This window comes from Streptomyces sp. NBC_00510 (genome assembly GCA_036013505.1).
Classification (GTDB): domain Bacteria; phylum Actinomycetota; class Actinomycetes; order Streptomycetales; family Streptomycetaceae; genus Actinacidiphila.
In genome coordinates this window covers 3,702,294-3,758,963 of the sequence record CP107851.1, presented here as the reverse complement: position 1 = coordinate 3,758,963, position 56,670 = coordinate 3,702,294, and the positions used below count along the sequence as shown (strand labels likewise).

Here is a 56,670-nt window from a genome sequence, read left to right as displayed (position 1 = left end):
GTCGGCAACGCCGGGAACATCACCGCGTACTGGAAGGGCTACCGCGAATACCGTGCGGACGGCGTGTCGACGCGCAATCCGCGCATGTGGGGCTTCCAGGCCTCCGGCGCCGCGCCGATCGTGCTGGGCCATCCGGTGCGCCGGCCGCAGACGATCGCCACCGCGATCCGGATCGGCAATCCGGCGTCGTGGCAGTTCGCCGAGGAGGCGCGGGACGAATCCGGCGGGCTGATCGATTCGGTGACGGACCGTCAGATCCTGGCGGCGTACCGGCTGCTCGCCGCGCAGGAGGGCGTCTTCGTCGAGCCGGCCTCCGCCGCGAGCGTCGCCGGGCTGCTGAAGGCCGCCGAGCAGGGCGCGGTCGACCCGGGCCAGCGGATCGTCTGCACCGTCACCGGCAACGGCCTGAAGGACCCCGACTGGGCGGTCGCCGGCGCGCCGCAGCCCATCACCGTCCCGGTGGACGCCGACACGGCCGCGGACCGGCTCGGGCTGCTCTGATCCCGCGGGACGACAGGGGCGCACGGAACCGCACGCGACACGCATCACGCGCTGTCCGTGCGCCCTATGTCGCAGGAGAACCTTCCTTCGATAGGCTTGCCTCACACCGGCGCCGCCGCACGCCGTTCTGGCCCATGCCATTGGCATCCTCCTCGCGGGATCCCCTTGGTACGGTCCCCCAAGTCCTCGCCGCCGTACGGCAACGATGCCGCGGCATCGCGAGGCAGAAACGCCCTTGAAACAAGGAGAGTCATCGAACGATGGCCGGACCAGCCTTCCGCGCCGCCGCCGTCCGAGTGCGCGTCCCCGCGACCAGCGCCAACCTCGGACCGGGCTTCGACGCCTTCGGCCTGGCGCTCGGACTCTACGACGACGTCGTGGTCCGGGTGGCCGACTCCGGTCTGCACGTCGACATCGCCGGCGAAGGCGCCGACTCGCTCTCCCGCGACGAGAACCACCTGGTCGTACGGTCCCTGCGCACCGCCTTCGACCTGCTCGGCGGTCAGCCGCGCGGCCTGGAGGTCGTGTGCGCCAACCGCATCCCGCACGGCCGCGGCCTCGGTTCCTCCTCCGCCGCCATCTGCGCGGGCATCATGGCCGCCCGCGCGGTGACGATAGGCGGGCAGGAGAAGCTCGACGACGCCGCGCTGCTGGAACTGGCCAACGAGATCGAGGGCCACCCGGACAACGTCGCCGCCTGTCTGCTCGGCGGCTTCACACTGGCCTGGACCGAGGGCGGGGCCGCCCACGCGGTCCGTATGGACCCCTCCGCGTCGGTCGTTCCGGTGGTCTTCGTGCCGGGCAGGCCGGTGCTGACCGAGACCGCCCGGGGGTTGCTGCCGCGCACCGTCCCGCATGTGGACGCCGCGGTCAACGCGGGACGCGCCGCACTCCTGGTCGAGGCCCTCACCCGGCGCCCCGACCTGCTGCTCCCCGCCACCGAGGACCGGCTGCACCAGGAGTACCGGGCGCCCGCGATGCCGGAGAGCACGGCACTGGTGAACCGACTGCGCGCCGAGGGCGTCCCCGCTGTCATCTCGGGTGCGGGACCCACGGTGCTGGCGCTGGCGGACGAGGACACCGCCGACAAGGTCTCCCGGCTGGCGGCCGAGGGGTGGGCGGCGAACCGCCTGGCCCTCGACGCGGCGGGGGCGAGTGTGCTGCCGCTCGCTGTGGGGCAGTGACACGATTGCCGGTCGTAGAGAGGGGGAATGTTTGTTGGATCCGGTAGTGTTAATCTCATTGCTGCACCCGTGGACTCAGGCGCCCGCATGCTGGACCTGTTGTCCCGGTGCCTTGTGTCCCGCATCGGGACCGCCCATTCTTCCGGGAGCCTCCCACACCGCATAGGCAGCCTGCCTGGGCAGTGCCGAGCACGCTCCGGAGACGGCGCGGGTGACGTTTCACCCGAGAGTGAACTCTCACCTCGCCGGTAATTGTGTTTCTTTGCTCCACATCATTTCCTCCGCCATCAGGCGGACCACCGCCCCGGGTCCGGCGTAAGTGATAAGGACCGGATCCGGACAGCACGACCGGTCGCCGAGCCAGACAGGCCGACGTCCGCTCCAGGGAAGGACCCTTCGTGAGCGACACCACCGATCTGATGGGCGTACGCGCAGACAGCCCTGTCGCCGCGTCCGATGCTGCCGCGCCTGCCACCGGTGCTGCCACTGCCCCCGCCGCGCGGCGCCGCCGCGCCGGTACCGGTCTTGACGGCATGGTCCTGGCCGAGCTGCAGCAGCTCGCCTCCGGTCTCGGCATCAAGGGCACCGCGCGGATGCGCAAGAGCCAGCTCATCGAGACCATCAAGGCCGCGCAGGCCGGCAGCGGCGCCAAGGCCACCGCCTCCGAGGGCGCGCCCGCCGCCGAGAAGCCGAAGCGCCGGACCACCTCGCGGACCCGTACGGGTGAATCCGCCGAGGCCGGGAACCAGGGCGCCGAGCAGCAGCCGAAGCAGATCGAGATCCCCGGCCAGCCGGCCGGCGAGAAGACCGCACCCGCGGCCAAGGCCAAGGCGGAGTCCGCCAAGGGCGAGCAGTCCGCCGAGGGTCGTGCCGAGGCCGCCGTGGACAGCGCCGAGGGCAGGTCCGGCGACGCAAAGGGCGGCGACGACCGCCGCGAGAGCCGCCGCGACCGTCAGCGGGACCGTCAGCGCGACCGCCGCAAGGGCGGCGAGGACGGCGGCCAGCAGCGTCAGCAGCAGGGCGGCGGCCCCCAGGGCCAGCAGCAGGGCGGCGGCCCGCAGGGCGGCGGCCACCAGGACGACGACGAGTTCGACGGCAGCGGCCGCCGGCGCCGGGGCCGTTACCGCGACCGCCGCGGGCGGGGCGGCAACCGCCGCGACGACTTCGCGGGTGAGCCGCAGGTCGCCGACGACGACGTCCTGATCCCGGTCGCGGGCATCCTCGACATCCTCGACAACTACGCGTTCATCCGGACCTCCGGCTACCTGCCCGGCCCGAACGACGTGTACGTCTCGCTCGCCCAGGTCCGCAAGAACGGCCTGCGCAAGGGTGACCACGTCACCGGTGCCGTCCGGCAGCCGAAGGACGGCGAGCGCCGCGAGAAGTTCAACGCCCTGGTGCGCCTGGACTCCGTCAACGGCATGGCGCCGGAGAGCGGCCGCGGCCGTCCGGAGTTCGGCAAGCTCACCCCGCTGTACCCGCAGGAGCGGCTGCGGCTGGAGAACGAGCCCGGCCAGCTGATCACCCGGATCATCGACCTGGTCGCCCCGATCGGAAAGGGCCAGCGCGGCCTGATCGTGGCCCCGCCGAAGACCGGTAAGACGATCATCATGCAGGCCATCGCCAACGCGATCACCCGTAACAACCCCGAGTGCCACCTGATGGTCGTCCTCGTCGACGAGCGTCCGGAAGAGGTCACCGACATGCAGCGGTCGGTGAAGGGCGAGGTCATCTCCTCGACCTTCGACCGTCCCGCCGAGGACCACACCACCGTCGCCGAGCTCGCCATCGAGCGCGCCAAGCGGCTGGTGGAGCTGGGCCACGACGTCGTCGTCCTGCTGGACTCCATCACCCGTCTGGGCCGCGCGTACAACCTCGCGGCGCCCGCTTCCGGCCGCATCCTGTCCGGTGGTGTCGACTCGACCGCGCTGTACCCGCCGAAGCGCTTCTTCGGTGCCGCGCGCAACATCGAGGACGGCGGCTCGCTGACCATCCTGGCCACCGCGCTGGTCGAGACCGGCTCGCGCATGGACGAGGTGATCTTCGAGGAGTTCAAGGGCACCGGCAACATGGAGCTCAAGCTCGACCGGAAGCTCGCCGACAAGCGGATCTTCCCCGCGGTGGACGTCGACCCGTCCGGCACCCGCAAGGAGGAGATCCTGCTGGCTCCGGACGAGCTCAACATCACCTGGAAGCTGCGCCGGGTGCTGCACGCGCTCGACTCGCAGCAGGCGATCGAGCTGCTGCTGGACAAGATGAAGCAGACCAAGTCCAACGCCGAGTTCCTGATGCAGATCGCCAAGACCACCCCGGGCGGCAACAACGACTGACGCCCCGGCGTCGGCACGGCCCAGGAGGCCGGTCCCGTCACTTCGGTGACGGGACCGGCCTTCGTCGTCCCCGGCCGCTCGTGCCCGGCCGCTGGTGCCCGCCCGCCGCACCGACCGGATGGCTCTCACCTGCGGCGGATCCGGCGCGTCCCGAGGCGGGGCGCTCCCGGACCCGCTGTCATTGCCCTGTGCGGGCACCCCTCCCGTGCCTGATCGGGCGCGGGAACGGGTACCCCAACCATGAGGAGCCGATCAGGACAGAGGAGCCGATGGCCGATCACGCGGACGACGGACGAGCCGCCCGGCGACGCCGGCGCAGCCCCCGCCGACGGGCCCTGCGGATCACCGCCTGGGTCGTGGCGACGTTCCTCCTGCTGGCCACCACCGCCGTCGGATGCCTCTACCTCAAGCTCAACGGCAACATCAGGGGCATCGACATCAACGCCCTCCTCGGACGCGACCGGCCGGCCGACGTCGACAACGGCTCGATGGACATCCTGGTCCTCGGCTCCGACTCCCGCTCGGGCAGCAACCAGAAGGCCGGTGGCGGCCAGGACGACGGCACGGCCCGCTCCGACACCGCGATGATCGTCCACGTCTACCAGGGGCACCACCGGGCGAGCGTGGTGAGCATCCCCCGCGACACCCTCGTCGACCGCCCGGCCTGCGCCGAGCCCGGCGGCGGCACGGCCCCGCCCCGCCAGGGCGAGATGTTCAACGAGGCGTACTCGATCGGCGGCCCGGCCTGCGCGGTGAAGACGGCCGAGACGATGACCGGCATCCGCATGGACCACTACATCGAGGTCGACTTCGCCGGCTTCCAGCACCTCATCGACGCCCTCGGCGGGGTCACCGTCACCACCAGCCAGGCCATCAGCGACAACCGGAGCCATCTGCACCTGCCGGCCGGCACGCACCACCTCGACGGCAAGCAGGCCCTCGGTCTGGTCCGCACCCGCCACGGGGTGGGGGACGGCAGCGACCTGGGCCGGATAAGGCTGCAGCAGGCCTTCCTCAGCGCCCTGGTGGACCGGGTGAACAGCATCGGGCTACTGAGCTCGCCGACCCGGCTCTACGAGATCGCCGACACCGCCACCGGCGCCATCACCACCGACTCGGAGCTGGCGTCCGTGAAGAAGCTGGTCGGCCTGGGGGAGAGCCTGAAGGACCTGGGCTCCAAGGACATCAACATGGTCACCATGCCGGTGCGCTACGACCCCGCCGACCCCAACCGCGTCCTGCCGATCCCCGACCAGGCCGAGCAGGTCTGGGCCGCGCTACGGGCCGACAAGCCGATCCCCAGGTCCGCCACCAAGGGCTCGGCGGGTGACGACGTCGACACGAACGGTGTGGTCAGGAGCTCCTCGCAGCCGTCCGCGACGGGATCGGAATAGATCGCCGCGGGCCCCGGTTTGGGCAGATGCGGCCAGTGCTGGCAGACTGGTACGTCGGCCCCGGTTCACGTGACGCAAGCCCGCAGCACGACCCGGGACCCTCCCGAACACTAGGAGAATCCCTTGAAGCGCGACATCCACCCGGAGTACGTGGAGACGCAGGTCAGTTGCACCTGCGGCAACTCGTTCACCACCCGCAGCACCGTCACCGAGGGCGTCATCCGCGCCGACGTGTGCTCCGCGTGCCACCCGTTCTACACGGGCAAGCAGAAGATCCTCGACACCGGTGGCCGCGTGGCCCGCTTCGAGGCCCGCTTCGGCAAGGCGGCCGGGTCCGCCAAGAAGTAGCGACCCGAAAGCGCCGGTCCACGGCTGCCCGGATATCCTCCGGCGGCCGGACCGGCGCTTTGTCGTCCCAGGCTGGTTCACCGGCGTTCACCCCTTCCAGAAGCAGGGATCCTGATGTTCGAGGCGGTCGAGGAACTGATCGGCGAGTACGCCGACCTCGAGAAGAAGCTTGCCGACCCGGCGGTCTTCGCCGACCAGGCCAACGCGCGCAAGCTCAACAAGCGCTACGCGGAGCTGACCCCCATCATCGGCACCTACCGCGGCTGGAAGCAGACCGGCGAGGACATCGGCACCGCGCGCGAACTGGCCGCGGACGACCCCGACTTCGCCGCCGAGGTGAAGGAGCTGGAGAAGCAGCGCGAGGAGCTCACCGAGCGCCTGCGGCTGCTGCTCGTCCCGCGTGACCCCAGCGACGACAAGGACGTGATCCTGGAGGTCAAGGCGGGCGAGGGCGGCGAGGAGTCCGCGCTGTTCGCCGGCGACCTCCTGCGCATGTACCTGCGCTACGCCGAGCGCCAGGGCTGGAAGACCGAGATCATCGACGCCAACGCCTCGGACCTCGGCGGCTACAAGGACGTCCAGGTCGCGGTGAAGACCAAGGGCGGCAACGGTGCCACCGAGCCCGGGCAGGGCGTCTGGGCCCGGCTGAAGTACGAGGGGGGCGTGCACCGCGTCCAGCGCGTGCCGGCCACCGAGTCGCAGGGCCGGATCCACACCTCCGCCGCCGGTGTGCTGGTGACCCCCGAGGCCGACGAGGTCGAGGTCGAGGTCAACGCCAACGACCTGCGGATCGACGTCTACCGCTCCTCGGGCCCCGGCGGCCAGTCGGTCAACACCACCGACTCCGCGGTGCGCATCACGCACCTGCCCTCCGGGCTGGTCGTCTCCTGCCAGAACGAGAAGAGCCAGCTGCAGAACAAGGAGTCGGCGATGCGCATCCTGCGCTCCCGGCTGCTGGCCGCCGCGCAGGAGGAGGCCGAGCGCGAGGCCTCCGACGCCCGCCGCAGCCAGGTGCGGACGGTGGACCGCAGCGAGCGCATCCGCACCTACAACTTCCCGGAGAACCGCATCTCCGACCACCGCGTCGGCTTCAAGGCGTACAACTTGGACCAGGTCCTCGACGGAGAACTGGACGCGGTGATCCAGGCGTGTGTCGACGCCGACTCGGCGGCCAAGCTGGCCGCCGCGGGCGACGGAAGCTGAACCGGAGGCGGAGAACGTGAACCTGCTGCTCGCCGAGGTCGCCCAGGCGACCCAGCGGCTGGCCGACGCCGGCGTTCCCTCGCCGCGGTTCGACGCCGAGGAGCTCGCGGCGTACGTGCACGGGGTGAAGCGCGGCGCGCTGCACACCGTCGCCGACGCCGACTTCGACGCGCGCTACTGGGAGGCCGTGGCCCGCCGTGAGGCCCGCGAGCCGCTGCAGCACATCACGGGCCGCGCGTTCTTCCGGTACCTGGAGCTCCAGGTGGGCCCCGGGGTCTTCGTGCCCCGCCCGGAGACCGAGTCGGTCGTCGGGTGGGCCATAGACGCCGTGCGCGCCATGGACGTCGCCGAGCCGCTCATCGTCGACCTGTGCACCGGTTCGGGCGCCATCGCGCTCGCCCTGGCGCAGGAGGTGCCGCGCAGCCGGGTGCACGCGGTGGAGCTGTCCGACGAGGCGCTGGTGTGGGCCCGCAAGAACGTCGAGGGCAGCAAGGTCGACCTGCGGCAGGGCAACGCCCTGGAGGCCTTCCAGGACCTCAACGGCCAGGTGGACCTGGTGATCTCCAACCCGCCCTACATCCCGCTCACCGAATGGGAGCACGTGGCGCCGGAGGCCCGCGACCACGACCCCGAGATGGCGCTGTTCTCCGGTGAGGACGGCCTGGACACCATCCGCGGCATCGAGCGCACCGCGCACCGGCTGCTGCGGCCGGGCGGGGTCGTCGTCATCGAGCACGCCGACACCCAGGGCGGCCAGGTGCCCTGGATCTTCACCGAGGAGGCCGGCTGGGCGGACGCCGCCGACCACCCCGACCTCAACAACCGTCCCCGGTTCACCACTGCCCGCAAGGCGACGCCGTGACCACGGCGCCACACGTCATGGAGGTCTGCTGATGGCACGGCGTTACGACTGCTCGGACGCGACGGACCGGGTTGCCGGACTGCGCGAGGCCGCGTCCGCCGTACGCCGCGGCGAGCTCGTGGTGCTGCCCACCGACACCGTCTACGGGATCGGCGCGGACGCGTTCAACACCGAGGCCGTCGGCGACCTGCTGGAGGCCAAGGGCCGGGGCCGCAACATGCCCTCGCCCGTCCTGGTCGGCTCCCCGAACACCCTGCACGGCCTGGTCACCGACTTCAGCGAGCAGGCCTGGGAGCTGGTCGACGCCTTCTGGCCGGGCGCCCTCACCCTCGTCGCCCGTCACCAGCCGTCGCTCCAGTGGGACCTGGGGGACACCCGCGGCACCGTGGCCGTCCGCATGCCTCTGCACCCGGTCGCCATCGAGCTGCTGACCGAGACCGGCCCGATGGCCGTCTCCAGCGCCAACCTGACCGGTCACCCCTCCCCGCAGGACTGCGACGCGGCGCAGGAGATGCTCGGTGACTCCGTCGCGATCTACCTCGACGGCGGCCCGACGCCCGCGGCCGTGCCGTCCTCGATCGTGGACGTCACCGGCAAGGTGCCCGTCCTGCTGCGGGCGGGTGCGATCAGCGCGGAGCAGCTCCGTGAGGTCGTCCCCGACCTGGAGGTCGGCAATTGACACCGCCCATACCCGGGCAGTGGGATCACGGCGAGCGCCCGTTCCGCATCCTCCACGTCTGCACCGGCAACGTCTGCCGCTCGCCCATGGCCGAGCGGCTGACCCGGCACGAGCTGACGCTGCGGCTCGGTGACGGCGCCGCGGGGATCGTCGTGGAGAGCGCCGGCACCTGGGGGCACGAGGGCTCGCCGATGGAGGCGCACGCCGCCACGGTGCTCGCCGAGTACGCCGCCGACCCCACGGGGTTCCTCGGCCGCGAACTCCTCGACGACCACGTGATCGACGCCGACCTCGTCCTGACCGCCACCCGCGACCACCGCGCCCAGGTGATCTCCATGGGGCACGCGGCGGGGCTGCGCACCTTCACGCTCAAGGAGTTCACCCGGCTGGTGAAGGCGATAGACCCGGCGACGCTGCCGGAGGGCAGCGTGACCGAGCGCGCGCGGTCCCTGGTGCGCGCCGCCGCGGCCCTGCGCGGGTGGCTGCTGGCGCCCACCCCCGACGCGGACGAGGTGTACGACCCGTACGGCGCCCCGCTGACGTTCTTCCGCAGCGTCGGCGAGGAGATCCACGACGCGCTGGACCCCGTCCTGACCGCGCTCACCGGGATGCCGGCGCCCACCGCCTGACCGCCCCGGGCGGAAGGTTTCAGCACGACGCATGCGGCCCTTCGGGGCGGCTGCCGCGGCACGGCGGCGCGGCCCCTGGCGGAAACCCGGCCCCCGGTGGAGCACAACGCGGCGCGAAATGTCCGGAAGGGTGCAACAGTGGCAGGTGAGAACCTTCCCAGCCGCCCCCGGGAGCGCCCCCATGCCCACCGCGGAAGCGTCTTCACCCCACATAGTCACCCCCACGCTCCCGGCCGGGGGCCGCGGCCTCGACGAGCTGCGCGCCCATGACCCCGAGCTGGCCGACATCCTCCTCGGGGAGGCCCAGCGGCAGGCTTCGTGCCTGCAGTTGATCGCGGGCGAGAACTTCACCTCCCCGGCCGTCCTGACGGCGCTCGGCTCGCCGCTCGCCAACAAGTACGCCGAGGGCTACCCCGGTCACCGCCACCACGCCGGGTGCGAGCTGGTGGACCTGGCCGAGCGGCTGGCCGTGGAAAGGGCCACACGGTTGTTCGGAGCCGCGCACGCGAACGTGCAGCCCTACTCCGGCTCCTCGGCCGTGCTGGCCGCCTACGCGGCCCTCCTGGTCCCCGGGGACACGGTCCTGGCGATGTCGCTGGCCCACGGCGGCCACCTCACCCACGGATCCGAGTCGAACTTCTCCGGCCGCTGGTTCCGCTTCGCCGGCTACGGGGTGACGCGGGGCGGGACCTTCGAGGAGGGCGGCCTGATCGACTACGAGCAGTTGCGGGTCCTGGCCCACCGGCACCGCCCGAAGGCGATCGTCTGCGGCGGCATCGCCTACCCCCGGCACATCGACTACGCCGTCTTCCGGGAGATCGCGGACGACGTCGGCGCGTACCTGATCGTGGACGCCGCGCACACGCTCGGCCTGGTCGCCGGCGGGGCCGCCCCCAATCCGGTGCCGTACGCGGACGTGGTGTGCGCCACCACGCACAAGACGCTCCGCGGCCCGCGCGGCGGGCTGGTCCTGTGCGGCGCGGACCTGGCCCAGCGCATCGACCGGGCGGTCTTCCCGTTCTCGCAGGGCGGCCCCCACATGCACGCCGTCGCGGCGAAGGCGGTGGCCCTCGGGGAGGCGGCGCGGCCGGAGTTCGCGCTCTACGCGCACCAGGTCGTCGCCAACGCCCGCACGCTCGCCGGCGCGCTCGCCGCGCGCGGTCTGCGCATCGCGACGGGCGGCACGGACACGCACCTGATCGCCGCCGACGTGTCGGCCCTGGGGGTCACCGGGATGCGTGCCCGCGGGCTGTGCGCGGCCGCCGGGATCGTGCTGGACAAGTACACGCTGCCGTACGACACGGAGCCGTGCGCGGCCGGTTCCGGTATCCGTCTGGGCACCGCGTCGGTGACCACGCAGGGGATGGGCGAGGAGCAGATGCCGCAGGTCGCGGACCTGATCGTGCGGGCGCTGCGGGAGGAGCGGGGACTGGCGGGCGAGGTCGCGGAACTGGTCGAGGGCTTCCCCCCGTACCCCGGCTGAGACGCGCTTCACAGGGGGCGCGGGCCGCCCCCGGGAGTGGTGTGTGCAACCCTGGGTACCCGCTGTGAGTCTTCGTCTGTGTTTACAGTCGCCACCCGGACGCGAATAGGGTGTGGCCGTGCGCGAGTACCTCTTGACCCTCTGCGTGGCAGCCGCCGTGACCTACCTCCTCACGGGGCCGGTACGGAAGTTCGCCATCGCGGCGGGCGCCATGCCCGAGATCCGTGATCGTGACGTCCACCGCGAACCCACGCCACGCCTCGGCGGCATCGCCATGTTCGGCGGTCTGTGCGCGGGCCTGCTGGTGGCGGCCCATCTGACCAACCTCAAGAGCGTCTTCGAGCTCTCCAACGAGCCACGGGCACTGCTCTCCGGCGCCGGGCTGATCTGGCTGCTGGGCGTGCTGGACGACAAGTGGGGCGTGGACGCGCTGATCAAGCTGGGCGCGCAGATGATCGCGGCCGGCGTGATGGTGCTGCAGGGTCTGACCGTGCTGTGGCTGCCGATCCCGGGCAAGGGCATCGTCGCGCTCACACCGGTGCAGTCGACCCTGCTGACCGTGGCCCTGGTCGTGATCACGATCAACGCGGTGAACTTCGTCGACGGACTCGACGGACTCGCGTCCGGAATGGTGTGCATCGCCGCGATCGCGTTCTTCATGTACGCGTACCGCATCTGGTACGGATACGGCATCGAGGCCGCCGCCCCGGCGACCCTGTTCAGCGCGATCCTCATCGGGATGTGCCTGGGTTTCCTGCCGCACAACTTCCACCCCGCCCGGATCTTCATGGGCGACTCGGGCTCGATGCTGATCGGCCTGGTGCTGGCCTCCGGCGCCATCTCGATCACCGGCCAGACCGACCCCGACGCCATCACCAACCTCACCGGCTCGACCCGGGACACCACGCACTTCATGGTGCCGGTCTACATGCCGCTGCTGCTGCCGCTGACGCTCATCGCGATCCCCGCGGCCGACCTGGTGCTGGCCATCGTGCGCCGCACCTGGAACGGGCAGTCGCCGTTCGCCGCCGACCGCGGCCACCTCCACCACCGGCTGCTGGACATCGGCCACTCGCACAGCCGGGCCGTGTGGATCATGTACTTCTGGTCCGCGCTGATCTCCTTTGGCGCGGTCGCCTTCTCGGTCAACTCCTCCAGCCTGTGGATCGTCCTGGGCATCGTGATGCTGAGCGCCATGGGACTGATCGCCCTGCTCATGCCGCGCTTCCGGCCCCGGGCCCCGCGCTGGGCCGAGGCGTTCGTCCCGCCGCGGTACCGCCGTACCCGGGTGGAGGCCGCGCAGGCGGCGCACGCCGCCGCGGCGGCCACGATCGCCTCGGGGGAGGCCCCCGGCGTCAACGGTGCGACCGCGCTCAGCGCACGGTCCCTGGTGGACGCCGGACGGGGCACGGGCACCCGTCCGTAGGCCGGCCGCGCGATAGCACACCCGTGTTGCGGCGTCAGGCAGGCGCCACGCCGGTTACTCCTTCCGTGTGACAGGTCACACACGAACCGGGTAAAGACCTCATCAAATAGTTTGTGATACCGTTCACGAGAACCCGGAGTCAAGCCGAAAGACCCTAGTGCGATGGTCTTCCGGCGTGAGGCATGTCCTCGCTGCCGGGCTACCCTCGTCCTCGACGACCCCTGTACCCCCAACCTCGCCGGAGGAGCTGCCGCCATGCAGTCCAACGACGTCCGAACGCTCCTGAACTGCGCCGTGCCCGCCGCTGCCGCGGGGGTGATCGCGGTGGCTGTGTCCGGCATGCTCGCGGGCGGCAAGGGCGCGATCGGCGCGGGCTTCGGCGCGGTGGTGGTGATCGTGTTCATGGGAATCGGTCTGACGGTGCTTCAGCGCACCGCCCGTTCCTACCCCTCGCTGTTCCAGGCGATGGGCCTGATGCTCTACACCGTGCAGCTGCTGCTCCTCGCCATCGTGCTGGCCGTGTTCAAGAACACGACGCTGTTCGACACCCAGGTGTTCGCCTTCACCCTGCTCGGTACGACCCTGGTGTGGATCGCCGCCCAGGCCCGTGCTCATATGAAGACCAAGATGCTGTACGTGGAGCCCGGATCCGCCGGAACTTCGTCGTGAACAGCAGGGCCGGTGCGGGCGACGTTCCGCTCGTTTGCTATCGTCCGGTCTCAACTGCGGCAGAGCTGGCGCGGGTGGCAGTCATGCCTTCGCAACAGCCCTTCGGCTCAGCGCCCACCCGCCGCCCCCACATCCGTAAGACCAGTCCAGTGCCGTTCCGTGGCCACGTGCCGCGCCGACACGTAGAGGTTGCCGTACCTATGCGTCACGCTGAAGGAGCTCTCGGTGAGTGATGTAACGACGCTCGCCTTCGAGACGAACTGCCACATCTTCGACGGGTGCGGCTTCCCGGCCCCCGGCCTGCACTCCTTCCTCTTCAAGCCGCTGATCGGCGACGCGGACAGCAGCGCCTACTTCAACAAGACGATGCTGCTGGCGCTGCTGGGCAGCATCGTGATCGTCGGCTTCTTCTGGGCTGCCTTCGCCAAGCCGAAGATCGTCCCCGGCAAGCTGCAGATGGTCGCCGAGGCCGGCTACGACTTCGTGCGCCGAGGGATCGTCTACGAGACGATCGGCAAGCGTGACGGCGAGAAGTACGTGCCCTTCATGGTCGCGCTGTTCTTCTTCGTCTGGATCATGAACCTGTGGTCGATCGTGCCGATCGCCCAGTTCCCCGTCACGGCGATCATCAGCTACCCGGCCGCGCTGGCCGCGATCGTCTACGTCACGTGGATGTCGCTGACCTTCAAGAAGCACGGCTTCGTCGGTGGCTGGAAGAACATCACCGGCTACGACAAGAACCTCGGCGCGGTGCTGCCGATGGTCGTCGGCCTGGAGTTCCTCTCCAACGTGATCGTCCGGCCGTTCACGCACGCGGTGCGTCTGTTCGCCAACATGTTCGCGGGTCACGTCCTGCTGCTGCTGTTCACCATCGCCAGCTGGTACCTGCTCAACGGGATCGGCATCGCCTACGCCGGTGTCTCGTTCGTGATGGTCATCGTGATGACCGCCTTCGAGCTCTTCATCCAGGCCGTCCAGGCGTACGTCTTCGTGCTGCTGGCCTGCTCCTACGTCCAGGGCGCGCTCGCCGAGCACCACTGAGCACCCGCGCGACGCACAGCCCCCCGATTGTCCGGTGGCCAACCCCCACCGGTCCGTGAAAGAGAAGGAAGAAACAGCATGTCCGCTGTGAACCTCGCCGCCACCCAGATCCTCGGCAACCTGGGCTCCATCGGCTACGGCCTCGCGGCCATCGGCCCCGGCGTCGGCATCGGCATCATCTTCGGCAACGGTACGCAGGCCCTCGCCCGCCAGCCCGAGGCCGCCGGCCTGATCCGCGCCAACCAGATCCTCGGCTTCGCCTTCTGTGAGGCGCTCGCGCTGATCGGTCTGGTCATGCCGTTCGTCTACCCGACCTCCTGAGTCCGGGCTGACGAGACCAACCCCTTTCGACGGAAGGCACTGATGTGAACGCCCTGGCACAGCTGGCGGCCGAGGAGGCGGAGAACCCCCTCATCCCGCCGATCCCAGAGCTCGTCATCGGTCTCATCGCCTTCGCCATCGTCTTCTTCTTCCTCGCCAAGAAGCTCCTCCCGAACATCAACAAGGTTCTGGACGAGCGGCGCGAGGCCATCGAGGGCGGCATGGAGAAGGCCGAGGCCGCACAGGCCGAGGCTCAGCGGACCCTCGAGGAGTACAAGCAGTCGCTCTCCGAGGCCCGCCACGAGGCCGCGCGTCTGCGCCAGGAGGCGCAGGAGCAGGGCGCCGCGCTCATCGCCGAGATGCGTGCGGAAGGCCAGCGGCAGCGTGAGGAGATCATCGCCGCCGGTCACGCCCAGATCGAGGCCGACCGCCGGTCCGCCGCGCACGCCCTGCGCCAGGACGTCGGCAAGCTCGCCACCGACCTGGCCGGCAAGATCGTCGGTGAGTCCCTCGAGGACACCGCCCGCCAGAGCCGCGTGATCGACCGCTTCCTCGACGAGCTCGAGGAGAAGGCCGAGGCCGCGCGATGAACGGAGCGAGCCGCGAGGCACTGGCCACCGCGCGCGAGCGCCTCGACGCGCTGGCGGACAACACGTCCGTCGACGCGGCGAAGCTCGCCGAGGAGCTGGCCGCCGTCACGGGGCTGCTCGACCGCGAGGGTTCGCTGCGCCGCGCCTTGACCGACCCCGCGCAGCAGGGAGAGGCCAAGGCGGGTCTGGCGCAGGCGGTCCTCGGCGGGCAGATCGGCGGCGAGACGGCCGACCTGGTCTCGGGCATGGTCCGCAGCCGCTGGTCGCAGTCGCGTGATCTGACCGACGCGCTGGAGGAGCTGTCCTACGGCGCCGACCTGATCGCCGCGGAGCGTGCGGGCGTCCTCGACGACGTCGAGGACGAGCTGTTCCGCTTCGGCCGCATCGTCTCCGGCAGCAGCGAGCTGCGGGCGGCGCTGACCGACCGCGCCGCGGGGACCCAGGCCAAGGCGGCCCTGCTGCACTCGCTGCTGGGCGGCCGCGCCAACCCGGTCACCGAGCGGATCGTGGTCCGTCTCGTGACCCACCCGCGAGGCCGTAGCCTGGAGGCAGGGATCGACGCCCTGTCCAAGCTGGCGGCGGCGCGCCGCAACCGCACGGTTGCGGTCGTGGTCTCGGCGGTTCCGCTGAGCGACCGGCAGAAGCAGCGCCTCGGCGCCGCGCTGGCCACGATCTACGGCCGGCAGGTGCACCTGAACCTCGACGTGGACCCCGCGGTCCGCGGCGGCATCTCGGTTCGGGTCGGCGACGAGGTCATCGACGGGACCATCGCGGACCGCCTCGAAGAGGCGAGTCGGCGGATGGCCGGCTGAACCAGCCACCAACTCAAAGAGCAGTACCAGCGGCCCGAGTTGGGCCGTAGCGAATACTTCGGGCCCAACAAGGAGAGCAGGGAACCCAGATGGCGGAGCTCACGATCCGGCCGGAGGAGATCCGGGACGCGCTGGAGAACTTCGTCCAGTCGTACAAGCCGGACGCGGCCTCGCGCGAGGAGGTCGGAACGGTCAGCCTGGCCGGCGACGGTATCGCCAAGGTCGAGGGTCTGCCCTCGGTCATGGCGAACGAGCTGCTGAAGTTCGAGGACGGCACCCTCGGTCTCGCCCTCAACCTCGAGGAGCGCGAGATCGGTGCGATCGTCCTCGGCGAGTTCAGCGGCATCGAGGAGGGCCAGCCGGTGCAGCGCACCGGTGAGGTGCTCTCCGTCGCGGTCGGCGAGGGATACCTGGGTCGCGTCGTCGACCCGCTCGGCAACCCGATCGACGGCCTCGGCGAGATCGAGACCGACGGCCGCCGCGCCCTGGAGCTCCAGGCTCCCGGCGTCATGGCCCGTAAGTCCGTGCACGAGCCGATGCAGACCGGCCTCAAGGCCGTCGACGCGATGACCCCGATCGGCCGCGGTCAGCGTCAGCTGATCATCGGCGACCGCCAGACCGGCAAGACCGCCCTGGCGATCGACACGATCATCAACCAGCGTGACAACTGGCGTTCCGGCGACCCCAAGAAGCAGGTCCGCTGCATCTACGTCGCCATCGGCCAGAAGGGCTCCACCATCGCCGGCGTGCGCGCCGCGCTGGAGGAGGCCGGCGCCTTGGAGTACACCACGATCGTGGCGGCCCCGGCGTCCGACCCGGCCGGCTTCAAGTACCTCGCCCCGTACACCGGCTCGGCCATCGGCCAGCACTGGATGTACGACGGCAAGCACGTCCTGATCGTCTTCGACGACCTGTCCAAGCAGGCCGACGCCTACCGCGCCGTCTCCCTGCTGCTGCGCCGCCCGCCGGGCCGTGAGGCCTACCCGGGTGACGTCTTCTACCTGCACTCGCGCCTGCTGGAGCGCTGCGCCAAGCTTTCCGACGAGCTGGGCGCCGGCTCGATGACCGGTCTGCCGGTCGTCGAGACCAAGGCCAACGACGTCTCGGCGTTCATCCCGACCAACGTCATCTCCATCACCGACGGCCAGTGCTTCCTGGAGTCCGACCTGTTCAACGCGGGCCAGCGCCCGGCACTGAACGTCGGTATCTCGGTCTCCCGAGTCGGTGGCTCGGCGCAGATCAAGGCCATGAAGTCGGTCGCCGGCCGACTGCGCGTGGACCTCGCCCAGTACCGCGAGCTGGAGGCGTTCGCCGCCTTCGGTTCCGACCTGGACGCGGCCTCCAAGGCGCAGCTGGAGCGCGGCAAGCGCATGGTCGAGCTGCTGAAGCAGGGCCAGTACGCCCCGTTCCCGATCGAGGACCAGGTCGTCTCCATCTGGGCCGGCACCACCGGCAAGCTGGACGACGTGCCCGTCGAGGACATCCGCCGCTTCGAGCGCGAGCTGCTGGACTACCTCCGCCGCGAGAAGAAGGACCTCCTGCTGAGCATCGCCGAGACCGGCAAGCTTGGCGACGACACGGTCGAGGCCCTGACCGACGCGGTCGCGGAGTTCAAGAAGCAGTTCGAGACCTCGGACGGCAAGCTGCTGGGTGAGGGCTGAGCATGGGCGCCCAGCTTCGGGTATACAAGCGCCGCATCAAGTCCGTCACCGCGACCAAGAAGATCACGAAGGCGATGGAGATGATCTCCGCGTCCCGGATCGTCAAGGCCCAGCGCCAGGTCCACGCCTCGTCCCCGTACGCCGACGAACTCACCCGCGCGGTGGCCGCGGTCGCGACCGGTTCGAACACGAACCACCCGCTGACCACGGAGACCGAGAACCCGACGCGCGCCGCGGTGCTGCTCATCACGAGCGACCGCGGTCTGGCCGGCGGCTACTCGTCCAACGCGATCAAGGCCGCCGACCGGCTCACCGAGCAGCTGCGCTCGGAGGGCAAGGAGGTCGTCCACTACATCGTCGGCCGCAAGGGCGTGGCGTACTACGGCTTCCGTGAGCGCGCGATCGAGGACTCGTGGACCGGGTTCACCGACAAGCCGACGTACGCGGACGCCAAGTCGGTCGCCGACCCGCTGATCGAGGTGGTCCTCAAGGACACCGCCGAGGGCGGCGTGGACGAGCTGCACATCATCTTCACGGAGTTCGTGTCGATGCTGACGCAGGCGCCGGTGGAGAAGCGGCTGCTGCCGCTCTCGCTCGTCGACGCCACCGGTGGCGAGGCCCGCAAGGAGGGGGAGATCCTCCCCCTGTACGACTTCGAGCCGTCGGCTGAGGGCGTCCTGGACGCGCTGCTGCCGCGGTACGTCGAGAGCCGGATCTACAACGCGCTGCTGCAGGGTGCCGCTTCCGAGCACGCCGCCCGCCGCCGCGCGATGAAGTCGGCGACCGACAACGCCGAGGAGCTCATCAAGACGCTCACGCGGCTTGCCAACCAGGCCCGCCAGGCCGAAATCACCCAGGAAATCAGCGAGATCGTCGGTGGCTCCAGCGCCCTGGCCGACGCGTCTGCGGGGAGTGACTAATCATGACCACCACTGTTGAGACGGCCGCTGCCACGGGCCGCGTCGCCCGGGTCATCGGCCCGGTCGTCGACGTGGAGTTCCCCGTCGACGCCATGCCGGAGATCTACAACGCCCTCACCGTCGAGGTCTCCGACCCGGCCGAGGCCGGCAAGAAGAAGACGCTGACCCTCGAGGTCGCCCAGCACCTGGGCGACGGCGTGGTCCGCGCGATCTCGATGCAGCCCACCGACGGTCTGGTCCGCCAGGCCTCGGTGACCGACACGGGCACGGGCATCACCGTCCCGGTCGGCGACTTCACCAAGGGCAAGGTGTTCAACACCCTCGGTGAGGTGCTGAACGTCCCCGAGGAGAACGCCAACGTCGGCGAGCGCTGGACGATCCACCGCAAGGCGCCGAAGTTCGAGGATCTCGAGTCCAAGACCGAGATGTTCGAGACCGGCCTGAAGGTCGTCGACCTGCTGACCCCGTACGTCAAGGGCGGCAAGATCGGTCTGTTCGGCGGCGCGGGTGTCGGCAAGACCGTCCTCATCCAGGAAATGATCATGCGTGTGGCGAAGCTGCACGAGGGCGTTTCCGTGTTCGCCGGCGTCGGCGAGCGCACCCGTGAGGGCAACGACCTGATCCAGGAGATGGAGGAGTCCGGCGTCCTGGACAAGACCGCCCTGGTCTTCGGCCAGATGGACGAGCCCCCGGGCACCCGTCTGCGCGTGGCGCTGGCCGGTCTGACCATGGCGGAGTACTTCCGCGATGTGCAGAAGCAGGACGTGCTGTTCTTCATCGACAACATCTTCCGCTTCACCCAGGCCGGTTCCGAGGTCTCCACGCTGCTCGGCCGCATGCCCTCCGCGGTGGGTTACCAGCCGAACCTCGCGGACGAGATGGGCCTCCTCCAGGAGCGCATCACCTCGACCCGTGGTCACTCGATCACCTCGATGCAGGCGATCTACGTCCCCGCGGACGACCTGACCGACCCGGCGCCGGCGACCACCTTCGCCCACCTGGACGCGACGACCGTTCTGTCCCGTCCGATCTCGGAGAAGGGCATCTACCCGGCGGTGGACCCGCTGGACTCGACGTCCCGCATCCTGGACCCCCGCTACATCGCGGCGGACCACTACGAGTGCGCCATGCGCGTCAAGGGGATCCTGCAGAAGTACAAGGACCTCCAGGACATCATCGCGATCCTCGGTATCGACGAGCTGGGCGAGGAGGACAAGCTCACCGTCCACCGCGCCCGCCGCATCGAGCGCTTCCTGTCGCAGAACACCCACGCGGCGAAGCAGTTCACCGGCATCGACGGCTCCGACGTCCCGCTGGACGAGTCGATCTCCGCGTTCAACGCCATCGCCGACGGAAAGTACGACCACTTCCCTGAGCAGGCGTTCTTCATGTGCGGTGGCATCGAGGACCTCGAGCGCAACGCCCGCGAGCTCGGCGTCAGCTGACGCCCGTCGCCTGACGGCTCACCGTGGCAGGGGGCGGACCCTGTGTCCGCCCCCTTGCCGCACCCCCGTTATCCTTTGTTTTATGCACCCGCCGGACGGCGGTGGGTGCCGACCCGAGGAGCCATCTTGGCTGAGCTGCACGTCGAGCTGGTCGCAGCGGACCGCAGTGTCTGGTCCGGCGAGGCCACACTTGTCGTCGCACGCACCGAGTCCGGCGACATCGGCGTCATGCCGAACCACGAGCCGCTGCTGGGCGTGCTCCAGTCCGGTCCGGTGACGATCCGCACCAGCGAGGGCGGCACCGTCGTCGCCGCGGTGCACGGCGGTTTCATCTCCTTCGCGGACAACAAGCTGTCGGTGCTCGCGGAGATCGCCGAGCTCGCCGACGAGATCGACGTCCAGCGTGCGGAGCGGGCTCTGGAGCGTGCGAAGGCCGACGCCGACGCCGCCAGTGAGCGCCGCGCCGAGGTCCGGCTGATCGCCGCGACCAGCGGGTCGCGCTGAGCACCCGGCCCACCGGGCCATGAGCCGCGGGAGGCCCGTGAGGGTGTCCCGCGGCTGCAGTATCCCTATTCGTGACACGGAGCGAGGAGGTCGGTGGGCGTGATCCTCGCTTTTCAGGTGTGCGGGGCCCTGGTGGCGGTGGCGCTGCTGGGGCTGTTCGTCTTCGGGCTGCGGCGCCGGCTGATCCAGCGGCCCGGCGGCACGTTCGACTGCAGCCTGCGGATGCCGCCCACCGGCGCCGGTGAACCCTCCGGCAAGGGCTGGGCGTACGGCGTCGCCCGCTACAGCGGTGACCGGATCGAGTGGTTCCGGGTCTTCTCGTACGCGCCCCGGCCGCGCCGGGTGCTGGAGCGCTCCGCCATCGAGGTGCTGCATCGCCGCGTCCCGGAGGGGCAGGAGGAGCTGGCGCTCCTCTCCGACTCCGTCATCCTGGTCTGCGAGCACCGCGGCACCCGTCTGGAACTCGCCATGAGCGACGACGCCCTCACCGGCTTCCTCGCCTGGCTCGAGGCCGCCCCTCCCGGCCAGCGGGTCAACGTAGCCTGACAGTCCGTTCCCCCCGCTGGTTGGGGGTCCCCCGGTCCCGCCGGCCCTAGGGCCGTACGGACAGCCCCCATTCCTGTGCGAGCACCGCGGCCTGCACGCGGCTGCGCAGCTCCAGCTTGGCCAGCATCCGGCTGACGTGCGTCTTCGCCGTGGCCTCCGCCATCTCCAGCCGCGCCGCGATCTCCGCGTTGGACAGGCCCTCGCCCACGCAGACCAGCACCTCCCGCTCCCGTGGCGTCAGCGCGCCGAGCACGGCGTGGTCGGCCGCCGGACGCGGCCGCGGGCGGGCGAACTCGCCGATCAGCCGGCGGGTCACCGCGGGCGCGATCATCCCCTCGCCGCGGGCCACCAGCCGTACGCCCTCGATCAGCCGGTCCGCCTCGGTGTCCTTCAGCAGGAATCCCGCGGCTCCCGCCCGCAGCGCGCCGAAGACGTACTCGTCCAGGTCGAAGGTGGTGAGGACGAGCACGTCCGCCAGCCGCTCCGCGACGATCTCCCGGGTCGCGGCGACCCCGTCCAGCCGGGGCATCTGGAGGTCCATGAGGATCACGTCCGGGCGCAGCTCACGGGCGACGCGGACCGCGGCCTCCCCGTCGGCCGCCTCGCCGACCACCTCGATGTCCGGGACCGAGCCCAGGATCAGGACCAGCCCCGCCCGTACCGCGGCCTGGTCCTCGGCGACGACCACCCGGATCATGCGTTCCCCTTCATGGGCAGTACCGCCCTTACCCGCCATGTCGTGCCCTCCCGGCCCGCCTCGAAGGTGCCGCCCAGCAGCTCGGCGCGTTCCCGCATCCCGATCAGGCCGCTGCCGGAGCCGGGGGCCCGGGGGTCCGGCCGGTGCCCCGGGCCGCCGATCCGGCAGGGGCTCGCCACGGTCACCGTCAGCGCCTCGCCCTCCTGCTCCAGCATGACGGGCACCTCGCCGGGCGCCGCGTGCTTCAGGACGTTGGTCAAGGACTCCTGCACGATCCGGTAGGCCGCCAGCTCCACCGGCGCGGGCAGCGAGGCGGCGCCCTCGGGGCGCCCGTCGCGCAGTACGAAGGCCGAGTGCGGGGCCGCCGCGCGCATCTGCTCCAGGAGCGCGTCCAGGCCGGCCAGCCGCGGGACGGGGGCCGGCTCCCCGTCCTCGCCCGCCGAGTCGCGCAGCAGCCCGATGAGCCGGCGCATCTCGGACAGGCCCTCGACGCTGTTCTCGCGGATCACCGCCAGCGCCTCGCGGGCCGGGCCCTCGTGGCGGTCCAGGGACAGCGCGGCGGTGGAGTGGATGGCGATCGCGGAGACGTGGCCCGCCACCACGTCGTGCAGTTCGCGGGCCATCCGGGCCCGCTCGCGGCCCACCGCCTCCCGGCGGTCCAGCTCGGCGAGCAGCGCGGTCTGCTCCGCGCGCAGCCGTTCGTGGGCGGCCTCGTCGCGGTGTCGCCGCACCACCACGCCCGTCCAGGCGGGGGCGACCGAGACCAGGGCACCGACCACACCGATCAGCAGGGACTCGGCGACCGGGTGCACCGCCACGGCGGTGACGGTGAGCGCGGCCGTGCCGAGCACGCTGACGACCGGCACGACCCGGGTCAGCCGCTTCGGCCCGTACAGGACGGCGGCGTACACGAGGTCGGTGAACATCAGCACGGTCACCAGCAGCGAGCCGATCACGAAGTCCGCGCAGAAGGTGAGCGCGCCGAGGACGATCGCGACGCGGGGCGCGGTCCGCCGCAGCAGTTCGCATCCGGCCATGACCACCAGCGGGAGCAGCGGCAGCCAGCGGTGGTCGCCCGCCGGATGGTTCCCGGAGTGGGTGTACAGCCCGAACGCCCACATCGCGAGGCCGCCCGCGAACCCCGACACGGCGATCAGCACGTCGTCGCGGTGCGCGCGCCGGGCGGCGGTGGTCGTCATGGGCCCATCCCAGCACGCGGCGCGGACGGTGCGCGTCGGCCGGTGGTCGGACCCGGCGCGTACACCGAAGGATGCAGCCGGGTCTCATCAGCGCCGACGACGCGCCCCACGGCGGCCGCGGGGGAGCCTTGCGGCATGTTGGTGACCCTGATCGTCGGGTGCGAGATCGCCTTCTGGGTGCTGCTCGGCGCCGGGCTGGCGGTGCGCTACCTGCTGCGCCGGCCCCGGGCGGGCGCAGCGCTGCTGGTGTGCGTGCCCCTGGTGGACCTGGTGCTGCTGGCCGCGGCGGCGGCCGACCTGCGCGACGGTGGCACGGCCGCCGCCCGGCACGGTCTGGCCGCCGCGTACGTCGGCTTCTGCGCCGGCTACGGCCACTGCGTCGTCCGCTGGGCCGACGCCCGCTTCGCACACCGCTTCGCGGGGGGTCCCAAGCCGCCGCAGGCGCCGAAGTACGGCAGGGCCCGGGCCCTGCACGAGTGGCGGCTGCTCGGCCGTACCGCGGTGTCCGCCGCGGTCGCGGCCGCCCTGCTGCAACTGGCCGTCCGGCTCGTCGCGGACGCCGGACGCACGGCCGCCCTGGGGGAGTGGCAGGTGCGGATGGTGGCGACGACAGGGATCCACGCGGTCGTCGCGGCGAGCTACACGCTGTGGCCCAAGAGGGAGCCGGCCGCCTCGCCGCGCGCCTGAGCGGGCGGGGTCAGCGGTTCTCGCCGGGCACCCACAGCACGTCGCCGACCTCCTTGTTGGCCGTACGGGCCAGGATGAACAGCAGGTCGGACAGCCGGTTGAGGTAGGTGGCGGTGAGCGGGTTCATCGTCCCGCCGTGTTCCTCCAGCGCGGCCCACGTGGACCGCTCGGCGCGGCGGACGACCGTGCACGCCTGGTGGAGCAGCGCGGCGCCCGGGGTGCCGCCCGGCAGGATGAAGCTGCGCAGCTTCTCCAGTTCCTCCAGGAAGCGGTCGCAGTCCGCCTCCAGCCGGTCCACGTAGGTCTGCTCGACGCGCAGCGGCGGGTACTTGGGGTCGGGGACGACGGGCGTCGCGAGGTCGGCGCCGACGTCGAAGAGGTCGTTCTGGACCCGTACGAGGACGGTCACGACCTCCTGCGGGAGCGCGCCGACGGCGATCGCCACGCCGATCGCCGCGTTCGCCTCATTGGCGTCCGCGTAGGCCGAGATGCGGCTGTCGGTCTTGGCCGTACGGCTCATGTCGCCGAGGGCGGTGGTGCCGTCGTCCCCGGTCCGCGTGTAGATGCGCGTCAGATTGACCATGTGTCGAGCGTAGTCAGGCCGCGCCCGGCGCGCGCCCCGCGACGGGCCCGCGGCGGGGGAGGCGGATGCGGACTCCGGGGGCGGTCCCGGTCAAACTGGACGCGGTGCGCCAGCAACTGGGCGCCGGGGCCCTCAACTGTGCGACGAAGGACACAGGGTGACCCGCCTCTCTTCCTGCTGCGCTCCGCTGTGAAGCGACGTTAAGGTCCCGGCAACAGCATCGAGAAGATAGGTGTGTGCCGTGGCGAAGAAGCTCGCCGTCATCGGAGCCGGCCTGATGGGCTCCGGCATCGCGCAGGTGTCCGCACAGGCGGGTTACGAGGTCGTCCTGCGTGACATCACGGACGAGGCGCTGGCCAGGGGCAAGGGCGGGATCGAGGCGTCCTACGAGAAGTTCGTCGCCAAGGGCAAGCTCACCGCGCAGGACGCGGCCGCCGCGCTCGCGCGCATCACCACCACCACCGACCTGGACGCGGCCGCCGACGCCGACATCGTCGTCGAGGCCGTCTTCGAGAAGATCGAGGTCAAGCAGGAGATCTTCCGCGCGCTGGACAAGATCGCCAAGGCGGACGCGGTGCTGGCCTCCAACACCTCCGCCATCCCGATCACCAAGATCGCGGCGGTGACGGAGCGCCCGGAGAACGTGGTCGGCACCCACTTCTTCTCGCCGGTCCCGCTCATGCAGCTGTGCGAGCTGGTCCGCGGCTACAAGACCGGCGACGCGACCCTGGCGCGCGCCAAGGCCTTCGCCGAGGAGATCGGCAAGGCGACCATCGTCGTCAACCGGGACGTGGCCGGCTTCGTCACCACCCGGCTGATCGCGGCGCTGGTCGTCGAGGCCACCAAGCTCTACGAGTCGGGCGTCGCCACGGCCGAGGACATCGACATCGCCTGCAAGCTCGGTTTCGGCCACGCGATGGGCCCGCTGGCGACCGCCGACCTCACCGGCGTCGACATCCTGCTGCACGCCGCCGACAACATCTACACCGAGTCCCAGGACGAGAAGTTCGCCCCGCCGGAGCTCATGCGGCGCATGGTCGACGCGGGCGCGCTCGGCCGCAAGAGCGGCGAGGGCTTCTACCGGTACTGACGGAGCGTCAACCGGAAGGGCCCAGTCCGGTGCGGATGGCCGGAGGACTGGGCCCCTCGGACCTCTCCTGTCACTCGCAAGGGTGAATTCGGTATCGGTTCGCTCACAGACGGCAACCTCTTCGTACGACGGACCGTCAGTTACGTAGAACCACGGCAGTTCCACCCATTCACTCCACGGGGAGGCGTAATGCACATCAGGGGCGATCACGCCGAGCTGGTCGTCGGGGGCCGCCTCGACGTCCGCACCGCGGCGGACGCCCGCAAGGTCCTGCACAGCGCCGTGGACGGCGGCCACGGCGACCTCGTGCTCGACCTGACCGAACTCGACTCGTGGGACGCGACGGGTCTGGGGGTCATCATGGGGGCGCACCGCCGCTGCGGCCGGGCCGACCGGCGCCTGGTCCTGCGGGGCGTGCCCGCGCAGATGCAGCGCCTGCTGGTCGCCACGCGGCTGCACCGCATCCTGGTCATCGAGGGGGGAATCGCGGCAGAAGCACTGCCGCGGACCTAGCGCACCCACCGGGCGCGCCGATACGGAAGCGGCAAGCCCGGACAGATTCGGACGCAAGGGCGGCATGGCCGCCCTGGGCTTCGCACAGACTGCGGGAAGGTTTAGGGTTCGGTTCCGGCGTGCCTCAACCCCGTACGCCGAGGACGGGAGCCGGACCGGTCCCACGGCGCAACCGCGGGCCCGGTGGGGCCTCGCCGCGACGCATATGGGGGGCGGAGACTAATGGACCCACACGGACCCGACATGACCGGTGACGAGTACGGCGCACAACAGGACTCCACGGGCTTTGCCGACGCGACATCGGCCGGCGGCGCGGAGGACGGCACCGCGCCGACCCCGCGCGTCGGCCGGCCGCCGCGCGACCCGCTCGCCCTCGAGGTCGGGGCGGGCACGGGGGACAGCGACGCGCCACGCGTCGTCGAACTCCTCGTGGGCGACTGCAGGCTGACCCTCAACCCCGTCGACGGGAGCGAGGTCAGCTCCCTCGCCCCCGGCGACCTGCCCGCACCCGTACGGCGCACGGCGGACGAGCGCGCCGCGCTGACCGCCGCCGCCCGGCCGACGGAGCCGCCGGGGCCACGCGCCCCCGAGCTCCCGCTGCTGGAGCGCGAGGAGGAGCGCAAGCGCCTGGTGCGGCTGCTCTCCCGGGGCCGTTCGGTGCGCGTCACCGGGCCCTCCGGCGCCGGCCGCAGCGTGCTGCTCGACGCGGTGGCCCGGGCCTGCGAGGACCTCGCCCCCGACGGCGTGATCCGGCTCTCCGGCTACCGGCGGACCCCCAGCGACCTGCTGCAGGAGCTCTTCGCCACCGTCTACGACACCGAGGACTACCGCCCCGACCGCAGCCGCCTGCTGGAGCTGCTGCGCGACATCGGCGGGGTCGTCGTCCTGGACGACCTGGAGTTCGGTGGCGCCTCCCTGGAGGAACTGCTCGCGGCGGCGCCCGAGTGCGCCTTCCTGTTGTCCGCGACGCCCGACGTGCCGGCCCCCGCCGGCGACTCCCTGGTCGAGGAGGTCTTCCTCCCCGGACTGCCCCGGGTCGCCTGCCTGGAACTGCTGGAGCTCTCCGCGGGCCGCCCCCTGGTGGAGGAGGAGACCGCCTGGGCGGCAGACCTGTGGTTCGAGTCCGAGGGCCTGCCGCTGCGCTTCGTCCAGGCCGGTGCGTTGCTGCGGCAGCGCGACGCGCTCGGGGCGGAGATCCTCGCGGCCGACGAGTCCGTGTGGGGCGACGTGGAGGCGGCGGACGAACTCCCCGTCGACGCGCCCTTCGACACCGAGCCGGGCGCGTCGGCCTCGCACGTGCCGCTGCCCTCGCTCGCCGAGAGCGCCGCGCCCGCCGCCCTGCTCGCCTCCCGCCTCGGCGCCTCCGCGCAGGAGGCGCTGCGTTTCGCGGTGGCCCTGGGCGGCGAGTGCCCGCACCAGGCGCACCTGCCGGCGCTCGTCGGCGACACCCACGGAGACGCCGCGCTCGGCGAGATCGTGGCCGTCGGGCTCGCCGTCCCCGTCGCGGCGCACCACCGCCTGGCGGCCGGTGTGAGCCGCCAACTGGCCCTGGTGGACGGACTGGCCGCGGAGGCCGCCGCCGAGGGCTCACCGCAGGCGCTGGCCGCCGCCCAGCACTACGCCTGGTGGGCCGGGCACCCCTCCGTCACCCCGAGGCGCGTCGCCGCCGAGGCGGAGGCCATCCTGGCCGCCCTGAGCGCCGCCCGCGACGGCGGGCACACCAGCGCGGCCGTGCTCCTGGCCCGTACGGTGGCGCCCGTCCTGGCGGCCGCCATGCACTGGAGCGCGTGGGAGCGCGCGCTGCGTGTCGGCCAGGAGGCCGCCCGGCTCGCCGGGGAGGTGGCCGAGGAGGCGTACTTCCTCCACGAACTCGGCGTCCTGGCGCTGTGCCTCGGCAACCTGGACCGGGCCCGCAGCGAACTGGAGGCCTCGATAGCCCTGCGCGGCGCCCTCGCGGACCGCCAGGGCACCACGGTGGGGCGCCGCACCCTCGCGCTCGTCGTGGACCGCGCGGGCGGCCCTGTGCCCGGCACGGGCCTCGCGGGCGTCGAGACCCCGGCGACGGGCACCGACATATCCGAGGCGCCCACGACGATCATCAGCAAGCGCCTGGCCGCGGCGGCCGCCGCCCCGCGCCGGATCGCCCTCACCGGCTCCCGCCGCAACCTCGTCGCCGTCGGCGCGGGTGCCCTGCTGGCCGCCGTCCTCGGCACCGTGGTCACCCTCGGCACGACGGCCTCCGGCGGTGACCAGAACACACCCATGAACGTCAAGCCGGTCGAGTCCGCACAGGAGGACGACGCGGACGACGGCTTCCCGGCCGAGGACGCCCCGAGCCCCGGCTCCAGCCGGCGGCCCAGCCCCTCCGCGAGCGGCACCACGCCGGGTTCCACCGGCACGCCGGGCGCGCCGGGCGGTGCGGTCGACCCGGGTACGGGCGGCGGGGAGACCGAGCAGCCGGGCGGCGGGGAGACGTCGACCAAGGGCAGCGGCGGGTCGAACACGGGTCGGCCGAGGCCGACGCACAGCACGTCCCGTCCGCCGACCTCGACGACGAAGCCGCCGACCTCGACTCCGTCGACGCCGCCGCCGGCCACCGAGTCGCCGACGACCACGCCGACCGAGACGCCTCCCAGCGACACCACCAGCGCCAGCGGGCCGTCCGAGACCGCGGTCACCACCACGGATCCCGGTACCCCGGTGGACGCGTCCGCCCCCGGAACGATCGCCTGACCGGCGCGCGCGTCACGGCGCGGCCACGGTGGTCTGCCGACCGCCGGGCCGCGCCGTGGCGCTTCCCGCGGCCGTGCAGGGACCTGGCGTCAGAAGAGGCGGAGCTTGTCGTCCTCGATGCCGCGCAGTGCGTCGTAGTCGAGGACGACGCAGTCGATGCCGCGGTCCGTGGCGAGGACGCGCGCCTGCGGCTTGATCTCCTGGGCCGCGAAGACGCCCTTCACGGGCGCCAGCAGGGGGTCCCGGTTGAGGAGTTCGAGGTAGCGGGTGAGCTGCTCGACGCCGTCGATCTCGCCGCGGCGCTTGATCTCGACGGCGACGGTCGTGCCGGACGCGTCCCGGCCCAGGATGTCCACCGGGCCGATGGCCGTGGGGTACTCGCGGCGGACGAGGCTCCAGCCCTCGCCGAGCACCTCCATGCGGTCGGCCAGCAGCTCCTGGAGGTGGGCCTCGACGCCGTCCTTGATCAGGCCCGGGTCGACCCCGAGTTCGTGCGTGGAGTCGTGCAGCACGTCCTCGATGGTGATGATCAGCTGCTCGCCGGCCTTGTTGGTGACCGTCCAGACCCCGTCCTCACCCTCCTTGAGCGTGCAGGGCGGCGACATCCAGTTCAGCGGCTTGTAGGCACGGTCGTCGGCGTGGACGGAGACGCTGCCGTCGGCCTTGACCAGGAGCAGCCTGGTGGCCGACGGCAGATGGGCGGAGAGCCGGCCCGCGTAGTCCACGGAGCAACGGGCGATGACGAGACGCATGGTCGGCAACGTTACTCGCTACCGGGCGCGGTCGGAAAATGGCCTGTTGTGAGCGCTCCCGCCTAGTGTCATGGGACCTCTCCGCCTACGGTTGTGGGTGGAGGCCGTCGCGCGGGAGAACTCTGGGCGGCTTCTCTCCGTAGTCCGTCTGACTCCTCGGACAGGGGGGTCACGAGAGGAGTACTCATGTCGCTCGACGTCTCACCGGCCCTCCTCGAACAGGCCGAGCGAGGCGAGGTCGACGAACGGGAATTCGTCGACTGCGTCCGGACTTCCCTGCCTTACGCATGGGACATGATCAGCTCTCTGGCGGCACAACTCAAGGTGGACGGCGGCGAGTTCGCCGACAACCAGGTACCTCCGCCGGACGAGCACGCGCGCGGGCAGCTGCTCCGCGCCCTGGCGAGTGACGCGATACGGGGGGCCCTGCAGCGGCACTTCGGGGTCCGGCTGGCGTTCCAGAACTGCCACCGGGTCGCGGTGTTCCCGCTGGACCCGGCGGTCGACGGGCGTTACGCCACCTTCACCTCCGTACGCGCACAGCTGCTGAACCAGTCCCCGGAACTGCGGGACTGCTGAACCGGGCAGGGTGCTCCCGCCGTTGGTCGCACCACTGCTCTTTGATGTTTCAATCAGGCCAATTGCGGGAGCACTTCGCTGCCGAGCCGCGCCACGTTCTCCTCGGTGGCCGCGAGATCGCCGGACCCTTCGACGAGCAGGGCGAAGCGGCTGATGCCGGTCCGCTCGGCGGTGGCGGCCAGCCGGTCGGCGCACAGCGCGGGCGGGCCCACCGGGTGGAGGTCGCAGAGGAGTTCGGTGTAGGCGAGCGGATCGCGCATCGTCCGGGGCCGGCCGTCGACCGTGCGGTGCGCGGCGAGGCCCCGCTGGAGCCAGCCGGGCATCGCCTTGGTGAGGGTCTCCACGGCGTCCGCGCGGCGGTCCGCGATCTGTACGACGCCCGCGGAGACATGTTCGGCCGTGGCCACCATTTCGGGTGAAAGCCCCGCATCGCGCGCCTCGGCCTGCCACATTGCGACCATGGCAGCTTTGTCCTCGTCGCCACAGTGCATGCCGAGCAGCATCGGCAGACCCCTGCGTGCCGCGAGCCGGACGCTGCCCGGCGAGGTGCAGGCGACGACGACCGGCGGCCCGCTGGGCTCCTCGAACTCGTCCGCCCGCGGCACGACGTCGACCTCGCGGAAGGCGAATCGTTCACCCGAGGCCTCCACGCGCGGCTCCCGGAGCCAGCGCAGCAGCAGGTCCAGCGACTCGGGGAAACCCTTCTCGAAGGCGGCGAGTCCGGCGCCGAAGACCTCCAGGTCCACCCAGGGGCCGCCGCGGCCCACGCCCAGCGTGAAGCGGCCGCCCGAGGTGATGTGCAGCAGCGCCGCCTGCTCGCCGAGCGCCACGGGGTGCGCGGTCGGCAGGACGCTCACGGCCGTACCGATCCCGATCCGGTGCGTCCTGCCCAGCAGCAGCGCGGCGAGCGTCACGGCCGACGGACACACGCCGTACGGCACGAAGTGGTGCTCCGCCAGCCATACGGAGTCCAGCCCGGCCTTCTCCGCCGCCTCTGCGGACCGCACCGCGCGGTGCAGCGCCTCCCCCGGTCCCTGCCCCGGGAACTGGGCGGCGAGGACGAAAGTACCGACACGCATCGTGCTTCACACCTTCCTCGGTGGCCGACACGGCTCCCCTACTGGCATTAACGCCTGACACGTGCCAAAGGCACGGTCCGCGCACCGCGATTTCATGATTTTCGCGGCGATGGCCGGAATGCGGGGTTCCCCGACCGCGTACCCGGCGCCGTCCGCGCTACGCGTAGGCTGGTTGGCGGCCCGAGTCCCCCGAACCGCATGAGGTGTGTGCCCGTGTCCCCGCGCCGAAACCGCCCCCGAGGCGCCGCCGGCAGAGCCGAGGAGCGTCCCGAGGCCGGACCGGCCAGGGGCCCGGAGCGTGTGGAGAGCTGGCAGGGCGAGCAGTGGACCGTCCGCCAGCTGAGCGGGAGTCCGGGCGGCAAGCACTACCGCTGCCCCGGGTGCGACCAGGAGATCCCGCCGGGCGTCGGGCACCTGGTGGCCTGGCCGGAGCACGGCGGCGTGGAGGACCGGCGCCACTGGCACACCGCCTGCTGGAACGCCAGGGACCGCCGGAGCGCACGGCTCCAGCGGTCCCGAAACGCCCCCCGGTACTGACCGCGGGGCGGACGCCCGGTGACCCGGGTCAGACGTCGCGCTTGGTGAGCGCCGCGTAGGCCGCACCCAGGGCGACGGCCGTGATGATCGCGAGCCCGATCAACTGGCGCACGCCGTCGGCGTCGCCGTTCTCCAGCATCGGCATCTGGTAGAGCGACGCGATGGCGTTGGGGGAGGAGTACTCGATCAGCTTCTCCTGCACCTTGCGGAGGCTGTCCGACTGCATGAAGATCGCGATGATCAGCGGCAGCAGGACCACGCCCATCATCGTGGTGATCGCGCCCGCGGAGTGCCGCAGCAGCGCGCCCACGGCCAGCGAGAGCAGCCCGAGCAGCGCCACGTACAGGCCGACGCCTACGGTGGCGCCCAGCCACTGGGTGCCGCTGGCGGTGGTGAGGCCGTCCTCGATGACGAGCCGGGCGCCCACAAAGGTGTCGTCGCCCACGGACCTGCCGCCGAAGGTGGCGTAGTTCATCAGCGCGGTGAGCGCGCAGGCCACCGTGGTGACGGTGAAGGTCAGCGCGAAGAAGACGATCGCCTTCGCGGTGAGCACCCGGCCGCGCTGCGGGCACGCGGTGAGGGTCGTGCGGATCATGCCCGTGCCGTACTCGGAGCTGATCACCAGCACGCCGAGGGTCATGACGCAGAGCTGGCCGAGGAGCACCCCGAACAGGCCGAAGCCGAGCACCGGGTCGGAGACGTTCTCGGTCGAGCCCAGAGCGACGACGAGCAGGTTGATGCCGAGGATCAGCAGCAGCATGACGCCGAGCGTCCACAGCGTGGAGCGCACCGTACGGATCTTGGTCCACTCGGACTTCAGCGCGTGGCCGAGGTGGGTCCTCTGCACCGGGACGGTGGAGGAGAACTGCGGAGCCGGGCTGTAGACGGGGGCGGTCATCGGGCGTCCTCGACGGGCTGGGTCGGCTGCGGGGCGGGCGGGGCGGGCGGGGCGGCGGGAGCGGCGGGCGGCACCGGCACGCCGGGCGGCACGGGCGGCTGCGCGTACGGGTTCACGGGCGCGGCCGGCGCCGCGCCGGGAGCCGGCGGCACCGGCGCCGCGTACGGCGGCTGCACCGGGGGCTGCGGCTGCGGGTGCCCGTAGCCGTATCCGTACGGCTGCTGCTGCGGGACGGACTGCGGGTACGGCGCCTGCGGCGGCATGCCCCAGCCGCTGGGCGCCGGCGCACCGCCGGGCTGCTGCAGGCCCTGCCGCGGGTCGGCGGTGGAGCGGTAGTCGACGGCGCTGTTGGTGAGGCGCATGTAGGCCTCCTCGAGCGAGGCCTGGTGGGGCGAGAGCTCCCACAGCCGCACCTCGGACTCGTGGGCGACCTCGCTGATCCGCGGCAGCTCAAGACCGGTCACGCGCAGCGCGCCGTCGTGTTCCTGCTGCACCTGCGCGCCCGCGTCGGTCAGCGCCTCCGTCAGCTTCTCGCGGTCCGCGGCCACGTCCGGGGTGCGGACCATGGCGAAGCCGGTGGAGTTGCGGGCGATGAAGTCCTTGACGCTCATGTCGGCCAGCAGCTGCCCGCGGCCGATCACGATCAGGTGGTCCGCGGTGAGCGCCATCTCGCTCATCAGGTGCGAGGAGACGAAGACCGTACGGCCCTCCGAGGCGAGCTTGCGCATCAGATGGCGCACCCAGTGGATGCCCTCCGGGTCCAGACCGTTGACCGGCTCGTCGAAGAGCAGCACCTCGGGGTCGCCCAGCAGCGCCGCCGCGATGCCGAGGCGCTGCCCCATGCCGAGCGAGAAGCCCTTGGAGCGCCTGCGCGCGACCTCCTGCAGGCCCACCACGCCCAGCACCTCGTCCACCCGGCGGGCCGGGATCCCGGACAACTGCGCCAGGCACAGCAGGTGCTGGCGCGCGCTGCGCCCGCCGTGCACGGCCTTGGCGTCCAGCAGCGCGCCCACCCGGCGCGGGGCGTTGGGCAGCTGCCGGAACGGCTGTCCGCCGACGGTCACGCGTCCGGCCGTGGGGGTGTCCAGGCCCAGGATCATCCGCATCGTGGTCGACTTCCCGGAGCCGTTGGGCCCCAGGAAGCCGGTCACCATGCCGGGCCGCACCTGGAACGACAGGTTGTACACGGCCGTCTTGCTGCCGTAGGTCTTGGTGAGGCCGACTGCCTCGATCATGCTCCGCCCCTCGACGAACAGTCCGCGGGGCGGCGCTCGCCCCCATGAGGATTAGGAGGCTAGCGGGGTGGGATCGGTTCCCGCCCCGTGAGGGCGGAATTGCCCGGGAACGGTCAGGCGTCCCGCTTCTTCAGCAGCGCGTAGCCGCCGATCAGCGCGACGACCACCCACAGCGCCATGATGCCGAGTCCGCCCCACGCGCTGTACGGGGCGGGGTCGTCCGGGGCGATCGTGGCCCGCATGATCTTGCTGCCGGCCTGGTCCGGGAAGTACCGGGCCACCTCCTTGGCGCCCGGCACCGCCGAGAGGATCCCGGAGATCAGGAAGAAGAAGGGGATGAGGATGCCCAGCGAGACCAGCGGGCTGCGCAGCATCGTCGCGACGCCGACCGCGAAGAGCACCATCAGCGTCATGTAGAGGCCGGCCCCGAAGACCGCGCGCAGCACCCCCGGATCGCTGATCGAGGTGTCGAGGTCACCGCCGAGGATGGCCTGCCCGATGAAGAAGGAGACGAAGCTGACGATCACCCCGAGGACGAAGGTGATGCCGGCGGCGACGGCGACCTTGGAGAGGTAGAAGCTCGCACGCTGCGGCACCGCCGAGAGCGAGGCCCTGATCATGCCCGTGCTGTACTCGCTGGAGATGATCAGCACGCCGAAGGTGATCAGCGCGAGCTGACCGAGGAAGAGACCGGACAGGCTCTGGCTGGTGGCGTCGAACTGGGCGCGGGCGGCCTCGTCGATGTTGTCCCACTGGGTACGGAAGAGCAGGCAGAACAGACCGCTGATGACGATGGTCAGGACGGCGGCGGACGCCAGCGTCCACACGGTCGACCGGACGGTCCTGACCTTGGTCCACTCCGACTGCAGAACAGCGGTGGTCGCTGCCATGTCAGGCTTCCTTTCCGGTGTTCGTGTTCCAGGCGGCGCCCCACTGGGGCGCGGGAGCCGCGGCCTCACCGGCCTCCGCCGCCGCCCCACCGGCGTGGTACTCCACCGACTCGGCGGTGAGTTGCATGAAGGCCTGTTCCAGGGAGGCCTGCTGGGGGCTGAGCTCGTGCAGCACCAGTTGGTGCCTGGCGGCGAGTTCACCGATCTTGGCGGACTCGGTGCCCTCGATCTCGAAGGCCCCGGCCTCGCCGACCACCGCGGTGATCGACGCGGCCGCCAGCGCGTCCTTGAGCTTCTCCGGCTCGGGGGTGCGGACGCGCACGTAGGAGCGGGAGTTCTCGGCGATGAAGTCCGCCATCGTCGTGTCCGCCATCAGCTTGCCGCGGCCGATCACGATCAGGTGCTCGGCGGTCAGCGCCATCTCGCTCATGAGATGGCTGGAGACGAAGATCGTGCGGCCCTGCGCGGCCAGCCCCTTCATCAGGTTGCGGATCCAGTGGATGCCCTCCGGGTCCAGTCCGTTGACCGGCTCGTCGAACATCAGGATCTCGGGGTCGCCGAGCAGCGCCGCCGCGATGCCGAGCCGCTGTCCCATGCCGAGGGAGAACCCCTTGGAACGCTTCTTGGCGACGGGCGCGAGACCGACGATCTCCAGCACCTCGTCGACCCGCCGGCCCGGGATGCGGTTGGACTGGGCCAGGCACAGCAGGTGGTTGTACGCCGTGCGGCCGCCGTGGATGGCCTTGGCCTCGAGCAACGCCCCGATGTGTTTGAGCGGTTCGTGGAGCTCGCGGTAGTGCTTGCCGTCGATGCGGATGCTGCCGCTGGTCGGATTGTCCAGGTCCAGCATCATGCGCATCGTCGTCGACTTGCCCGCCCCGTTGGGGCCGAGGAAGCCGGTGACCACCCCCGGCCGCACCGTGAAGGTGAGGTCGTCCACCGCGGTCTTGTCGCCGTACCGCTTGGTCAGCCCCTGCAGCTCGATCATGCCGCATACACTATTTGGCCGCGGCGCGCGATGCACGCGGAATTCCCGCCCCCGTTTGCGCTCCCGCACACGACCGAGCCCCCTGCCGAGGGGACAGGGGGCTCGATGTGCTCCGGAAGACCGGTGGGACGTCAGCGCTGGGCCGGGACGCCGCGCGAGACGGGCTCGTCGTCGGCAGGGGCGCCGGCCGCGGCGACCGCCGCACCGGTCAGCGTGGCCAGCATCTCGCGGACGTTGGTCAGCTGGGCGTTGATGCTGTCGCGGCGGTTGGTGAGCGCCGCCAGCTCGCGCTCGGATTCGCTGCGGATGCGGTCCGCCTTGGCGTTCGCGTCGGCCACGATGTCCTCGGCCTGGCGCTGGGCGGTCTCCACCGTCTGGCGGGCGCGGCGCTCGGCGTCGGTGCGCAGCTTCTCGGCCTCCAGGCGGAGCTGCTCGGCGCGGTGCTCGATCTCGGCGAGGCGCTTCTCGGCCTTGGCCTGACGGGACGCCAGGTCACGCTCGGACTGCTCGCGGCGCTTGGCCAGGTTGGTCTCGAAGTCGGCCGCGGCCTGGGCCGCCTTGGCGCGGGTCTCCTCGAAGAGGGCGTCCGCCTCCTCGCGCTTGGCCTGCGCGTCCTTCTGCGCGTCGGCGCGCAGCTGGCCGGCCTCACCCTTGGCCTTCTCGACGATGCGCTCGCCCTCGTCCTCGGCCTTGGTCTTGCGCTCGGCGGCGTAGGACTCGGCGTCGTTGCGCACCTGGGTGGCGGCGGACTCGGCCAGCTCGCGGTGCTGCTCGGCGGCGCGGCGGGCCTCCTCGCGCAGGTCCTTCGCCTCCTCCTCGGCGAGGCGGAGGATCTTCTCGACCCGCGCGCCGAGACCGGCGTACGACGGCTCGGCGTCGTTGACCTGCGCCTGCGCGTTCTGGGTCTCGAGGTGGAGTTCCTCGATGCGCTTCTCCAGCGCATTGATCCGGGCCAGTGCACTGTCACGGTCGGCGACGAGCTTGGTGATGCGGTCGTCCACCTGCCCGCGGTCGTATCCGCGCCGCACGAGCTCGAAGCCGAAGGGGGAGGAAGTGTCGCTCATGGGGTTCCTGTCAATTCAGACCGGGTGGGGTGATAGGGGGAATCCTAGGGGCCCAAGCGGCGTGTCTTACAGTCACTGTCCAGTAACTGTGCACAATGACCGCTCAATCGAGTGGCGCATCGTCGGACCGCTTGCTCCCTGTCCGGGTCGTGCCGGCCGCTGCACCTGCAGTGACCGTGTTCTTACCGTTCTGCGTGACGTTCTGACTGTTGCTCTTTCCCCCGTCGATCGGCTGCTGGAATGACTCCAGTGCCTCAAGGACATCCTGCACGCGGGTGATCTCCGCGTTGATGTCCTGGCGGCGCCGGCTCAGCACCTCGAGCTCCTTCTTGCCTTCGGTCACGATGCGCTCGGCCTCGACGCGGGCCTCGCTCCGCACCCGCTCCGCCTCGCGCTCCGTGTCGTTCTTCTTCTGCTCGGCCCCCTTGAGCAGCTCCTCGGCCTTCTTCACCGCGGCGATGCGGACCTTGCTGGCCTCGGCGCTCGCGGTGGACCGGGTCTCCTCGGCCCTGGCCTCCGCGTCCGTGACCAGCTCGCGGGCCTTGGCCTCGGCCTTCTCCAGCTGCTCGGTGGCGGCCTCGACCAGCTTGTCGACCCGCTCGCCCGCCGACTTCATGGTGGCGGCCGACTCGCTACGGGCCCGCTCGTGCAGTTCCTCTACCTCGGCCTCGACGCGCTGCCGCAGCTCCTCCGCGCGCTCGCGGATGGCGGTGGCGTCCCTGCGGGCCTCCTCCAGCAGCGTGTCGGCGTCCGTACGGGCCCGCTCCACCATGCCGTTGCTCTCGGAGGTGGCCTCGCCGACGATCCGGTCGGCCTCCTTGCGGGCGGCGCCGACCATCGTGTCGGCCTGCTCCTCCGCGGTGGTGCCGATCTTGAGCGCCTCGCCCTGCGCCTGGGAGATGAGTTCGTCCGCCTGCCCGGCGGCCTCGGCGCGGCGCTTGTTGGCGTCCTCGCGCGCCTCGTCCCGGATCCGGTCGGACTCCGAGCGGGCCGCCTCGGCGTCGCGCTCGGCGGAGTCGAGGGCGTCCTTGGCGAGGATGCCGAGCCGCTCGGCCTCGGCGCGGGCCCTGGTGATCAGCTGGTCGGCCTGCTGGGCCGCCTCCGTGCGGCGCTTGTTGGCCTCGTCGCGCGCCTCATCGAGGATGCGGCGGGCCTCCGCCTCGGCGGTGCCCAGCGACTCCTCGGCCGCACGGCGGCGCTCCTCGGCGTCGCGCTCGGCGGAGTCGAGGGCGTCCTTGGCCAGGATGCCCAGCCGCTCGGCGTCGCGCTGCGCCTTGCCCACGGTCTCCTCGGCCCGGGCGGCGGCGTCGGCGCGGAGCCGGTCGGCCTCCTCGATCGCCTCGGTGAGCAGCCGGTCGGCCTGTTCGGCGGCCTCCACCCGCTGCCGGTTGGACTCGTCGCGGGTCTCCACCCGCAGCCGGTCGGCCTCCTCGATCGCCTCGCCGACCGTGCGGTCGGCGAGCTGCCGGGCCTCCTCGGCCTCCTCCTGCGACTCGCGCCGCAGCCGCTGGGCGTCCTCGGTGGCGCGCTCGCGCTCGGCGTTGGCGTCCGCGTGCAGCCGGTCCGCGGCCTCCTGGGCCTCGGACTGCAGGCGTTCCGCGGCGTGCTCGGCCGCCGAGCGCAGCCCGGCGATCTCCTCCTCGGCCTGCTCGTGCAGCCCGTTGACCGAATCCCGCACCTGCTGGGCGGTCTGCTCGGCCGCGCCGACCAGCTCGGCGGCGTGCCGCTCGGCCTCGGCGACCAGCCGTTCCGCCTCGGCGCCGGCCTCCTCCACCCGCTTGCGGGCGGCCGCCAGCAGCTCCTCGCCCTCGCGACCGGCCTGGGCGCGCTCCTGCTCCGCCTCGCCGCGGGCCGCGGCCAGCAGCTCCTCGGCCTCCCGGCGGCGGCGTGCGGCCTCCTCCTGGGCGGCGGACAGCGCCTCGGCCGCCTCGGCCCGCAACCGTCCCGCGGTCTCCTGCGCCTCCGAGCGGAGGCGGTCGGCGGTCTCCTGCGCCTCGGTGCGCAGCTGCTCGGCCTCGGCGGCGGCGTCGCCCCGCAGCCGGACGGCGAGCTGCTCGGCCTCGGCCCGGGTCTGCGACGCGTCGGCCGCGGCCTCGTCCCGCAGCCTCAGCGTCTCCTGCTCGGCCTGCTCCTGCAGCGCCCTGACGCGCTCGGCGACCTCCGTGCGCAGCGTGGCCGCCTCCTCGGCGGTCTCGCGGCGCAGCCGCTCCGCCTCGGTGCGGGCCTCGCGCAGCGCCTCCTCGGCCGCGGTGATACGGCGCTCGGCCTCCTCGCGCAGCCGGACCAGATCGGCCTCGGCGTCGTCGCGCAGCCGCTGGGCGGCCCGTTCGGCCTCCTCGCGCAGCACCTGGCCGGCGCCCTCGGCGTCCTCCCGTACCTGCTCGGCCTGCTGCTCGGCCTCGGTGCGCACCTGCTCGGCCTCGCCACGGGCGCGCTCCAGCAGCTCGTCGGCCTGCCTGCGCAGCCCCGCGGCGCGCTCGATCGCCTCGGTACGGGCCTTCTCGGAGTCGACGGTCGCCTTCTGCCGGTGCTCCGCGGCCTCGGCCTTCGCCTTGGTCAGCAGCTCCTCGGCGGACCGGGCCGCCTCCTCGATCTGCTGCACGGCCTCGCGCCGCGCCTCGCCGCGGATGCGCTCGCCCTCGGCGACCGCCTCGGCGCGCAGCTGCTCGGCCTCGCCGCGCAGCCTGCGGGCCTCCTCCTGCAGCTCGACCGTCTTGGCGCGGTACTCCTTGGTGTCGTCCTTGGCGGTGCCGAGCAGCTCCTCGGCGGACTCCTCGGCCTGGCCGCGCAGCCGGTCCGCCTCGGTCTCCGCCTCGCGGCGGATGCGCTCGGCCTCCTCGCTCGCCGCGCGGGTGGTGGCACGGGCGTCCTCGGTGGCCTTGTTGAGGACGTCCTCGGCGGTGCGGGCCGCCTTGGCGAGGGCCGCCGCCGCGTCCTCGGCCGCCTCGGACTTGGCGGTCTCCTGGGCCTGGCTGTGCAGCCGTTCGGCCTCGGTCTTGGCGTCGGCGAGGATCTGCTCGGCCTCGGCCTTGGCGGCCTCCGCCTCCTTGGTGGCCTCGGCGACCAGCCGGGCCACCTCGGCCCTGGCCGTACGGGTGCGCTGCTCGTTGTCGGCGTCGACGGTGGCCAGCCGCTTGGCGGCGTTGGCCGCCGCCTCCTCGCGCAGCCGGTCGGACTCGCTCTGGGCCTCGCGCAGCTTCTCCTGGGCCTCGCGCAGCTTCTCCTCGGCGGAGCGGGAGAGCTCGCCGGCCTGGGTGCGGGCGTTGTCGGTGTCGCTCTGGGTCGAGGCGCGCAGCTGCTCGGCCTGGCTGGTGGCCTCCTGGGCCTGGCTGGCCGCGGCGTTCAGCAGCCGCTCGGCGTCCGCGCGGGCGCGGCGCAGCAATTGCTCGGCCTCGGCGCGGGCGGTCGTGGACTCCGACTCCAGCCGGTCGCGGGCGCCCTCGGCGATCCGCTGGGCCTCGGCGCGGGCGGCGGCCAGCGCGGCCTCCGATTCCGTGCGGGTCTCCTCCATGAGCCGGCGCGCCTGCGACTCGGCGCGGGCGCGCAGCTGCTCGGCCCAGGCCACGTTCTCGTTGACGTGGCTCTCGACGTTGGTGCGGCGATCCGCCAGCTCCTCGTCCAGCCGCCGGCGGCGGGCGACGGCCTCGGCGTGCCACTCGGCCTCCACCCGGGCCTGGTGCTCGGCCTGCTCCTGGAGCAGCCGCTGGGTGGCCGCGCGCGCCTCGCGCAGCTCCCGCTCGGCGTCGGCGCGCAGCTGGTCGGCCTGGATCTGGGCGTTGCGCAGCAACTGGTCGGCCTGGTGGCCGAGGTTGTCGTAGGCAGGACGCGTCGCGAGGTTGCGGCGCGCCTCGTGCAGCTTGGCGCGCAGCACCTCGACCTGGTAGCCGAGGTCGTCGGCATGCTGGACGACCTTGTCCCGCTCCTTACGAAGCCGCTCCATCTCGGCCTCGAACTGCGAGAGGTGGTCGTCCTCAACCTCGTAGCGGTCGTAGCCCCGCACTCCGCGGTCCCATCCGTCTCCTGGTGTACCCACCCGCCAACCGAGTGAGATTCCCCGGGGCCCCGTTTACCGCGGAGCCTTACGGCGAATTGTGTCCGATCCCACGCCGAAGCGCGGGCAGGTACCCCAGCCCACCCCGGGGTCGCCAGGCCACTCTACCGGGGCGAGTCGTCTCCGGTCAGTGGTCCTTGGCCGAGGTGACGAGCTCGGTGAGCACACCATGGCAGTCCTTGGGGTGCAGGAAGGTGATCCGCGACCCCATGGAACCCGTGCGCGGGCTGTCGTAGAGCACCCGCACGCCCTTGTCGCGTACGGCCGCCGCGTCCCCGTCGACGTCCTCGGTCCCGAAGGCGATGTGGTGCACCCCCTCTCCGTTCTTGGCCAGCCACTTGGCGACGGTGGAGTCCTCGCGGGTGGGCTCCAGCAGCTGGAGGTAGGAGGCCCCGCCGTCGGAGGTCTCGTTGATCTTGAGCATGGCCTCGCGCACGCCCTGTTCCTCGTTCACCTCGGTGTGGAACACCTCGAAGCCGTAGGTGGCACGGTAGAACTCGACGGTCTTGTCGAGGTCGAAGCAGGCGATGCCGATGTGGTCGATTCGCGTCAGCATGACTCCAGTGGACCGCCGGCCGGCATGGTCACGCAACGTGCGCGCGATCACACCGTCTGCCGGGTGACCGCCGGCTCCACCCCTCAGTACATTGACAGCACCCTCGAAAACCATCGTTAACCTTCCCTCCGTGCAAAGGGGCCGCGTCATGACCAGCCAGGCACGAACGTCCGTGATCGTCGCGGGTGCGCGCACTCCCATGGGCCGGCTGCTCGGCTCGCTGCGCACCTTCTCCGGTGCCGAACTCGGCGCCGTCGCCATCAAGGCCGCCCTGGACCGGGCCGGCATCGGCGGCGACCAGGTGCAGTACGTGATCATGGGCCAGGTGCTCCAGGCGGGTGCCGGGCAGATCCCGGCCCGTCAGGCCGCGGTCAAGGCCGGCATCCCGATGAGCGTGCCGGCGCTGACGATCAACAAGGTCTGCCTGTCCGGCCTGGACGCCGTCGCCCTCGCCGACCAGTTGATCCGGGCGGGTGAGTTCGACGTCGTCGTGGCCGGCGGCCAGGAGTCGATGACCAACGCCCCGCACCTGCTGCCGAAGTCCCGCGAGGGCTTCAAGTACGGCGCCGTCCAGATGCTGGACGCCATGGCGTACGACGGTCTCACCGACGCCTTCGAGGACATCGCCATGGGCGAGTCCACCGAGAAGCACAACACGCGCCTGGGCATCGGCCGCGCCGAGCAGGACGAGATCGCCGCGCTGTCCCACCAGCGGGCGGCCGCCGCGCAGAAGAACGGCCTGTTCGAGGCCGAGATCACCCCGGTGGAGATCCCGCAGCGCAAGGGCGAGCCGGTGGTCTTCGCCAAGGACGAGGGCATCCGCGCGGAGACCACGGCCGAGTCGCTGGCCAAGCTGCGCCCCGCCTTCAGCAAGGAGGGCACGATCACCGCGGGCACCTCCTCGCAGATCTCCGACGGCGCCGCCGCGGTGGTCGTGATGAGCAAGGCCAAGGCCGAGGAACTGGGCCTGGAGTGGATCGCCGAGATCGGCGCCCACGGCAACGTGGCCGGCCCGGACAACTCGCTGCAGTCGCAGCCGTCCAACGCCATCGCGCACGCCCTGAAGAAGGAGGGGCTGTCCGTCGGCGACCTGGACCTGATCGAGATCAACGAGGCCTTCGCGGCGGTGTCCGTGCAGTCCATGAAGGACCTGGGCGTGACACCTGAAAAGGTGAACGTCAACGGCGGCGCCATCGCCCTCGGTCACCCGATCGGCATGTCCGGCGCCCGTATCGTCCTGCACCTGGCCCTGGAGCTGAAGCGCCGCGGCGGTGGCGTGGGCGCGGCGGCCCTGTGCGGCGGCGGCGGCCAGGGCGACGCCCTGATCATCCGCGTACCGGGCAAGTAGCGGTACGAACGGCGAGTGAGCCGAAGGGGAGCGGCCGATGTCGACAAGATGGGGGCCCCTCCCAGCGGTAGCTGGGGGAGCGCGGAGCCTGCGAGGAACGAGCGGGCGAGCACGGTCGACTGTCGACAACGGCTGAGCGAACCGGAGGCGAACCGAGCCCTGAAAATTACGAGGAGCGTAGCGATGGACGTCCCCACGCTGGTGGAGCAGGCACGGCAGGGTCGCCCGAGGGCGGTCGCCCGGCTGATCTCGCTGGTGGAGGGGGCGTCCCCGCAGCTGCGGGAGGTGATGGCCGCGCTCGCGCCGCTGACCGGTGGCGCGTACGTGGTCGGCCTGACCGGCTCGCCGGGCGTCGGCAAGTCCACGTCGACGTCCGCGCTGGTCTCGGCGTACCGGCGGGCCGGGAAGCGGGTCGGGGTGCTGGCCGTGGACCCCTCCTCGCCGTTCAGCGGGGGAGCCCTGCTCGGCGACCGGGTCCGGATGAGCGACCACGCCTCCGACCCCGGCGTCTACATCCGCTCCATGGCCACCCGCGGCCACCTGGGCGGTCTGGCCTGGGCGGCGCCGCAGGCGATCCGCGTGCTCGACGCGGCCGGCTGCGACGTGATCCTGGTGGAGACGGTCGGCGTCGGCCAGTCCGAGGTGGAGATCGCCGCCCAGGCCGACACCTGCGTGGTGCTGCTCGCGCCGGGCATGGGCGACGGCATCCAGGCGGCGAAGGCCGGCATCCTCGAGATCGGCGACGTGTACGTCGTCAACAAGGCCGACCGGGACGGTGCCGAGGCGACCGCCCGCGAGCTCAACCACATGCTGGGCCTGGGCGAGGCCCGCGGGCCGGGCGACTGGCGCCCCCCGATCGTCAAGACGGTCGCCGCCCGCGGCGAGGGCATCGACGAGGTGGTCGAGTCCCTGGAGAAGCACCGCGCCTGGATGGAGGAGCACGGCGTGCTCGCGGAGCGCCGGCTGCGCCGCGCCGCCCTGGAGGTCGAGCACATCGCCGTCACCAGGCTGCGCGAGCGCATCGGCGACCTCCACGGCGACCGCCGCCTCGGCGCGCTCGCGGAGCGCATCGTCGCGGGCGAGCTGGACCCGTACGCCGCCGCCGACGAACTGGTCGCCGGCCTCACCGAGCAGGCCTGAGGCCCGCGCCCCGGGGCGCGGGCGAACAGGCCGCCGGGGTGGGTCAGGCCTTGCCGCGCACCGCGCGCAGGTGGTCCGCGACGGGGTGGAGGGCCTTGCGCAGTGCTGCCAGGTCCTCGCCCGGGAGCAGGTCGATGAAGTGTTCCCGGACGGCGACGACGTGGTGCGGGGCGACCTTGCGCATGGTCTCCCAGCCGTCCTCGGTGAGGACGGCGAACAGCCCGCGCCGGTCGGACTCGCAGTTCTCGCGGCGGACCAGGCCCGCGGTCTCCATCCGGCTGATCTGGTGGGACAGCCGGCTCTTGGACTGCAGGGTGGCACGGGCCAGGTCGCTCATCCGCATGCGGTGCTCGGGCGACTCCGAGAGGTTCACCAGGATCTCGTAGTCGTTGTACGTCAGACCGAACGGCTGCAGGTCCCGTTCGAGCTGGTGGGTCAGCAACTTGCTGACCTCCAGGTGGATGCGCCAGGTGCGCTGCTCGTCGGCGGTCAGCCAAAGGGTGCCGGTCTCTGTCTCCATGATGGAATTATACCCAGAAAGTTGAAATCCGGATTATTTGGGGTCCCGATACGTGTCGGTAGGTTCACAGACCGAAGCGGCGCTGCAGGTCCCCGAGCTGTCCCGGGAGCCTCGGCACGCCCTGCGGCATGCCCGGGGCGCCCGCTCCGCCGCCCGGGACGCCGGCCTCGTGCGGGACCGCGCCCGTGGCCTGCTCGGCCATGAGCACCTCGCTCGACTGGAGCAGCACCTGCCCCGCGCCGACGAACTCGAACTGGTGCTCCTCGCCCGAGGTGCCGCCGACGCCGGTCAGCGCCCGCAGGCCGCCCAGTACGCCGCGCATGTACCCGTGGTCGTAATGGTGGCAGGGGGAGGGGCAGTCCGCCCATCCCACCAGCGCCTGCGGGTCGACGCGGACCGGGGGCTCGACGAAGTGCACGGCGCCGTTGGAGGCCGCCACGAACTTCCCCGTGCCGATCAGGGTGAGGAAGCCCGGGATGATCGACTGCTTGAGCGACAGGCCCGGCTGGAAGGCCAGCAGGTTGCCCGACCGGATGGTCAGGTTGCCGTCCTCCAGGTCGAAGGAGTTCACGTCGAACGCCCGGTCGGCGAGGATCATCTTTCCCTGGCCCTCGGCGACCACCCAGTCCGAGGCGTGCAGCGGGGAGTGGAAGTTGCTGCGGATCAGGCCGTCGAGGGCGCCGTGGCCGATGCCGTGGAAGCTGATCTGCCCGTAGTAGGCGATCATCTTCCCCTTCTGCAGGAACCACTGGCCCTTCAGGTCGACGCTGAAGGCGTAGGGGTTGACGTTGTCGTCGACCGGCAGGGTGTACGGGTCGTGGACGACGGGTCCGGTGCTCACAGCTTCTCCTCACTCGCCTGCACGTAGACCGTGCCCTGCCCCGACAGCTCCAGCTGGAACGCCTCGCCGGAACCGCGGCCCACCATGTCGCGCCAGCCGAGCGCGGTGGACAGCTTGTTGCGTACGTCGCCGCGGTGGGCGACGTACGCCTGGGGGTCGACGTGCACCGGGCGCTGCGGGGTGATCGGCAGCTCGATGACGCCGCCGTGGGCCATCACCGCGACCGCGCCGTGCCCCTGCAGGGTCGTGGTGAACAGGCCCTGGCCGGTGACCTGACCGCGGATGACGCCCATGACGCCGCCCTGGGACCCCATGAACATCGTGCCCTGCCGCAGCGAGCCGTCGAAGGCCAGCAGCCGGTCCGCCTCGACGTACAGGGTGTCGCCGGTCAGGTCGACGCAGTGCACGTGGTGGCCACCGTGGCCGAACATCACCGAGCCGTGGCCCTCGACGGTCATCAGCGGGGTCGCCTCGTTGGCGAGCCGGCGGCCGATCATCGAGCCGATGCCGCCCTGGCCGCCCTGCACGTTCGGGGTGAAGCTCACGTTCCCCCGGTAGGCCAGCATCGCGCCGCGCTGGCTGAACAGCCGCTGGCCAGGCAGCACCTGGGCCTCGACCATCTTGGAGTTGACGCGGGTGAACGGCATCAGACCTGCCCCCCGATGGTGTTGCGCTCGCTGGGCTGGACGTACACCAGGCCGTCGCCCTCGAAGCGGATCTGGAAGGACTCGCCGCCCGACTCGCCGATCACCGAGCGCCAGCTGATGCCGGCCTGGAAGTGCTGCTGGAGGTTGCCGGTGTGCGCCACGTACGCGCCCGGGTCCACCTGCAGCGGCAGGCCGGGGGCGACGCGCAGCACCACGGCCGGGCCGTCGGAGGTGATCGCCGCCTGGCCGACGCCCTCCACCGTGGTGGTGAACAGGCCGTTGCCCTGCGACGCACCGCGCAGGCCGGTGAAGGTGGTGCCGGTGCGCAGCGTCGCCTCGGTGGCGAGCAGGTTGCTGGCCTCGACGTACAGCTTCTCCCCGTTCAGGCGTACGAGGTTGATCTCGCTCGCGCGGTCGGCGAAGTAGCAGGTGCCCTGCCCGCGCACCTCCATGACCTCCATCGACTCCCCGGTCAGCCGCCGGGTGACCATGCCGCGCAGGCCCTCACCGCCCCCGGACATCTTCTTGAAGCTCATCTGGCCGTCGTACGCGACCATCGAGCCGTTCTTCGCCTTGACGGCGTCGCCGGCCATGTCCACGGCGAGCACCTTGCTGCCCTGCAATCGAAACTGAGCCACGGGTCAGACCGTATCCGTCCGGGAGGAACCCGTCACCAGGGTCCTCGTCACATGGGGTGCAGTGGTTCCGTGCGGCGCTCCCGCCGCCTCCTCGACCTCCAGCAGCGAGGCGCCGCGGCGCTCGGCCTCGAAGGCCGCGTGGCCGCCGCGCAGCCCGAACAGCCGCTTGGAGAGCAGGATGTAGAGGACGGCCAGGACGTTGAGGACCAGCGTGCCGATCTTGAGGTAGCTCACCTTCTCGGTGAGCTCCCAGACCTCCAGCGGCAGGAAGGCCGCGGTCGCCACCACCGTCAGGTACTCCGCCCACCGCTTGGCCGCCCACAGGCCGACGGCCTCGACGATCTCGATCACCGCGTACGCGAGCAGCGCGCCCGCGACGATCAGCAGCGTCGAGTGCCGGTACTCGAAGGTGCGGCGGATGGTGTCCACGACGGGGGAGTGGTCGAGGTCGTAGTGGAAGTGCCGGAAGACCGGGCGGAAGACGGCGAGGTTCTCCTCGAAGAACCGGCGCACCGAGTCCTGCGAGTTGCTGAACCGCCACACCGCCCAGGCCGCGACGACGATGAACACCCCCCGCAGCAGCCGCTCGACCGCCAGGAAGCGCAGGATGAACAGGTCGCGCAGCGCCCGGCCGCGCGGCACCTCGGGCGCCCGGTCGGCCGGACCCGAGCCGTGCGGCGCACCCAGGGCGAAGTCGCCGCAGCGCAGGCAGCGCCACACCTCTCCCAGCGCGGTGTCGGCGCGCAGCCGCTCCCGCAGGTGCGCCTCGTCGGGCGCGTACGTGATGTGCCCGCGCCGGGCGCAGTGCCGGCGGTCCCAGTCCAGCTTCATCCCGCTTCTTCCTCGAGAGGGCGGTTCGTCTTCCGTCGTGGAGGGGGACGCGTCCCGCGCGCCGTTGGTTCACCTGTTCCCCCGGGGGCCCCGGGGGCGGGGCGGCGGGAGGGCCGGGTGATAATGGACCGAACACTTGTGATCGCATTCACAAACGCTCCGATCGCATCGCAGTGCCCACGCCCGCCGCAGTCCCTGTCCCGATAGTGAGGTCCCGTGGACATCAAGACCGCCTCCGCCCTGAACCGGCTCCGCCTGGTCTCCGCCCCAGAGGCGGTCTCCTTCCTGCTCCTGCTGGTCTGCTCGGTGCTCAAGCGCACCACGGACTTCAACGCGGTCCCCGTCATGGGCATGATCCACGGCATCCTCTTCGTGCTCTACGTCCTGTTCTGGCTGGACGCCTGGAACCGCGCCAAGTGGCCGCTCGGCCGCGCCGCGCTGTACTTCGTGCTCTCCGTCCTCCCCACCGGCGGCTTCTTCGCCGAGCGCAGGCTCCGCCGCGAGGCCGAGGCCGGCGTCATCGCCGCCCGCGCGCGCAAGGAGCTCAAGGAAGGCGTGGTCGAGGCGTGATCGTCGCCTTCTCCGTCACCCCGCTCGGCGTCGGCGAGGACGTCGGCGCGTACGTGGCCGACGCGGTCCGTGTGGTCCGCGAGTCGGGGCTGCCCAACCACACCGACGCGATGTTCACCTCCATCGAGGGCGAATGGGACGAGGTCATGGACGTCGTCAAGCGCGCCGTGGCAGCCGTCGAGGCCCGGGCACCGCGCGTCTCGGTGGTCCTCAAGGCCGACATCCGGCCCGGTGTCACCGACGGGCTCACCTCCAAGGTCGAGACCGTCGAACGGCACCTCGCGCAGTAGCCGCACCGCACCCCGCGGCGTCGTGCGTCCCGGCGGTCAGTCGCCGGCCAGCGCGCTGCCCAGCGGGGTGCGCTCGTACAGCACCTGGTGGCCGTAGCGGCGCGAGGTGAGCAGACCCGCGTCCCGCAGGACCGACAGGTGCGCCGACACCGACGACACCGCGAGGCCGTGCCGGTGGGCGAGCGCGGTCGTGGTCGCCGGCTCGCCCAGGCCGCCGAGGATGGCCGCGCGGTTGGCGCCGAGCAGCCGCACCAGGGCCTCGGAGGCGGCCTGCGGGGTCTGCCACAGGCCGCCGATGCCGCGCGCCGGATAGACGACGGTGCCCTGCCAGGGCGGGTCGAAGCCCGCCGCGAGGTCCGGCCACACGAAGACGCTGGGCGCCAGGACCAGGCCGTCGCCGCCCAGGTCCCGGTCGTGCTCCGTCGGCTTGTGCAGCGTGAGGGTGCCGTCCGCCCAGCTCAGCGAGGGATGGAGGTCGGCGAAGAGGCCCGTCAGCCCGCCGTCCGCCAGCCGGCGCGCGCGGAAGGCGATGTCGGCCTCCAGCACGGCACGCAACCGGGGCCAGTACGGGGCCACCAGCGTCTCCCAGGCCCGTTCGTACAGATCCGCCAGTTCCCGCACCGCGCGCGCCGGGTCGGCCAGCATCGCCCGGCCGCGCGGGCTGTCGGCGGTGCCCGGGGTGTCCGCCAGCGAACGGGCCATGTCCTGCCGGGCGACCTCCGGATCGGTGGCCCGCACCCGGGCGAGCTCGTCCTCGATGGCCGCCGACGGGCCCAGCGGGGGCGGGCAGAGGAAGTCCGGGTTGTGGCCGGGGCGGGGCATCAGCAGCCACAGCGGGGTGAGGTCGAGTGCCCGGGCCGCCTCACGGGTCTGCCGCAGCCACGGCACGTGGTAGGTCTGCAGCCCGGGCTCCTTCAGGGTGCGGACGGCCCCCTCGGTCTCCCACAGCGGGGAGATCGCGAACCGGCAGCGCAGCAGGTCGTCCGGTCCGAAGCGCATGCGGAACGGCACGGCAGACCCCTGCTCCTCGACTTTCGGCTGGAGCCGAAACACTACGGCGTGCCCCGTCCCGGCCGCCAGGCTGCGCCCATGACGCTGAACACCGACACCACCGCGGCGGGCCCGGCCGCCGGGCGCGGCTACCGCGCGGTCTTCGCCGTACGGGAGTTCCGGGCTGTCTTCGCGGCACACGTACTGTCGCTCCAGGGCACCGTGGTCGCCGAGATCGCGCTGTCCGTGCTGGTGTTCCGGCTCACCGGGTCGCCGCTGCTGACCGCGCTCACCTTCGCGCTCGGCTTCGTGCCCTACGCGCTCAGCGGCACCCTGCTCGCCGGGATCTCCGACCGCTTCCCGCCGCGCCGGGTGCTCGTCGTGTGCGACCTGCTGTGCGCGGCGTGCGCGGCCGGGATGGTGCTGCCCGGGACGCCGATCGCGGTCCTGCTCGGCCTGCGGTGCGTGATGGCGATGATCGCCCCGGTGTTCACCGGCACCCGGGCCGCGAGCCTGGCCGACATCCTGCCCGGTGACACCTTCGTGCTGGGCCGGTCCCTGATCCGCATGGTCGCCCAGGGCGCGCAGATCGTGGGCTTCGGCGTCGGCGGGTTCCTGCTGGTCCTCCTGCCGCCCCGGGCCGCGCTGGCGATCACCGTGGCGGCCTTCCTGGGCTCCGCCCTGCTGCTGCGCCTCGGCACCGCGCGGCGCCCCGCGCGCGGCGGCGGCGCGGCGCGCTCCGCCGGCGGCAGCGGCCGTCTGCTGCGGGACCCCCGGGTGCGGTCCCTGCTGCTGCTCTGCTGGATCCAGCCGTTCTTCGTGGTGTTCCCGGAGGCGCTCGCGGCCCCGTACACCGACTCCATCGGCGCCGGCACCCCGGGCCTCGGCCTCTTCATGGCCGCGATGCCCGTCGGCACCGTCCTCGGCGAACTCCTCGCGGGCGCCTTCCTGCCCCCGGCCGCCCGCGCCCGCCTCACCGTCCCCCTCGCCGCGTGCTCCCTCCTCCCGTACGCACTCTTCGCCCTGCGCCCCTCGCTGCCCCTGGCCGTCGCCGCGATGTTCACCACGGGCCTGACGGCCGCCTACACCCTCGGCCTCGATCAATGGTTCGTGGCGGCGGTGCCGGAGGGGTTGCGGGGGCGGGCGATGACGTTGCAGTCGGCGGGGTTGATGACGATCCAGGGTCTGGGGATGGCGGTGGCGGGTGCGGCGGCGGAGTTCGTCCGGCCGCACGCGGTGACGGCGGTGGCGGGGGGTGTGGGGACGGTGTGCGTCCTGCTGGTGCTGGCGCGCGTGCGGGGGACTGCCGTCGGCGGCGCGTGAGGGGGCCGGGCGGAGCCCGGCGCAGGCGTCCGAAGCCCGTGAGGCCCCTTGGGGCCGAGCGGTGCGAGGGCGGCCGGGGGAGGTTCAGCTCAATGGTTCGTGGCGGCGGTGCCGGAGGGGTTGCGGGGGCGGGCGATGACGTTGCAGTCGGCGGGGTTGATGACGATCCAGGGTCTGGGGATGGCGGTGGCGGGTGCGGCGGCGGAGTTCGTCCGGCCGCACGCGGTGACGGCGGTGGCGGGGGGTGTGGGGACGGTGTGCGTCCTGCTGGTGCTGGCGCGGGTGCGGGGGACTGCTCCGGCCGGCGGGGTGTGAGGGCGGCCGGGGCGGATACGCGTGCTCGTGGTGCCGCGGACCGTATGGGGCGGTCCGCGGCACCACGAGTGATGGGGGTGCCGGTCGGGTCAACCGGTCCCGGGTCAGCTGACGTTGACCCCGGTCCACGCGGCGGCGACCGCGTTGTACTCGGCGGAGCCGCTGCCGTACAGGTCCTTGGCCGCGTTCAGGGTCGCGGTGCGGGCCTTGGTGTAGTTGGTGGACGAGGTGAAGTACACCGTCAGCGCGCGGTACCAGATGGCGGCGGCCTTGGCGCGGCCGATGCCGGTGACGGTGGAGCCGTTCTTCGTCGGGCTGTTGTAGCTGACGCCGTTGATGGTCTTGGCGCCGCTGCCCTCGGAGAGCAGGTAGAAGAAGTGGTTGGCCACGCCCGACGAGTAGTGGACGTCGAGGTTCTTCACCGAGGACGACCAGTAGTCGGCGGAGGCACCGTCCTTGGACGGCTTGTCCATGTACCGCAGCGGGCTGCCGTCGCCGTTGATGTCGATCTTCTCGCCGATGAGGTAGTCGGGGGTGTCGGAGGCGAGGTTGGCGTAGAACTCCACCATGGTGCCGAAGATGTCGGAGGTGGCCTCGTTGAGGCCGCCGGACTCGCCGGAGTACGTCAGACCGGCCGTGGCGCTGGTGACGCCGTGGGATATCTCGTGGCCCGCGACGTCGAGGGCGGTCAGCGGGTGGGTGTTGCCCGAGCCGTCGCCGTAGGTCATGCAGAAGCAGCTGTCGTCCCAGAAGGCGTTGACGTAGTTGCTGCCGTAGTGGGCGCGCGACAGGGAGCCCTTGCCGTCGTTGCGGATGCCGGAGCGGCTGAAGGTGTTCTTGTAGAAGTCCCACGTCGCCGCCGCGCCGAACTGCGCGTCCACGGCGGCCGACTGGCGGTTGGAGGCGGAGCCGTTGCCCCAGACGTCGTCGGTGTCGGAGAAGGTGGTCCCCGTGCCGCTGGTGCGGTTGTTCAGGTCCGTGGTGTAGATGCCGCCGCGGCTCGCGTCCTTGAGCGTGTAGGTGCTGCCGGACTTCGTGGTGGTCAGCGGGACCGAGCCCACGTGGACGCCGGTGCCGCTGCCGGTCTGGATGCCCTCGTAGGCCTGGATCACGGCGCCGGTGGCGGCGTCGGTGATGACGTTCAGCGCGCTGGGGGTGCCGTCGGCCTGGGTGCCGTGGACCATGGTCCGGTACGCCAGGCGGGGCGTGCCGCTGACGGCCCAGACGACCTTCTCGGGGGCCGCGGCCTGCCCGACCGCCTTCAGCGGCTCCTCGCCCTTGACGAGCGGGGTCTTCAGCAGGCCCTTGACCGTCGCCGCGGCCTTCTCCTCGGCGGCCGCGGCCGTGACGGAGGGCGTGAGCGTGGCGGGCGCGATTCTCGCGGTGACCGCGCGCGAGACGGACCGGGTGGCGCCGCTCTTGTCCTGGTGCACCACCAGGTCGCCGCCGAGCACCTCCAGGCCGGCGTAGGTGCGGTCGTAGCGCAGGTGACGGGTGCCGTCCGGGTCGACGACGACGTCCCTGACGGTCAGTCCCTCGCGGTCGCCGAGCCCGAGGCTCCCGGCGAGGCCCGCGGCCTTGCCGCGGGCGTCGGACAGGGCCTGCGCGTGGGAGGCGGCGAGGGCCGGAGCGGTGGGGGCGCTCTGGGCGTTCGCGGCGAAGGACTGGAGACCGCCGGCCAGGAGCGCCGAGGCGGCGGCAAGGGTGCCGAATGCCAGCTTCTTGCGCAATGTGACTCCTTGGGTCCCGTCGCGTGGGGGCGACGGGCGAGGACTCCGGGCAGGTGGGCGCCCGGAGCGGTGTGGGGGGCGCGCGGTGTTCCGCGCGGCAAGGAGCCTCGCATCGAACGACGGGTTAATGACAGGTGCATTTCATGCATTGGCCGGTTCGCGCGACGGCGGCGCCGGCCCATGCGGCCATCTCCCGGCCCAAAGGGTGACAACTCCGTCCCACGGGTAGGGGAAACCCTCCCCAGGGAGGGCGGTTTTCCGGTCACGATCCGTGGCCCGGGTGGCTGAAACACCGCGGTAATACGTGTGACGGGAGCCCGGCGTATGATCACGCGCACCATGGCGCCGGTGAGGCGCGGCGTCCCGCCCCGCGAGACGCGGCTGCCCAGCATGTGACCGACGGGTAGGCTCGGGCCTGTGCCCAAGCCGCTGAGCCTGCCCTTCGACCCCATCGCCCGTGCGGACGACATCTGGACCCGGCGCTGGGGGCGCGTGCCCTCGATGGTCGCGATCACGTCGATCATGCGCGCCCAGCAGATCCTGCTCTCCCAGGTCGACTCCGTCGTCAAGCCCTACGGGCTGACCTTCGCGCGCTACGAGGCCCTGGTGCTGCTGGCTTTCAGCAAGGAGGGCGAGCTGCCGATGTCCAAGATCGGCGAACGCCTCATGGTGCACCCCACCTCGGTCACCAACACCGTCGACCGACTGGTCGCCGCCGGCCTCGTCGCCAAGCGGCCCAACCCCAACGACGGGCGCGGCACGCTCGCCTCCATCACCGTCAAGGGCCGCGAGGTGTGCGAGGCCGCCACCGAGGACCTCATGGGGATGAAGTTCGGGCTCGGCGCGTACGACGACGAGCAGTGCGCGGAGATCTTCGACCTGCTGCGGCCGCTGCGCATAGCCGCGGGGGACTTCGAGGAGTGACGCGCGCCACGGCCGGGGCCGGGGGAAGCGCCGGAATCGCACCGGTTACGCTCGTCCGCATGAAGCAGAGTGTTCTGACCCGGTACCGCGTGCTCGCCTACGTGACGGGCGTGCTGCTGGTACTGCTGACCATCGGCGTGATCGCCAAGTACGTGCTGGAGGTCGACGGCGCCGCGGGCTTCACCAAGGTCGTCAGCATCGCCCACGGCTGGCTGTACGTCCTGTACCTGGTCTTCGCCTTCGACCTGGGCTCCAAGGCGAAGTGGCCGCTCGGCAAGCTGGCGTGGGTGCTGCTGGCCGGGACGATCCCCACCGCCGCGTTCTTCGTCGAGCGCAAGGTGAGCCGCGAGGTCACCCCGCTGGTGGTCCCCGCGGGTGAACCCGTCAAGGTCTGATGCCCGCCTGACCTGCGGTTTCCTCCCCTCCCTCGGTGGGACGGGAGGATTGGCCGTCGACAAATACTAGGACGTCCTAGTATTTTCGCCTTGTAGGGGCCATCCTCGTGGTACGGGGACGTGCCCGGAAGGCGAGAGAGGCGGAGACACGGCATGGACGCTGCAGCCATCGAGGAGGGGCGCAGCCGCTGGCAGGCGCGCTACGACACCGCGCGCAAGCGCGAGGCCGACTTCAGCACGCTCTCCGGCGACCCGGTCGAGCCCGTGTACGGTCCGCCCGCGGGTGCCGAGGTGCCCGGCTTCGAGCGGATCGGCTGGCCCGGCGAGTACCCCTTCACGCGCGGTCTGCACGCGACCGGTTACCGGGGCCGTACGTGGACGATCCGCCAGTTCGCGGGCTTCGGCAACGCCGAGCAGACCAACGAGCGCTACAAGATGATCCTCGAGGCGGGCGGCGGCGGCCTGTCCGTCGCCTTCGACATGCCCACCCTCATGGGACGCGACTCCGACGACCCCCGCTCGCTGGGTGAGGTCGGCCACTGCGGTGTCGCCATCGACTCCGCCGCCGACATGGAGATCCTCTTCAAGGACATCCCGCTCGGCGACGTCACCACCTCCATGACGATCTCCGGCCCCGCGGTGCCGGTCTTCTGCATGTACCTGGTGGCCGCCGAGCGCCAGGGCGTCGACCCCGGCGTGCTCAACGGCACCCTGCAGACCGACATCTTCAAGGAGTACATCGCGCAGAAGGAGTGGCTCTTCGCCCCCGAGCCGCACCTGCGCCTGATCGGCGACCTGATGGAGCACTGCGCGGCGGGCATCCCCGCGTACAAGCCGCTGTCGGTCTCCGGCTACCACATCCGTGAGGCCGGATCCACGGCCGCGCAGGAGCTCGCGTACACCCTCGCCGACGGCTTCGGCTACGTGGAGCTGGGCCTGTCGCGCGGGCTGGACGTCGACACCTTCGCGCCGGGCCTGTCCTTCTTCTTCGACGCCCACCTGGACTTCTTCGAGGAGATCGCCAAGTTCCGTGCCGCGCGCCGGATCTGGGCCCGCTGGATGCGCGACGTGTACGGCGCGAAGACCGACAAGGCGCAGTGGCTGCGCTTCCACACCCAGACGGCCGGCGTCTCGCTGACCGCCCAGCAGCCGTACAACAACGTCGTCCGCACCGCCGTCGAGGCCCTGGCCGCGGTCCTCGGCGGCACCAACTCGCTGCACACCAACGCCCTGGACGAGACGCTGGCGCTGCCCAGCGCCCAGGCGGCGGAGATCGCGCTGCGCACGCAGCAGGTGCTGATGGAGGAGACCGGCGTCGCCAACGTGGCCGACCCGCTGGGCGGTTCCTGGTACGTCGAGGCGCTGACCGACCGCATCGAGGCGGACGCGGAGAAGATCTTCGACAAGATCAAGGAGCTCGGCGCCCGCGCCGTGCCGGACGGCAGGCACGCGGTGGGTCCGATCACCTCGGGCATCCTGCGCGGCATCGAGGACGGCTACTTCACCGGCCGGATCGCCGAGGCCGCCTTCGAGTACCAGCGCGCCCTGGAGAAGGGCGACAAGAAGGTCGTCGGCGTCAACTGCCACACCGGCTCCGTGACGGGCGACCTGGAGATCCTGCGGGTCAGCCACGAGGTCGAACGGGAGCAGGTCCGCGTGCTCGCCGGCCGCAAGGGCGAGCGCGACGACGCGGCCGTCCGCAAGGCGCTGGACGCGATGCTGAACGCCGCCCGGGACGGCAGCAACATGATCGGGCCGATGCTGGACGCGGTGCGGGCCGAGGCCACCCTGGGCGAGATCTGCGGGGCCCTGCGCGACGAGTGGGGCAGCTACACGGAGCCCGCGCGCTTCTGAGGAACGACGCGGGGTCCGGTGGGAACAGTTGCGTGTTCCCGCCGGGCCCCGCTGCCGTGCCCGCCGCCCCCGGAGCCCGGAGACGGCGGGCACGCTGCTCAGAACTGCTCGACGAAGTACGGCTGGAGGGTCATCCAGCCGTTTCCGCGGGCGCCGTAGCGGGTGCCGTTGTCGCTCTGCGCCAGCGTGTACCAGGAGTCGACGTAGTCCGGGTCGTCCGTCCACCAGTCGTCCGGGATGGCGTCCAGGACCGCGTTCACCAGCGGGATGTAGGTGCCCTGGTCGGCGATGGTCAGCAGGATTCCCGCGATGGCCTTGGCCAGGTCGCGGTAGTTGGTGCTGCCGTCGTCCTCCATCATCACGGCGTCGGCGAGGTTGTACTTGTACAGCGACCAGTTGACCAGGATCTGGTTCGGGCTGTACGTCGTCCCGTCGTTGTCCAGGTACGGCATGTCGACGGGGTCGACCCGCACGAGGCCGTCCTGGCCGAATCCCGTGACGAGGGTGTAGATCTCGGCGTCGCCCTTGACCCACGGCTCCTCGTCGTCGGAGAGCCGGACCTGGGTGATGCGCGTGGTCCAGAAGCCGGCCGCGGCCGCCGAGGCGGAGGACGGCGCCGCGGGGCGCCGGGCGGACGAGGTCAGGCCCTGGCGGCCCAGCTCCGACTGGAGGACGTCCAGGCCCGCGGCCAGTGCCTTGGAACCGTCGATGTCGACGACGTACACCGGGTGGGTGGGAGCGCTACGGGCGTCGAGGCGGTGGGCCCGGCCCCGGCTGTCGTAGGCGGTGACGGTGCGGACGTCCTCGTCGGAACTGGCCGCGGCCACCCACGGGGTGACGCCGGAGGCCAGCGCTTCGCGCATCGAGTCGTCCCCGAGGCGCAGCCGCAGCAGGGAACCGACGTCCGCGCCGAGGCCCTTGGCGGCGGCGATCCGCCGGTCGGCGTCGGCGAGCGTGGGCCGCAGCTGCGGGCCGGCGAGCTCGGTGACGGCCACCTCGTCCGAGGCCAGCGCCGCGTGGCGGACGCGGGCGCGCCATGAGGCGTCGGAGAGGGAGCCGGCGATGGCGCGCGCCGCCTGTTCCTCCGCCACGGTGACGGCGGACGACGGGGCGTGGGCACGCGGGGTGGCGGTCGCGGGGAGCGCGGTGGCGCTCTGTGCGGCCGTCAGGGCGATCAGCGAGGCGGCGACGGTGGCGACGACGCCGCGCCGACCGGGGTGAGGGTGTCTCACGTGGATCGATCCTCCTGGGGGCGAGCGATCAATGGGCGCGCTGACAGGGTGGAACGAGGGAACGCCGAGCAACGGCCATGCCTGGCCGCCGGGTTGTCTATGCGAGTAGATGACCCGCCGGTAATCATGACGATGACATGCCATGCGGGCAAGAGGTGTCGCGGCTCCATCGAGGAAAGGGAAGCCGAACTCCCGGCGACGGCTAGGCCGTTGACGTCGCCGCGAGCCCGCCCAGCAGGACGGTGGTGAAGCGGGCCGCCCAGTCGGCGTCCACCGGTTCGCAGCTGACGAGCGCGCGGTGCACCACGGCACCCGCGATGACGTCGAAGATCAGGTCGATCTGCGGCGCGGGGTCGCCGTCGTCCGGCGGGATCTCCCCGCGCTCCTGGGCGCGCCGGCGGCC

Annotated in this window: 56 protein-coding genes and 1 pseudogene (2 of these 57 running past the window's edge); 36 read left to right on the top strand and 21 right to left on the bottom strand. The window is 71.8% G+C overall.

Going from position 1 to position 56,670, the window contains the following annotated elements:
- The 21 genes from thrC to OG937_16375 form a co-directional block, all read left to right on the top strand.
- Positions 1 to 501, top strand: the final stretch of a protein-coding gene (gene thrC, locus OG937_16475) for a threonine synthase (GenBank protein WUD73173.1). The gene continues 588 nt to the left of window position 1, outside the view; only the last 501 of its 1,089 coding nucleotides appear in the window; the start codon falls outside the window, past its left edge; it ends in the stop codon at positions 499 to 501.
- Between the two features lie 260 nt (positions 502 to 761).
- Positions 762 to 1,685: a homoserine kinase gene (thrB, locus tag OG937_16470; protein WUD73172.1), complete on the top strand. Its 924-nt coding sequence runs from the start codon at positions 762 to 764 to the stop codon at positions 1,683 to 1,685.
- 398 nt (positions 1,686 to 2,083) lie between these two features.
- Positions 2,084 to 4,015 (top strand): transcription termination factor Rho, encoded by a 1,932-nt coding sequence (gene rho, locus OG937_16465; GenBank protein ID WUD73171.1) that lies wholly within the window; start codon positions 2,084 to 2,086, stop codon positions 4,013 to 4,015.
- Positions 4,016 to 4,284: 269 nt separating this feature from the next.
- On the top strand, positions 4,285 to 5,409 hold the full coding sequence (locus OG937_16460) for an LCP family protein (protein ID WUD73170.1): 1,125 nt from the start codon (positions 4,285 to 4,287) through the stop codon (positions 5,407 to 5,409).
- Between the two features lie 123 nt (positions 5,410 to 5,532).
- Complete coding sequence (rpmE, locus tag OG937_16455; GenBank protein WUD73169.1) at positions 5,533 to 5,757, top strand: 50S ribosomal protein L31; 225 nt, start codon at positions 5,533 to 5,535, stop codon at positions 5,755 to 5,757.
- Positions 5,758 to 5,871: 114 nt separating this feature from the next.
- On the top strand, positions 5,872 to 6,960 hold the full coding sequence (gene prfA / locus OG937_16450) for a peptide chain release factor 1 (protein WUD73168.1): 1,089 nt from the start codon (positions 5,872 to 5,874) through the stop codon (positions 6,958 to 6,960).
- A 16-nt stretch (positions 6,961 to 6,976) separates the two neighbouring features.
- Entirely contained in the window at positions 6,977 to 7,822 is an 846-nt protein-coding gene (gene prmC, locus OG937_16445; protein WUD73167.1) for a peptide chain release factor N(5)-glutamine methyltransferase, read from the top strand.
- A 31-nt stretch (positions 7,823 to 7,853) separates the two neighbouring features.
- On the top strand, positions 7,854 to 8,501 hold the full coding sequence (locus OG937_16440) for an L-threonylcarbamoyladenylate synthase (GenBank protein ID WUD73166.1): 648 nt from the start codon (positions 7,854 to 7,856) through the stop codon (positions 8,499 to 8,501).
- Positions 8,498 to 9,130 (top strand): protein-tyrosine-phosphatase, encoded by a 633-nt coding sequence (locus tag OG937_16435; protein WUD73165.1) that lies wholly within the window; start codon positions 8,498 to 8,500, stop codon positions 9,128 to 9,130. Before OG937_16440 ends, OG937_16435 begins: the two co-directional genes overlap by 4 nt.
- 181 nt (positions 9,131 to 9,311) lie before the next feature.
- Complete coding sequence (locus OG937_16430) at positions 9,312 to 10,613, top strand: serine hydroxymethyltransferase (protein ID WUD73164.1); 1,302 nt, start codon at positions 9,312 to 9,314, stop codon at positions 10,611 to 10,613.
- A gap of 118 nt (positions 10,614 to 10,731) precedes the next feature.
- Entirely contained in the window at positions 10,732 to 12,039 is a 1,308-nt protein-coding gene (locus OG937_16425; GenBank protein ID WUD73163.1) for an undecaprenyl/decaprenyl-phosphate alpha-N-acetylglucosaminyl 1-phosphate transferase, read from the top strand.
- Between the two features lie 255 nt (positions 12,040 to 12,294).
- Positions 12,295 to 12,708, top strand: coding sequence for a hypothetical protein (locus OG937_16420; protein ID WUD73162.1), 414 nt, complete (start codon positions 12,295 to 12,297; stop codon positions 12,706 to 12,708).
- 210 nt (positions 12,709 to 12,918) lie between these two features.
- Positions 12,919 to 13,749, top strand: coding sequence for a F0F1 ATP synthase subunit A (gene atpB / locus OG937_16415; GenBank protein WUD78767.1), 831 nt, complete (start codon positions 12,919 to 12,921; stop codon positions 13,747 to 13,749).
- A gap of 78 nt (positions 13,750 to 13,827) precedes the next feature.
- On the top strand, positions 13,828 to 14,070 hold the full coding sequence (gene atpE, locus OG937_16410) for an ATP synthase F0 subunit C (GenBank protein WUD73161.1): 243 nt from the start codon (positions 13,828 to 13,830) through the stop codon (positions 14,068 to 14,070).
- 44 nt (positions 14,071 to 14,114) lie between these two features.
- Entirely contained in the window at positions 14,115 to 14,660 is a 546-nt protein-coding gene (locus OG937_16405; protein WUD73160.1) for a F0F1 ATP synthase subunit B, read from the top strand.
- Positions 14,657 to 15,472 (top strand): F0F1 ATP synthase subunit delta, encoded by an 816-nt coding sequence (locus OG937_16400; protein WUD73159.1) that lies wholly within the window; start codon positions 14,657 to 14,659, stop codon positions 15,470 to 15,472. The genes OG937_16405 and OG937_16400 overlap by 4 nt, the downstream gene beginning before the upstream one ends.
- Before the next feature lie 89 nt (positions 15,473 to 15,561).
- Positions 15,562 to 17,133: a F0F1 ATP synthase subunit alpha gene (gene atpA, locus OG937_16395; GenBank protein ID WUD73158.1), complete on the top strand. Its 1,572-nt coding sequence runs from the start codon at positions 15,562 to 15,564 to the stop codon at positions 17,131 to 17,133.
- Between the two features lie 2 nt (positions 17,134 to 17,135).
- The gene (locus OG937_16390) at positions 17,136 to 18,053 is read left to right on the top strand and encodes a F0F1 ATP synthase subunit gamma (GenBank protein WUD73157.1); all 918 of its coding nucleotides are present in this window, start codon (positions 17,136 to 17,138) and stop codon (positions 18,051 to 18,053) included.
- Positions 18,054 to 18,055: 2 nt separating this feature from the next.
- Entirely contained in the window at positions 18,056 to 19,498 is a 1,443-nt protein-coding gene (gene atpD / locus OG937_16385; protein WUD73156.1) for a F0F1 ATP synthase subunit beta, read from the top strand.
- Between the two features lie 123 nt (positions 19,499 to 19,621).
- Positions 19,622 to 20,002: a F0F1 ATP synthase subunit epsilon gene (locus tag OG937_16380; GenBank protein ID WUD78766.1), complete on the top strand. Its 381-nt coding sequence runs from the start codon at positions 19,622 to 19,624 to the stop codon at positions 20,000 to 20,002.
- Between the two features lie 99 nt (positions 20,003 to 20,101).
- On the top strand, positions 20,102 to 20,548 hold the full coding sequence (locus OG937_16375; GenBank protein WUD73155.1) for a DUF2550 domain-containing protein: 447 nt from the start codon (positions 20,102 to 20,104) through the stop codon (positions 20,546 to 20,548).
- 46 nt (positions 20,549 to 20,594) lie between these two features.
- Here OG937_16375 and OG937_16370 read toward each other — a convergent pair whose 3' ends face one another.
- Positions 20,595 to 21,245 carry a response regulator transcription factor gene (locus OG937_16370; GenBank protein WUD73154.1) on the bottom strand — a complete coding sequence of 217 codons (651 nt, stop codon included), beginning with the start codon at positions 21,243 to 21,245 and terminating at the stop codon, positions 20,595 to 20,597.
- On the bottom strand, positions 21,242 to 22,444 hold the full coding sequence (locus OG937_16365) for a histidine kinase (GenBank protein ID WUD73153.1): 1,203 nt from the start codon (positions 22,442 to 22,444) through the stop codon (positions 21,242 to 21,244). Before OG937_16365 ends, OG937_16370 begins: the two co-directional genes overlap by 4 nt.
- A gap of 135 nt (positions 22,445 to 22,579) precedes the next feature.
- On the opposite strand from OG937_16365, the gene OG937_16360 reads away from it, so the two are divergent.
- Positions 22,580 to 23,131, top strand: coding sequence for a hypothetical protein (locus OG937_16360; GenBank protein WUD73152.1), 552 nt, complete (start codon positions 22,580 to 22,582; stop codon positions 23,129 to 23,131).
- Positions 23,132 to 23,141: 10 nt separating this feature from the next.
- Here the strand turns inward: OG937_16360 and OG937_16355 are convergent, their stop codons facing one another.
- The gene (locus OG937_16355) at positions 23,142 to 23,714 is read right to left on the bottom strand and encodes a cob(I)yrinic acid a,c-diamide adenosyltransferase (GenBank protein ID WUD73151.1); all 573 of its coding nucleotides are present in this window, start codon (positions 23,712 to 23,714) and stop codon (positions 23,142 to 23,144) included.
- A 241-nt stretch (positions 23,715 to 23,955) separates the two neighbouring features.
- Here OG937_16355 and OG937_16350 point away from each other — a divergent pair, with 241 nt between their 5' ends.
- From OG937_16350 to OG937_16340, 3 genes are all read left to right on the top strand, one after another.
- Positions 23,956 to 24,804: a 3-hydroxyacyl-CoA dehydrogenase family protein gene (locus OG937_16350; GenBank protein WUD73150.1), complete on the top strand. Its 849-nt coding sequence runs from the start codon at positions 23,956 to 23,958 to the stop codon at positions 24,802 to 24,804.
- Positions 24,805 to 24,993: 189 nt separating this feature from the next.
- Complete coding sequence (locus OG937_16345; GenBank protein ID WUD73149.1) at positions 24,994 to 25,317, top strand: STAS domain-containing protein; 324 nt, start codon at positions 24,994 to 24,996, stop codon at positions 25,315 to 25,317.
- Positions 25,318 to 25,560: 243 nt separating this feature from the next.
- On the top strand, positions 25,561 to 28,050 hold the full coding sequence (locus tag OG937_16340) for an ATP-binding protein (protein WUD73148.1): 2,490 nt from the start codon (positions 25,561 to 25,563) through the stop codon (positions 28,048 to 28,050).
- An 89-nt stretch (positions 28,051 to 28,139) separates the two neighbouring features.
- Here the strand turns inward: OG937_16340 and nucS are convergent, their stop codons facing one another.
- Positions 28,140 to 28,802: an endonuclease NucS gene (nucS, locus tag OG937_16335; protein WUD73147.1), complete on the bottom strand. Its 663-nt coding sequence runs from the start codon at positions 28,800 to 28,802 to the stop codon at positions 28,140 to 28,142.
- Positions 28,803 to 28,988: 186 nt separating this feature from the next.
- Here nucS and OG937_16330 point away from each other — a divergent pair, with 186 nt between their 5' ends.
- Complete coding sequence (locus tag OG937_16330; GenBank protein ID WUD73146.1) at positions 28,989 to 29,381, top strand: SCO5389 family protein; 393 nt, start codon at positions 28,989 to 28,991, stop codon at positions 29,379 to 29,381.
- A gap of 53 nt (positions 29,382 to 29,434) precedes the next feature.
- Here OG937_16330 and OG937_16325 read toward each other — a convergent pair whose 3' ends face one another.
- The gene (locus tag OG937_16325; GenBank protein WUD73145.1) at positions 29,435 to 30,460 is read right to left on the bottom strand and encodes an LLM class flavin-dependent oxidoreductase; all 1,026 of its coding nucleotides are present in this window, start codon (positions 30,458 to 30,460) and stop codon (positions 29,435 to 29,437) included.
- A 213-nt stretch (positions 30,461 to 30,673) separates the two neighbouring features.
- Between OG937_16325 and OG937_16320 the strand changes: the two genes are divergently transcribed.
- Entirely contained in the window at positions 30,674 to 30,997 is a 324-nt protein-coding gene (locus OG937_16320; GenBank protein ID WUD73144.1) for an ATP/GTP-binding protein, read from the top strand.
- Positions 30,998 to 31,025: 28 nt separating this feature from the next.
- On the opposite strand, the gene OG937_16315 is transcribed toward OG937_16320, so the two are convergent.
- The 7 genes from OG937_16315 to mce form a co-directional block, all read right to left on the bottom strand.
- Positions 31,026 to 31,895 (bottom strand): ABC transporter permease subunit, encoded by an 870-nt coding sequence (locus OG937_16315; GenBank protein ID WUD73143.1) that lies wholly within the window; start codon positions 31,893 to 31,895, stop codon positions 31,026 to 31,028.
- A complete protein-coding gene (locus OG937_16310; GenBank protein ID WUD73142.1) occupies positions 31,892 to 33,130 on the bottom strand; it encodes an ABC transporter ATP-binding protein in 1,239 nt (412 codons plus the stop codon). Before OG937_16310 ends, OG937_16315 begins: the two co-directional genes overlap by 4 nt.
- A gap of 113 nt (positions 33,131 to 33,243) precedes the next feature.
- The gene (locus OG937_16305; GenBank protein WUD73141.1) at positions 33,244 to 34,020 is read right to left on the bottom strand and encodes an ABC transporter permease; all 777 of its coding nucleotides are present in this window, start codon (positions 34,018 to 34,020) and stop codon (positions 33,244 to 33,246) included.
- A gap of 1 nt (position 34,021) precedes the next feature.
- The gene (locus tag OG937_16300) at positions 34,022 to 35,008 is read right to left on the bottom strand and encodes an ABC transporter ATP-binding protein (GenBank protein WUD73140.1); all 987 of its coding nucleotides are present in this window, start codon (positions 35,006 to 35,008) and stop codon (positions 34,022 to 34,024) included.
- Positions 35,009 to 35,139: 131 nt separating this feature from the next.
- Positions 35,140 to 36,072, bottom strand: coding sequence for a cellulose-binding protein (locus OG937_16295; protein ID WUD73139.1), 933 nt, complete (start codon positions 36,070 to 36,072; stop codon positions 35,140 to 35,142).
- A gap of 103 nt (positions 36,073 to 36,175) precedes the next feature.
- The gene (locus tag OG937_16290; GenBank protein WUD78765.1) at positions 36,176 to 40,012 is read right to left on the bottom strand and encodes a hypothetical protein; all 3,837 of its coding nucleotides are present in this window, start codon (positions 40,010 to 40,012) and stop codon (positions 36,176 to 36,178) included.
- Between the two features lie 238 nt (positions 40,013 to 40,250).
- Entirely contained in the window at positions 40,251 to 40,679 is a 429-nt protein-coding gene (gene mce, locus OG937_16285; GenBank protein WUD73138.1) for a methylmalonyl-CoA epimerase, read from the bottom strand.
- A gap of 172 nt (positions 40,680 to 40,851) precedes the next feature.
- Between mce and OG937_16280 the strand changes: the two genes are divergently transcribed.
- Both OG937_16280 and meaB read left to right on the top strand, forming a co-directional pair.
- On the top strand, positions 40,852 to 42,027 hold the full coding sequence (locus OG937_16280; protein ID WUD78764.1) for an acetyl-CoA C-acetyltransferase: 1,176 nt from the start codon (positions 40,852 to 40,854) through the stop codon (positions 42,025 to 42,027).
- Positions 42,028 to 42,210: 183 nt separating this feature from the next.
- Positions 42,211 to 43,167, top strand: coding sequence for a methylmalonyl Co-A mutase-associated GTPase MeaB (meaB, locus tag OG937_16275; protein WUD73137.1), 957 nt, complete (start codon positions 42,211 to 42,213; stop codon positions 43,165 to 43,167).
- 43 nt (positions 43,168 to 43,210) lie between these two features.
- Here meaB and OG937_16270 read toward each other — a convergent pair whose 3' ends face one another.
- The 5 genes from OG937_16270 to OG937_16250 form a co-directional block, all read right to left on the bottom strand.
- A complete protein-coding gene (locus tag OG937_16270) occupies positions 43,211 to 43,687 on the bottom strand; it encodes a MarR family transcriptional regulator (protein ID WUD73136.1) in 477 nt (158 codons plus the stop codon).
- A gap of 64 nt (positions 43,688 to 43,751) precedes the next feature.
- Positions 43,752 to 44,528: an AIM24 family protein gene (locus OG937_16265; GenBank protein ID WUD73135.1), complete on the bottom strand. Its 777-nt coding sequence runs from the start codon at positions 44,526 to 44,528 to the stop codon at positions 43,752 to 43,754.
- Complete coding sequence (locus OG937_16260; GenBank protein WUD73134.1) at positions 44,525 to 45,175, bottom strand: AIM24 family protein; 651 nt, start codon at positions 45,173 to 45,175, stop codon at positions 44,525 to 44,527. Before OG937_16260 ends, OG937_16265 begins: the two co-directional genes overlap by 4 nt.
- On the bottom strand, positions 45,175 to 45,813 hold the full coding sequence (locus OG937_16255) for an AIM24 family protein (GenBank protein ID WUD73133.1): 639 nt from the start codon (positions 45,811 to 45,813) through the stop codon (positions 45,175 to 45,177). The genes OG937_16260 and OG937_16255 overlap by 1 nt, the downstream gene beginning before the upstream one ends.
- Positions 45,814 to 45,816: 3 nt before the next feature.
- Positions 45,817 to 46,644 (bottom strand): DUF2127 domain-containing protein, encoded by an 828-nt coding sequence (locus tag OG937_16250; GenBank protein ID WUD73132.1) that lies wholly within the window; start codon positions 46,642 to 46,644, stop codon positions 45,817 to 45,819.
- A 216-nt stretch (positions 46,645 to 46,860) separates the two neighbouring features.
- Here OG937_16250 and OG937_16245 point away from each other — a divergent pair, with 216 nt between their 5' ends.
- Together OG937_16245 and OG937_16240 are read left to right on the top strand one after the other, a co-directional pair.
- Complete coding sequence (locus OG937_16245) at positions 46,861 to 47,214, top strand: DUF3817 domain-containing protein (protein ID WUD73131.1); 354 nt, start codon at positions 46,861 to 46,863, stop codon at positions 47,212 to 47,214.
- Positions 47,211 to 47,504 (top strand): MTH1187 family thiamine-binding protein, encoded by a 294-nt coding sequence (locus OG937_16240; GenBank protein ID WUD73130.1) that lies wholly within the window; start codon positions 47,211 to 47,213, stop codon positions 47,502 to 47,504. Before OG937_16245 ends, OG937_16240 begins: the two co-directional genes overlap by 4 nt.
- 36 nt (positions 47,505 to 47,540) lie before the next feature.
- Here the strand turns inward: OG937_16240 and OG937_16235 are convergent, their stop codons facing one another.
- Entirely contained in the window at positions 47,541 to 48,515 is a 975-nt protein-coding gene (locus OG937_16235) for a helix-turn-helix domain-containing protein (GenBank protein WUD73129.1), read from the bottom strand.
- A gap of 78 nt (positions 48,516 to 48,593) precedes the next feature.
- Between OG937_16235 and OG937_16230 the strand changes: the two genes are divergently transcribed.
- Together OG937_16230 and OG937_16225 are read left to right on the top strand one after the other, a co-directional pair.
- Entirely contained in the window at positions 48,594 to 49,817 is a 1,224-nt protein-coding gene (locus OG937_16230; protein ID WUD73128.1) for an MFS transporter, read from the top strand.
- A 90-nt stretch (positions 49,818 to 49,907) separates the two neighbouring features.
- Positions 49,908 to 50,132: pseudogene (locus OG937_16225) on the top strand (MFS transporter).
- Between the two features lie 104 nt (positions 50,133 to 50,236).
- On the opposite strand, the gene OG937_16220 reads toward OG937_16225, so the two are convergent.
- Entirely contained in the window at positions 50,237 to 51,862 is a 1,626-nt protein-coding gene (locus tag OG937_16220; GenBank protein WUD73127.1) for a M4 family metallopeptidase, read from the bottom strand.
- Positions 51,863 to 52,279: 417 nt separating this feature from the next.
- Here OG937_16220 and OG937_16215 point away from each other — a divergent pair, with 417 nt between their 5' ends.
- The 3 genes from OG937_16215 to OG937_16205 all read left to right on the top strand — a co-directional run bounded on the left by OG937_16215 (position 52,280) and on the right by OG937_16205 (position 55,035).
- On the top strand, positions 52,280 to 52,786 hold the full coding sequence (locus OG937_16215) for a MarR family transcriptional regulator (GenBank protein ID WUD73126.1): 507 nt from the start codon (positions 52,280 to 52,282) through the stop codon (positions 52,784 to 52,786).
- Positions 52,787 to 52,845: 59 nt separating this feature from the next.
- Positions 52,846 to 53,181: a DUF3817 domain-containing protein gene (locus tag OG937_16210; GenBank protein ID WUD73125.1), complete on the top strand. Its 336-nt coding sequence runs from the start codon at positions 52,846 to 52,848 to the stop codon at positions 53,179 to 53,181.
- Positions 53,182 to 53,334: 153 nt separating this feature from the next.
- Positions 53,335 to 55,035 (top strand): methylmalonyl-CoA mutase family protein, encoded by a 1,701-nt coding sequence (locus OG937_16205; GenBank protein ID WUD73124.1) that lies wholly within the window; start codon positions 53,335 to 53,337, stop codon positions 55,033 to 55,035.
- Between the two features lie 98 nt (positions 55,036 to 55,133).
- Here OG937_16205 and OG937_16200 read toward each other — a convergent pair whose 3' ends face one another.
- Both OG937_16200 and OG937_16195 read right to left on the bottom strand, forming a co-directional pair.
- The gene (locus OG937_16200; GenBank protein ID WUD73123.1) at positions 55,134 to 56,267 is read right to left on the bottom strand and encodes a DUF3103 domain-containing protein; all 1,134 of its coding nucleotides are present in this window, start codon (positions 56,265 to 56,267) and stop codon (positions 55,134 to 55,136) included.
- Between the two features lie 202 nt (positions 56,268 to 56,469).
- Positions 56,470 to 56,670, bottom strand: the 3' end of a protein-coding gene (locus OG937_16195) for a TetR/AcrR family transcriptional regulator (GenBank protein WUD73122.1). 417 nt of this gene lie beyond the right edge of the window; the window shows 201 of its 618 coding nt (coding positions 418-618); its start codon lies beyond the right edge, outside the window; its stop codon occupies positions 56,470 to 56,472.

Coding starts and splice junctions, on each gene's coding strand:
- thrB (WUD73172.1), top strand. CDS start 762: ATGGCCGGACCAGCCTTCCGCGCCGCCGCCGTCCGAGTGCGCGTCCCC.
- OG937_16460 (WUD73170.1), top strand. CDS start 4,285: ATGGCCGATCACGCGGACGACGGACGAGCCGCCCGGCGACGCCGGCGC.
- prfA (WUD73168.1), top strand. CDS start 5,872: ATGTTCGAGGCGGTCGAGGAACTGATCGGCGAGTACGCCGACCTCGAG.
- OG937_16440 (WUD73166.1), top strand. CDS start 7,854: ATGGCACGGCGTTACGACTGCTCGGACGCGACGGACCGGGTTGCCGGA.
- OG937_16430 (WUD73164.1), top strand. CDS start 9,312: ATGCCCACCGCGGAAGCGTCTTCACCCCACATAGTCACCCCCACGCTC.
- OG937_16420 (WUD73162.1), top strand. CDS start 12,295: ATGCAGTCCAACGACGTCCGAACGCTCCTGAACTGCGCCGTGCCCGCC.
- atpE (WUD73161.1), top strand. CDS start 13,828: ATGTCCGCTGTGAACCTCGCCGCCACCCAGATCCTCGGCAACCTGGGC.
- OG937_16400 (WUD73159.1), top strand. CDS start 14,657: ATGAACGGAGCGAGCCGCGAGGCACTGGCCACCGCGCGCGAGCGCCTC.
- atpA (WUD73158.1), top strand. CDS start 15,562: ATGGCGGAGCTCACGATCCGGCCGGAGGAGATCCGGGACGCGCTGGAG.
- OG937_16390 (WUD73157.1), top strand. CDS start 17,136: ATGGGCGCCCAGCTTCGGGTATACAAGCGCCGCATCAAGTCCGTCACC.
- atpD (WUD73156.1), top strand. CDS start 18,056: ATGACCACCACTGTTGAGACGGCCGCTGCCACGGGCCGCGTCGCCCGG.
- OG937_16370 (WUD73154.1), bottom strand. CDS start 21,245: ATGATCCGGGTGGTCGTCGCCGAGGACCAGGCCGCGGTACGGGCGGGG.
- OG937_16365 (WUD73153.1), bottom strand. CDS start 22,444: ATGACGACCACCGCCGCCCGGCGCGCGCACCGCGACGACGTGCTGATC.
- OG937_16360 (WUD73152.1), top strand. CDS start 22,580: ATGTTGGTGACCCTGATCGTCGGGTGCGAGATCGCCTTCTGGGTGCTG.
- OG937_16355 (WUD73151.1), bottom strand. CDS start 23,714: ATGGTCAATCTGACGCGCATCTACACGCGGACCGGGGACGACGGCACC.
- OG937_16345 (WUD73149.1), top strand. CDS start 24,994: ATGCACATCAGGGGCGATCACGCCGAGCTGGTCGTCGGGGGCCGCCTC.
- OG937_16340 (WUD73148.1), top strand. CDS start 25,561: ATGACCGGTGACGAGTACGGCGCACAACAGGACTCCACGGGCTTTGCC.
- nucS (WUD73147.1), bottom strand. CDS start 28,802: ATGCGTCTCGTCATCGCCCGTTGCTCCGTGGACTACGCGGGCCGGCTC.
- OG937_16330 (WUD73146.1), top strand. CDS start 28,989: ATGTCGCTCGACGTCTCACCGGCCCTCCTCGAACAGGCCGAGCGAGGC.
- OG937_16325 (WUD73145.1), bottom strand. CDS start 30,460: ATGCGTGTCGGTACTTTCGTCCTCGCCGCCCAGTTCCCGGGGCAGGGA.
- OG937_16315 (WUD73143.1), bottom strand. CDS start 31,895: ATGACCGCCCCCGTCTACAGCCCGGCTCCGCAGTTCTCCTCCACCGTC.
- OG937_16310 (WUD73142.1), bottom strand. CDS start 33,130: ATGATCGAGGCAGTCGGCCTCACCAAGACCTACGGCAGCAAGACGGCC.
- OG937_16305 (WUD73141.1), bottom strand. CDS start 34,020: ATGGCAGCGACCACCGCTGTTCTGCAGTCGGAGTGGACCAAGGTCAGG.
- OG937_16300 (WUD73140.1), bottom strand. CDS start 35,008: ATGATCGAGCTGCAGGGGCTGACCAAGCGGTACGGCGACAAGACCGCG.
- OG937_16295 (WUD73139.1), bottom strand. CDS start 36,072: ATGAGCGACACTTCCTCCCCCTTCGGCTTCGAGCTCGTGCGGCGCGGA.
- OG937_16290 (WUD78765.1), bottom strand. CDS start 40,012: ATGGAGCGGCTTCGTAAGGAGCGGGACAAGGTCGTCCAGCATGCCGAC.
- mce (WUD73138.1), bottom strand. CDS start 40,679: ATGCTGACGCGAATCGACCACATCGGCATCGCCTGCTTCGACCTCGAC.
- meaB (WUD73137.1), top strand. CDS start 42,211: ATGGACGTCCCCACGCTGGTGGAGCAGGCACGGCAGGGTCGCCCGAGG.
- OG937_16270 (WUD73136.1), bottom strand. CDS start 43,687: ATGGAGACAGAGACCGGCACCCTTTGGCTGACCGCCGACGAGCAGCGC.
- OG937_16260 (WUD73134.1), bottom strand. CDS start 45,175: ATGCCGTTCACCCGCGTCAACTCCAAGATGGTCGAGGCCCAGGTGCTG.
- OG937_16250 (WUD73132.1), bottom strand. CDS start 46,644: ATGAAGCTGGACTGGGACCGCCGGCACTGCGCCCGGCGCGGGCACATC.
- OG937_16230 (WUD73128.1), top strand. CDS start 48,594: ATGACGCTGAACACCGACACCACCGCGGCGGGCCCGGCCGCCGGGCGC.
- OG937_16210 (WUD73125.1), top strand. CDS start 52,846: ATGAAGCAGAGTGTTCTGACCCGGTACCGCGTGCTCGCCTACGTGACG.
- OG937_16205 (WUD73124.1), top strand. CDS start 53,335: ATGGACGCTGCAGCCATCGAGGAGGGGCGCAGCCGCTGGCAGGCGCGC.